The sequence below is a fragment of the Paenarthrobacter sp. YJN-D genome (assembly GCF_015040335.1).
Lineage (GTDB): Bacteria > Actinomycetota > Actinomycetes > Actinomycetales > Micrococcaceae > Arthrobacter > Arthrobacter nicotinovorans.
This window is the reverse complement of the sequence record NZ_CP053549.1, coordinates 2,689,551-2,746,327: the sequence shown is the minus strand read 5'-3', so window position 1 is coordinate 2,746,327 and position 56,777 is coordinate 2,689,551. Positions and strand designations below refer to the sequence as shown.

Genomic DNA, 56,777 nt, shown 5'->3' with positions numbered 1-56,777 from the left:
TTCAACGATACGGGACTTACGCGGCGTAGGCTGTGCACATGACTGACGCTCCTGTCCTGTTGCCGAGTACACCCCTCCAAAAACGGGTCCTTGTGGTGGCAATCGTGGCGTCGTTCATTGCCATCCTGGACGGCTTTGTGGTGAATCTCGCACTGCCCGCCATCGGCCGGGAGCTGGGTGGCGGCCTGGTGATACAGCAATGGGTGGTGGATGCGTACCTGCTCACGCTGGGGGCTTTGATTCTGGTGGCAGGGTCGTTGTCGGACCATTTCGGGCGGGCACGGATCCTTGAATGGGGCCTGGCAGGCTTCGCCGTCACGTCGATGCTCTGCGGCTTGGCGTGGAGCGGTGAAGTCCTGGTGGTCTCACGGGCCCTCCAAGGGATCGCAGGTGCGCTCCTGGTGCCAAGTTCGCTGGCCATGATCATCACGTCGTTCTCCGGGCCGGCGCAATCGAAGGCCATCGGCCAGTGGTCAGGATGGACCAGCGCGGCGGCCATTGTTGGTCCGCTGATCGGTGGCGCCGCCGTCGATCTTCTGTCCTGGCGGGTCATCTTCTTCATCAATGTGGTTCCGGCCTTGGCCATCTGGCCCATGCTCGCCGGTCTTCGCGCCTCCGATGCCGCCAGAGACAAGACGAAGCGGATCGACTATCTTGGGGCGTTCCTGGCCATGGTTGCTTTGGGCGGTCCGGTCTTCGCGTTCATCGAGCAGGGACGCATGGGATGGGGGAGTCCGCAGGTGTGGGTGCCCCTGATTCTCGGTGTGCTGGCCATGGTCCTCTTCTTGTTCCACGAAGGCAGGACGCCCGAGCCCATGCTGCCGCTCGGACTGTTCAGGATCCGCAATTTTGCCTGGGGCAACGTCGGCACCTTGGCCATCTATGCCGGAATATCCCTCGGTTTCTTCGTGTTGGGAATCTATTTGCAGCAGGTCGGAGGGCTGGGTGCCACCGTGGCCGGCATGGCTTTGCTCCCGGGCACCGTCATCCTGATGCTGGGAGCCTCATACTTTGGTGGCCTGGCCGGCAAGTACGGTCCTCGATGGTTCATGACGATCGGTCCGTTACTGTGCGGTGTGGGCTTCCTGATGTCCCTGTCCGTGCAGGAGCCCCTCAATTACTGGACGCAGGTGCTGCCCGGCCAGATTGTCTTCGGCCTGGGGTTGGCGACGCTCGTAGCGCCTCTGACGGCCGCGATCCTCGGCGCTGTTCCGCCGACGGAAGCCGGAATCGGCTCTGCCGTCAACAACGCGGTTGCCCGTATCGCAGGCCTGATTTCGATCGCTTTCGCGGGTGTGATTGTGGGACCGGTTTTCACCAGGCAAGGGCTGTACAACGCCTTGGTGGTGACCGCCCTGCTGTTCCTGGCCGGCGCGGTGGCGTCCGCCGTCGGGATCCGCAACCCGCCACGCGAGGCGGCGGCTGCCGCTGAACGGGAACCGGATGCGGCGTCCGACGACGGCGGTCCGGTCGGGCAGCCCGGCTGACCACCCGCGCCGCAAGGGTCAGCGCGCCGGGAGCACGCAGCCTTGGTGGGTGCCGGCACTCTTCACCCACAGCGCGGAGGCGACTTCATCTGCCAGGTCAAACTCCCGACCGGCAGCGCCGCTGCCTATCCGGACCACCAATGCCCCGCCGAAAGGCTTGCGCCCCATCACTTCAACGGGTGCGTCGAGCGCGATGTCCTCCGCGGCAAGGTACCGGAGGAGTTCGGGGTTTTCGTCGCTGATGCGGGTTATGCGGCCCGAGTGGCCCTGGTCGAGTTCGATCATGCGGTACGCATGCGGCAAGTCAACGGCACCGTCCGCTGACGGGATCGGATCGCCATGGGGGTCCCGCACGGGGTGGCCGAGCTTGGCTGACATGCGTTCGATGAAGGTGTCGGACACCGCATGCTCGAGCATCTCGGCTTCGTCGTGGACCTCGTCCCAGCTGTAGCCGAGTTCCTCCACCAGGTACGTCTCAATGAGGCGGTGCCTGCGAACCATCGAAAGAGCGAGGCGCATGCCTTCGGAGGTCAAACGGATGGCGCTGTAGGGCTGATGGTCAACGAGGCCTTGGTCCTTGAGCTTCCGCACCATTTCCGACACCGAGGAATTGGCGACCCCGAGCCGCAGGGCAAGCTGTGAGGACGTGATCGGCTTGTCCTGCCACTCCGTATAGGAGTAGATGACCTTGACGTAGTCCTCGATCGAGGAGGAGGGCGTACTGGTCTTCACACCCCTAGCCTACCGTGGTGTGGCATCGCGGACTTTGTATGCACGCCAGGTCTGCGTCAGGTAGGGCAGCGGCACGGTTTCTCCCGGCGCGTGGCCAAGGTGTTCGTAGAGGTACCACTGGAGGTTGCCCATGACTTTGGCCCGCGTCGCTTCGTTGGCGCGCAGGTAGTAACTGCGCGACTTGGTCAACTCCATGATGTCCTCGGGCGAGAGCGGGTCCTCCCACCTGGTGAGGTGGCGTTCCAGTCCGTGAAATTCCGGGCCGATAACCGGCCGGAATCCCGGCTTGTGGACGTCGCCTGCATGCATGATGCGCGAGAGCCTGTGGACCCAGGGAATTGAGGTGTCCAGCTGGTTCCAGATCAGCCCCAGAACCCCCGCGGGGCGCAGGATACGGGCGATCTCCGTGCTCGCGGCAAGGGGCTCGCACCAGTGCCAGGCCTGGGCAACGCTGACGACGTCGAATGCTGAGTCCGCCAGTCCGGTTGCCTCGGCCGTCCCCTCCGTCGCGTGAACATCGGGGTAGGCCTTTCGCAGTTGCGCCAACATATCGGTGGAAGGGTCGACGGCGGCCACCTCAAGTCCGCGTCCGGCCAGGAGAGAGGTGAACTTGCCCGTTCCTGCGCCGAGGTCCGCAGCTGTCGATGCCCCTTCAGGTAGGAGCCAATCAACGGAGTCCACAGGATAGCCTGGCCGCACGCGATCGTAGTGGTCTCCGCCATCCTGGAAGCTTTGGCCAAGTTCATGGCGCCGGGAGGCATGGAGTTTGGGTCCGCGGGGACCGGCGGGACCGGGAGTGACTGGAGCGCCGTTCGGTGAGCGCAGGGACACGCAAACTCCTTCACAGGGCCGTTAGAGGTACCCTACGAATTTACCCTCTAGTCGACCGTGCAGGGAGCGGCACCGGCTGTGCCCGGGGTGTTGGGCGCCCACTCGGGGTAGCTGCGGTGGTCGTTGGCCGGTACCCAACGGCCCTCGTCCACCACATAGTCCCAGCCCAGGCCGTTGCGCTTGAGTTCCTCGATGCCTGCCAGCAGCCTGGTGGCGTCCTCCAACCGGGAGCCGACGCCGAAGCTTGCGCGCAGGGAACCCGAAGGCAGTCCCAGCCGCTTGAGCAACGGATGCGCGCAGAAACGTCCGTCGCGGAGGCCCACTCCGTGTTCGGCCGCCAGATATGCGGCGACCAGTCCGGCGTCGAATCCTTCTACGGAGAAGTTGACCACGCCGATGGTGTCCTCGGAATCGCTGAAGATCCGGTGGACTGTAACGCCGTCGATGGCTTCCAGGCCCTCAACCAGGTAGCTGCGGATGCCCGCTTCGTGTGCGTGCCAGGCGTCCTGGTCGAGGCCGGCGAGCACCTGAGTGGCGCGGGCGAGCGTTGCGGCGCCCAGGACGTTGGGGGAACCGCCCTCGTGCCTCGCCGGACCCGTGGCCCAGCTGACCGAGTCCAAGCGCGCTTCGCGGACAGCGCCACCACCTGCCAGGTGCGGGATCCCGGCGTCGAGCCAGTCCGGGCGGCCCACTACCACTCCTGCGCCGAACGGCGCATAGAGCTTGTGTCCTGAGAAGACGATGTAGTCGACGTCAGCCTCTGCGATGTTGACGCGGCGGTGCGGAGCGAGCTGGGCTGCATCCACCACGATCCTCGCGCCGTACTCGTGGGCCAGCGCGGCAAGCCGGGCGATCGGCAGGATCTCTCCGGTGACGTTCGAGGCGCCCGTGACGGCGAGCAGGCTGACGCCGCCCAGGGCCAGTTCGGCTTCGATCTTGTCCAGTGTTCCGGCCAGCGTCGGCGCCGCAACCACGCTGCGGTGCGGCACGCCCTGCCACGGCAGCAGGTTTGCGTGGTGCTCAATGTCCAAGTACAGGACCTCGCCGGCAAACTCGCCGTCGACCTGCGGGAGGCAGCCGGCCAGCAGGTTCAAGGAGTCCGTGGTGTTCCGGGTAAAGATCACCGAATCGTCTGCACGTCCGCCAACGAAGTCACGGACGATGTTCCGGGAATTCTCGTAGACGGAGGTGCTGATCTGCGAGGCGAAGCCTGCCCCGCGGTGAACGCTGGCGTAGTACGGGAGGACCTCGTTGAGGTAGGCGGAAACAATCGTCAGCGCAGGGGCTGACGCGCCGTAGTCGAGGTTGGCATAGCGGACGTGGCCACCTTGGATCAGAGGCGCCTGAAGCTCCGCGCCCGTGACGGCGGCGAGGGGACGCGCAGCTGCCGATTCGAGGGCGGCTTCGTCAACAAAGGAAGGGATGGTGTTTGCGTTGAACGTGACTGTGCTCATGGGACCTCACTCAAGAGGGACCCCCACAGGGGGATCCGCGCTTGCCGCATCCGTTCCGGACCGGCCGGGTCGTCACCCGGGGCACCCCACCGCGAATGGAGGGTTGCCGGCCAGCAAACCGGGGTTTAGCGCTGGCACTCGTGACCTGTAAAAAAGGCTAAGGCACGTCCGGGGGACGATCCAAAGCCGTGGGGTTTTGTTAAGCGCTTTGTTACGCGGAATGCCAAATCCCAGTTTCCGCGAACAAAAAACGGCGGACGCGCACAAAAGCGGGCGTCCGCCGTCGGAAATTCGGCAATCCGGAGTAGGGTCAGCCTCAGGCTTGGGGCTGCAGGAGGTCGTCCAGTCCGGGGTTCAGACGCTTCAGGACTTCCGAATGCAGGATGGAGTTGGTGGCCAGGGCGTTGCCGCCGAACGGTCCGTCTTCGCCTTCCAGGGAAGTGAAGCGCCCGCCTGCCTCCGTCACGATGGGGACGAGCGCAGCCATGTCGTAGAGGTTCAGCTCCGGTTCGCAGGCGATGTCCACTGCGCCCTCGGCCACGAGGCAGTAGGACCAGAAGTCACCGTAGGCACGTGTGCGCCAGACGTCCTCCGTGAGGTCCATGAATTCGTCCAGATTGCCCCGCTCCTTCCAGCCGGACAGGCTGGAGTAGGACATGGAAGCGTCGGCCAGGCGTGAAACGTTGGACACCTTGAGGCGGGTTGCTGAAGCGAGGGACCGACCCATGTAGGCGCCCATGTCCTTGGCAGCCCACCAGCGTTTGCCCAACGCCGGAGCGCTGACCACACCAACGACGGGCTCGCCTTCATCGACGAGCGCGATCAGCGTTGCCCATACTGGAACGCCGCGGACAAAGTTCTTTGTTCCGTCGATGGGATCGATGATCCAGCGCCGCGATCCGTGGCCACTGCTGCCGAACTCTTCACCCAGGACTGCATCACGTGGACGCGAGCGCGACAACTGACCGCGGATAGCCTCCTCCGCAGCCTTGTCGGCATCGGTGACAGGGGTAAGGTCCGGCTTGGTTTCGATCTGCAGGTCCAGGGCCTTGAAGCGATCCATGGTTTGGGCGTCGACGGAATCGGCGAGGACATGGGCCAGGCGCAGGTCGTCGTTGTAGGTGGAAGCGGGTTGGGTCATGGCACCAAACTATCCTGAAATACTGGCGGCGGTGGGGACGTTACCGCTGCACCCTCAGTTTTCCAGTGTCATCAAGTAACCGTGCCGAGCTCTTTCGCTTCTTTGGCCTCCAGGCGCGGGTCCGCGCCCAGCAGGCGACGCAGTGACGCCAGGCGCGCCACCCCTGAAGGGCCCGCATGTCCTTCATTGACCCAGGCGTCCAGCCCGCAGTTCACTGCCGTAGCGTCGTGCTTGCATCCCCGCTCGCATGCTTCGGTGCCGGGTTCGAGGTCCGGGAAGGAATGCAGGATCCGGTCCGGATCCACGTGGGCCAAGCCGAAGGAGCGGATACCGGGGGTGTCAATGATCCAGCTGCCCGAGGGGGCATCCGCGAGCTTCAGCGCCAATGCCGACGACGAAGTGTGCCGGCCACGTCCGGTGACGGCATTCACGCCGCCGGTGGCCCGCTCGGCGCCCGTCAACGCGTTGACCATGGTGGACTTGCCCACACCGGAGTGGCCCAGCATGACGGTCACTTTGCCACGGAGGTGTGCGCGGAGCCGGGAAACAGCATCCCTGTCCAACCGGGCCGACAGCCCATCATCGGATCGGGCATCAATGCCACCGGCTTCAGAATCGGCTGTCCGGCTGATAATCACCGGGAAATCCAGGCTGACGTAGTTGGCCAGCAGTTCAGTGGGATCCTTCACGTCGGCCTTGGTGATCAGCAGCAATGGCTCAATACCGGCGTCGTACGCCGCCACAAGGGCGCGGTCGATGAACCCGGTCCGCGGTTCGGGATTCGCGGCTGCAACAACCACCACCAGCTGGTCGGCGTTGGCTACGACTACCCGCTCGATCGGATCCGTGTCATCGGCGCTGCGGCGAAGGAGGGTCCGGCGTTCTTCCACCCGGACCAGCCGGGCAAGCGTGTCCGGAGACCCGGAAACGTCGCCTACAAGGGCCACGAAGTCACCGGGCACAACAGGGTTGCGCCGGAGTTCGCGGGCGCGTGCGGCGATGATGATGCGTTCGTTGGGGGAGTCTTCGTCAACGATTGCCCGGTACCGCCCGCGGTCCACCGTGATGATCCGCCCGATCACGGCGTCATCGTAGCTGGGACGGTCCTTGGTCCGGGGTCGTGATCCTTTTTTGTTGGGACGGATCCGGACATCGGATTCGTCCCAGGAACGTGCGTCGCGGCCCATGGTCAGTTGCCGGCCTCATTCGTGCCGGCGGAGTCAAGCATTCGTGCCCACATCTCCGGGAACTCGGGCATCGTCTTGGATGTTGTGGCGATGTCTTCAACCTGGACGCCGTCGACGGCGAGTCCCAGGATGGCGCCGGCAGTGGCCATTCGGTGGTCTGCGTAACTGTGTACCACTCCGCCATGGAGGGAAGCTGGGCGAATTACCAGGCCATCGGCAGTTTCTTCCGCATCGCCACCAAGGCGGTTGATCTCGGCAACCAAGGCAGCGAGGCGGTCTGTTTCGTGTCCGCGGAGGTGGGCGATGCCCGTCAATCGCGAAGGGCCGGTAGCCAGAGCGCAAAGTGCGGCTACAGTCGGCGCGAGCTCGCTGGTTTCGTCGAAATCAGCACCCTTGATCTCATTGCCGCCGGTAACCGTCAGTGTTCCCCCGTCGAGGGTGACGCTTGCGCCCATGGCAGCAAGGATGGTCCGCCAGAGATCGCCCACCTGTGTGGTGCCGGTGGGCCAGTTGGGAATGCGGACAGTGCCGTGCGTTGCCAGGGCGGCGGCCAGGAAGGGGCCGGCGTTGGAGAGATCCTGCTCGATCCGCTGGTCGAAAGCACTGATACTGCCGGGCGAAACGCGCCAGTGGTTGGGTACGGAGTCATCGACAGTAACGCCCACGCTCCGAAGCACCTCAACGGTCATGGTGATGTGGTCCAGGCTTGGAACGGGTTTGCCCACGTGCTCCAAGTGCAGGCCTTCGGTGAAGCGGGCGCCTACCAACAGCAACGCCGAGACAAACTGGGAGGAAGCGCTCGCGTCGATGACCAAGTGACCGCCGCGCACCTCGCCGGTGCCTTCCACCGTGAAAGGAAGGGACGACGGCGTCCTGCCGCCTTCGGCTGCGACCGGAACTCCCAGGGCGATCAGTGCCTCGATGATGGTTCCCATGGGACGGTTACGGGCATGGGGATCGCCGTCGAAGACTGTGGCGCCGCTGCGCAGGGCAGCCAGCGGGGGAACGAACCTCATGACGGTACCGGCCAGACCGCAGTCGATGGCTGTCGTTGAGCTCGAAGCAGAGGGGTCCAGGGGAGTGATCTCCAGGTCGGGCCCATAGTCACCGTCACCGGGTACCTCGGTGACGGTGGCACCCAACTGCCGGAGGGCCTGGATCATCAGGGCCGAATCGCGTGAATGCAGCGGAGCCCGGAGCCGCGAAGGACCATCCGCCAAGGCTGCCAGCACCAGGTACCGGTTGGTCAGCGATTTTGAACCTGGGACCGTCACTGTGGCGTCCACGGGCCCTTTGGCATAAGGGGCCGGCCATAGCGGGAGGCTGGCGGCTTTGTCCGGTTCGGTATTGGCGGCGGTGGTACCTGTCATGCTTCCTTATGCTCCAACTGCGTTGTCTACGGCCTTGCGCACTGCTTTGTCTGCCTTCTTGATCTGCTTGCCGGTGACCTTCCTGGCGTCGGCGGCAAGGTGCTCGGCCCGCCAGGCGATGCTCGGACGGCCTTCGGTGTCCACCGACGCCAACAACACGCCGCCGGTAAGTGAGATGTTCTTCAGGAGCTGGGCCTTCCGGGCGGTGCGCCCCTCCTTGGTGCTGATGTCGGCTGAACGCCATTCGACGTAGGAGTTCAGGGCGGACGTCAGCGCGAGCACCGTCGCTGCGAAACGCGAAAGCTTACCCAGTCCGAGCAGGGCTCCGGCGCCGAGCTGGGCTCCACCCAGGACCCGGGCGAGGGTCTTCTCGTCCGCTTTGAAGGGCAGCGATTCAGAGGCTCGTCGAAGGACCGGTGACAGTTGCTTGGCGGTGTCGTCAGCGTTCTTGAGCTTGTCCAGACCTGCAACGACAAAGCTGGATGCGAGCATGGGCCGCGCGAGAAAACGGATAAAAGACATGTTTTGCCTCCTGGGTGGCTTGCCACACTGTTCGATGAGTGTTGTGTTCACGGGGTGCAGTCGGATCTAGTCTTGCACTTTTGCGGAATATTTACCCGGCAGCGGCCGTTGTGAGTTTCAGGTGCGGTGGAGACCGGACTGCGGCACGGCGTTGCCGCTCGCTGAACGGAGTTGGTTTTTTGACTTTGGTGAAGGACCGCATGGTTCTACCGGAGGCCGGGTACGGGGTGCAGCCGGATTCTCCCAAGCTGACAGTAGACTTGGCAACGATGAGCACCATTGAACCGGCCGCAGCGGCCATGTACGAAGCAGCCGACGCGACGGACGACGATAACGCCCCGGCGCCGGCCGCCGTCGATGTTGCAGCGGAGAGCCCGGAGCAGCGGCGCGAGCGTTTTGAGCGCGACGCAATGCAGTACGTCGACCAGCTGTACTCGGCTGCCATGAGGATGGCGCGGAACCCTTCTGACGCGGAGGACCTCGTCCAGGAGGCCTACACCAAGGCCTTTTCAGCGTTCCACCAGTACAAGCCCGGCACCAACCTCAAGGCGTGGCTGTACCGGATCCTGACCAACACCTACATCAACCTCTATCGGAAGCGGCAACGAGAACCGCTGCAGTCCAATTCGGACACGATCGAGGACTGGCAACTGGCCAAAGCAGAGTCGCACACTTCGGCGGGCCTGCGTTCAGCCGAAGCCGAGGCTCTTGACCACCTGCCGGATTCCGACGTCAAAAACGCGTTGCAGGCAATTCCGGAAGAATTCCGGTTGGCTGTCTATTTCGCGGATGTCGAGGGATATGCCTACAAGCAAATCTCGGAGATTATGAATACCCCGATCGGCACTGTCATGTCGCGGTTGCACCGTGGCCGGAAGATGCTGCGGGACATGCTGGCGGACTATGCCGCCGAACGGGGCTTCAAGGCCCACACCGAAGATCAGGCTGCGGCCGGAAGCAACAATCAGGAGAAAGAGAAATGAGCGACTGCCAGGGATTGGGCGATTGCGACGATACGCGAATGCAGCGGATCTATGAGTATCTCGACGGTGCGTTGACACGTGAGGACCTCACGGAAATTAAGCAGCACCTTGATACGTGTGAAGAGTGTGCAGAACAGTATGACCTTGAGTGCCTCATCCGCACCATGGTCAAGCGTTCGTGCACCGAATCCGCTCCCGAGAACCTCAAGAATTCCATCCTGGACAGGATTCACTCGATCAAGCCTGTTGACGCCTGATCCGGCCGCTGGCTGGCATGGCCTGGTCTTGTGAGGGTTTAACGCCAAGGGCCCCGGAAACCGCATGGTTTCCGGGGCCCTCGCTCTTAAGCCTGTGACGCTAAGCCGTTGGCTTAGGTGTTGGGACGCTTGCCGTGGTTCGCGCCGCCGCGCTTACGGTCACGACGCTTACGTGCACGCTTGCTCATAGCTGGCCTCCTTCAATGATTGATACTCAATAGAGCTGCCCTCCAGTTTCGCACATCCGGGTGCTGCGCCGCGAACCGGGAGGCGTCCGCGCGGCGGGGCGCTTTGCCTCAGCTCAGTTGTTGAGTGAATTCCTGATGGATATTCGAGCCTGATCCAGGACCGCGCGGACCGTTTCCAGTGCCACTGGCGTCAGCGGGCGGGCAGCCCCGTGTTGACGCAACTCCACGCGGATATCGTCCCGAAAGGCCTGCACCATCAATTCTGCTTCCTTGAGGATGCGCTGGCCTTCCGGTGTGTAGCCCGCCGTCCGACTGCGGAAAGCGGCGGAGGTGGCGTTTGTGCGGGCTGCTTCCGCCGTAGCGGCAAGATCGGCACGAAGGCCGCGCATGTTGCTGCGGATGTCCTCGCGTAAGTTGTCGGCGAGCCGCCTGACGGAGGCGGAGATGGTGTCTTCGACGTCCGCCAGTTCCTCCCGTCGGCTGTCCAGTTCCGCGCGCCCGGCTGAGGTGATGGAGTATTTCGTGCGCCGGCCCTCGGTCTCTGTAGCGACGAGACCTTCCTCTTCCAGCTTGCCCAGTCGCGGATAGATGGTTCCGGCGCTGGGGGAGTACGTTCCGCCGAAGCGGTCGCCGAGGGCCTTGATCAGTTCGTAGCCGTGCTTGGGACCGGTTTCCAAGAGGGCAAGGAGGTACAGGCGCAGTGCGCCGTGGGCGAAGACGGGAGGCATCAGAGACCAGCTTCCCCTGGCGACTGCCGGCTGTTGTCCGGTGACGGTGCCGAGCCGTGGATGATGTAGGTCTTGCCGGAGACCGTATTGGTGCGGACAAGCATGAGCCGTTCGTCAGGACCAACGATTGTGTGGACATTGCTGCCGGGCTGGGCGTACATCTGGTCATCGATCACTACGGTTCCGCTGGCTGATTTCGCCACGATATCCAGGCCAACGTCGTGGGGGAGCCGGATGGTGAGGTCGCCGGAGACCGAGTTGGCTCCAAAGTCGTTCGTGTAGTCCTGGAGATCGAAGCTGAGGTCGCCACTGACTGTGCTTGCCCGGACGCTTTTGAAGGTGCCCGACGCCGTAACTTCGCCCGAGACGCTCTTGGCGGTCAGGACGCCGTCGTGGTTCCTGGCGATGACTTCCCCGCTGACGGTGTTCACGTGGAGTTCGCCGTTGGTGCCGTCCGCCATGACGGAACCTGACACAGTGTTCAGGCGCGTGCGGCCGCTGACGCCGGACACCATTCCGTCGCCGCTGACGGTTCCGGCCTCGACGTCGACGCCGGGTGGCAGCGCGATCCCGACCACCACCGAGTTGGTGCTGCTGTTGTTGACGGTCCCCATGAGGTTGCGGAACCAGCCCTGCGGCCCCTGCAGCTGGTGGCGCACTTCCAGGCGCCCGTCCACCAGTGTCACCGTAAGGGGGTCGCCGGTGATTTCGCTGATCTCGATGCGGACAAAGGGTTCGTCGTGGGCCACGACGTCGAATCGACCCTTCACTATGCCCAGCTTCAGGGAGCGGACGTTATCCACTTCAATGGTTTGCGGGCCCGTCACGGTCCATAGTTCGTCTGACATGATCCCTCCAAGTTGCGATATATCGCGTTGATGAAAACACGATATATCGCGTTTCCCGGCGAATCAAGAGCTCCAGCGAATCAAGAGGTAACGCGCCCGGCGTCAGCTCCCGGCTTGGTAGACCTTGCCGATGAGTGACCTCGCGATGGTCACGGCAGGGTCCCGGCCATCGGCCGCCGGTGCCAGATTTGTCCACACCACGAGGGTCACTCCGTTGGCGGGATCGCTGCCCATGAAGGTGTTGAAACCCGGAAGTTCGCCGGTATGGCCGTAGAGCTTCCCGAACTTCGCTATGCCCCAGCCGTAGGAAGCACGGTCGGGGTTTTCAGGGTTGGTGGGGATGACGCTGTCGAGTCGTTGTTGCTGGAGCCCGGCATCGAGCAGCTTCCCATTAACGAGGGCTTCGCCGAGGATCTTCAAGTCCGTGGTCGTGGAGATTCCGGACCCTGCTGCCCAGGCCCATGACGGATTGACATCAGTAACGTCGTTCGGGGCCAGGGTGCCCGCAGCGGCTTCCTTCTGCATGTCCTCGGGAAGGGCGGGATTGGTCATCGTCAGGACGTTGTCACCGTAGAAATAGCCCTGGGGATGTGGCTGCGGAATGCTGTTGGACGAAATATCCGGAAAGACCGTTCCCTTTAAGCCGAGGGGCTGGAAAATGCGCTCCTTGAAGAGATCACCGAGTGGCTTTCCTGCGACCTTCTCGGCGATGAGGCCCAGAAGGACCGTGTTCGTGTTGGAATAGTGGAAGCCTTGCCCCGGCGCGAAATATGGCGGATGGGCAAACCCCAGCGCGAGGAGCTCTTCCGGTTTCCACTCCCTGCGCGGTTCTTTATCCATGGCTGAGTTGAGCTCAAGGGTTTCGGTGTAGTTGAACAGGCCGCTCCGCATGGTCAGGAGCTGCTCGAGAGTGATGCCGTCACCATTGGGAACGTCTGGACGGTACTTTGAAACGGGATCACCAAGGGCGAGCTTGCCCTCCTGGACGAGCTGAAGAATGACTGTGGTTGTCCAGGTCTTGGTGACCGAACCCACCCGGATGTGGTCCGCCATTGAGACCGGCCGTTCGGCGCCGCGGGTACCTGTGCCGTAAGACGCAGTGAGGGTTCCCTCGGGAGTTTCCAGCAGCACCATGGCTCCCGGGACAAGGACTTCCTTGGCTGTCCGCTCAAAGTCCGCGCGCAAGCCCTCTGAATCGAAGCGCTGCAGCGCCGTGGGCGCCGATGTTGGAGAAGCAGTAGATGCCGGTGCCGACGCGGCTGTTGAGGACGCGGGGGAGACCGGGGGACCGGAACTGCAGGAAACTGTGGCTGCCACTGCGGCAATTACTGCCGCCGCTGTTGCTGCTCTGACAGAAACCTGCATGTTCCGCGTCATGGCTACTCCGGTTGAGCGATATTAAGCCACTGGAACCAGCCGCGGTGCAGGACAAGCCACGCAATCAAGCCGTAGCCGGCCTGGCCCGGTGTTCCCCCATTGGCTGCGAGGTCCGTCCTCCACTGCTCATGATTGAGCAACGGGGAGAACGTGTCAACGTAGTGGTGGTTGCGCCGCGTGGTGACATCGGCAAAAGCTGTGTTGAGTTCAGCAAGACGCTTGTTGCGTGCCGGATCCAAAGTGGGAGGCGGACCAACCACGAAGACCTCCACGCTGCTGTGCGAAGCTCCGTCGAGGATGTTGGCCAGATTCAGCCGGCTCCGCGCTGTGGAAAGGCCAAATTCGAGATCGCGACCTGAAAGTCCGATCACCAGCCGGTTCTCATGGGTATCGCTGAAGCGCCTGCCGGCTTCTTCCTGCCATCGGGCGGCCAGGCCCTCTGTACCTTCCATGGGACAAGGGAGCGGAAAGCTCTCCACCACGACGGAGTCCTGGGGTGTGCGGGCCAGGACTCTACCGAGCCAGCCCAGGGCGCGGGGATCCCCCAGGCCCGCGAGCAGTTCATCTCCAACAGCTGCGATACGCAGCTTCCTGTCTTCCACGGTTACCTCTTCACACTCGTTACGGTCCTTGCACAGTTTCCGGATCATCGGCCGGTTTTTGGGACCGGGTACCTGTCCCATTAAACAGAACTGCCCGGCCTGAGGCGTGCTAATCGCTCCTCAGGCCGGGCAGTTTCGTTTTTACTTACGTTCGAATGCCTGCTTGATCAGGGCATCCTGTTCTGCGGCGTGGCGCTTCATGGAACCGGCAGCCGTGGATGCCGACGCCGGACGCGAGACCAGGCGGAGCTTGCGGTCAAGTTCCGGTGCCAGGTTCAGGCCCATGAAGGGCCACGGGCCCTGGTTGGCGGGCTCGTCCTGCGCCCAAACGATGTCAGCGTTCGGGTACTTGGCGAGCTCGGCTTCGATCTCAGCCTTCGGCAGCGGGTACAGCTGCTCCACGCGGATGATCGCCGTGGACGTGTCACCGGACTTCTGGCGGTTGGAGAGGAGGTCGTAGTACAAGCGACCGGAGACCAGGATGACCCGGTCCACGTTTGCCGGCTGGACTTCCGGATCGCCGATAACGGGCCTGAAGCCACCCGTGGTGAAATCTTCGACGGCGGAAGCGGCGCCCTTGAGGCGCAGCAACTGCTTGGGTGTGAAGATGATCAGCGGCTTGCGCGGACGGCTGTATGCCTGGCGGCGCAGAAGGTGGAAGTGCGAGGCCGCGGTGGTGGGGTTGGCCACGATCATGTTGTCTTCTGCGCACATCTGAAGGAAGCGCTCAATGCGTGCCGAGGAGTGGTCCGGGCCCTGGCCTTCGTAGCCGTGCGGGAGCATGAGCACCAGTGAGGAGCGCTGGCCCCATTTCTGCTCAGCCGAGGAAATGAACTCGTCGATGATGGTCTGGGCGCCGTTGACGAAGTCACCGAACTGGGCTTCCCACAGAACGAGCGCATCCGGACGCTCCACCGAGTATCCGTATTCGAAGCCCATGGCCGCGTATTCGGACAGCAGGGAGTCGTAGATCCACAGCTTGGCCTGGTCATCGGAGAGGTTGCCCAAGGGCAGCCACTCGTTGCCGTTGGCACGGTCGTGGAAGACGGCGTGGCGCTGAACGAAGGTGCCTCGGCGCGAGTCCTGCCCTGCAAGGCGCACAGGTACGCCTTCCATGATCAAGGAACCAAAGGCAGCGATTTCGCCGAAGCCCCAGTCGATACCGCCTTCACGGGACATCTGCTCGCGCTTCTCCAGCAGCTGCTTGAGCTTGGAGTGGACGGTGAAGCCCTCGGGGATTTCCAGGTGGGCCTTGCCGATGCGGGCAAGAGTCTCAGCGGAAATCGCGGTGGACGTGGGGGCATTGGTCCCGAAGTCCGCCTGCTGGGCAATGGGACGCTCGATGTCCGAAACGGCCGCGGAGTCCGCGGTGATGATCGGGATCGGGGACGTCTGCGCGGCGTGGGTCTCGGCGAAGACCCGCTCCAGGCGCTCCTGGTAGTCGCGGAGCAGCTGCTCTGCTTCTTCTTCGGTGATGTCCCCACGGCCGATGAGCGACTCTGTGTACAGCTTGCGGACGGAGCGCTTGGCTTCGATCAGGTTGTACATGAGCGGCTGGGTCATCGAGGGGTCGTCGCCTTCGTTGTGGCCGCGACGGCGGTAGCAGACCATGTCGATGACGACGTCCTTGTGGAATCGCTGGCGGAACTCGTAGGCGAGCTGCGCAACGCGCACCACGGCTTCGGGGTCATCGCCATTCACGTGGAACACCGGTGCCTGGATCATCTTCGCGACGTCGGTGGAGTACGTGGAGGAACGTGAAGAAGACGGTGCAGTGGTGAAGCCGACCTGGTTGTTGACGATCACGTGGATGGTACCGCCGGTACGGTAGCCACGAAGTTGCGAGAGGTTCAGGGTTTCCGCAACCACGCCCTGGCCGGCAAATGCGGCGTCACCGTGGACCATGATGGGCAGCACCGGGAAGGACTCGCCCTGATCCAGGCGGTCCTGCTTGGCGCGGACGATGCCCTCAAGCACCGAGTCGACGGCTTCAAGGTGCGACGGGTTGGCGGCGAGGTAGACCTTGGTCTGCTTGCCGTTGTCCGAGGTGAAGGTACCTTCGGTTCCCAAGTGGTACTTGACGTCGCCGGAGCCCTGGACGGAGCGGGGATCCTGGGTGCCTTCGAATTCGCGGAAGACCTGTGCGTAGGTCTTGCCAGCGATGTTGGTCAGCACGTTGAGGCGGCCACGGTGGGCCATGCCGATGGCAACTTCATCCAGTCCGTCGTCAGCGGCGTCCGAAATGACGGCGTCCAACAGCGGAATCAGGGACTCGCCACCTTCGAGGGAGAACCGCTTCTGGCCGACGAACTTGGTCTGCAGGAAGGTCTCGAAGGCCTCTGCAGCGTTGAGCTTGGAGACAATGCGCAGCTGCTCTTCGCGGCTCGGCTTGGAGTATGGGTGCTCAAGCTGGTCCTGGAACCACTTGCGTTCGGCCGGTTCCTGGATGTGCATGTACTCAATGCCTGTGGTGCGGCAGTAAGCATCGCGGAGCACGCCGAGGATGTCGCGGAACTTAAGCTGCGGCTTGCCACCGAAGCCACCGGTAGGCCACTCGCGGTCGAGGTCCCACAGGGTGAGTCCATACGTCAGGACGTCAAGGTCAGGGTGCTTGCGCTGCACGTACTCCAGCGGATCGGTGTCAGCCATGAGGTGGCCGCGCACGCGGTAGGAGTGGATCAGCTGCTGGATGCGGGCAACCTTGTTGATCTCGTCCGCGGGATCCACCTGCAGGTCCGGGCTCCAACGAACGGGTTCGTAGGGAATGCGCAGGGCTTCAAAGATCTCGTCGTAGAAGTTCTGCGCGCCGAGGAGGAGCTGGTGGACGAGCTTGAGGAATTCGCCGCTGCCTGCGCCCTGGATGACCCGGTGGTCGTAGGTGGAGGTCAGGGTGAGGATCTTGCTGATGGCGTTCTGGGCGATGATCTTCTCGCTGGCGCCCTGGAACTCGGCCGGGTAGTCAAGTGCGCCGACGCCGATGATGGCCGCCTGGCCCTTGGACAAGCGCGGGACCGAGTGCACGGTGCCGATGCCGCCGGGGTTGGTCAGCGAGACCGTGGTTCCTGCGTGGTCGTCAGCCGTGAGCTTGCCGTTGCGGGCACGCTTGATCAGGTCCTCGTAGGTGTGCCAGAACTCCGCGAAGTCCATGGTCTCGGCCTTCTTGATGTTTGGAACCATCAGCAGGCGGGTGCCGTCGGGCTTGGGCATGTCGATTGCGATGCCGAAGTTGACGTGCGCGGGCTGCACGGCGCTCGGCTTGCCGTCAATTTCGTCGTAGTAGACGTTCATTGACGGGAACTGGGAAAGCGCACGGACAACGGCGTAACCGATGAGGTGGGTGAAGGAGACCTTGCCACCGCGGGCACGGGCAAGGTTGGAGTTGATGACGACGCGGTTGTCGATGAGCAACTTGGCCGGAACAGCCCGGACGCTGGTAGCGGTAGGCACTTCGAGGCTGGTGACCATGTTGGTGGCGATGGCCTTGGCCGGGCCGCGGAGGACGGAAACCACGTCCTCTTCCGGCGCTGTCGGGGCCTTGTTGCTCTTGGGCAGCTGGGCAGGGATCGGCTGTGCAGCGGTGCCGGCGGCGGGCTTCTTTGCTCCGTCCCGGGCAACCGTGGCAGGTGCTTTTTTCGCCGGAGCGGGTGCGGCCGGAGCCGCGGGGGCGGCGGCCGGCGCTGCTGCGGGGGCCGCCGGCGCCGGTGCCGGTGCCGCTGCAGCCGGAGCTACGACGGGAAGTACTTGGGTAGGGGGATTGGCAGCTGATGGGGCTGCAGAGGTTCCGTTGGAAGAAGTGCCGTCAGCGGAAGCAAAGGATTCGAAGAGCGGCCACCATTTGGTGTCCACCGAGTTCTTGTCCTGTTGGTACCGCTCGTACAGTTCGTCAACGAGCCACTCGTTTCCGCCAAATTCCTCTGGTAGACGGTGGCTGGGCTGCTCTGGCACTTGAAATACGCCTCTTCCATGAGTGTTGTTTTCCCGCTGGCCAAAGTTGCTTTTCCGCAACGATGGGACAGGGTCCGGGTCCCGCGAACTCAGACCCCTGACAGTCTAGTTAGGATCGTTGGTTAACTGCCAATAGTGGTGACCTAAATCATGTTGCGGCTGACTTAGTGGCGTGGCTCTGCTTTTTTGTTGCGAAGTTGGCCCTCCTGAGGGAGACCACGGTTGCCGGACTGTAGACTGAAAGTCTTATGGACAGTAAATCTAGGTGCCGGCCTGGGAACTGTCGGGGGAGCCAATCTGGCAACTCCGCACAGCGTGCCCGTCGAGCCGGCAATACCCGTTCACATGCCCATCACGCGCCGGCGTTCACTGCCGGTGGTGCCGCAGACCGTGCGTCCGCTGCACCCGACCAGCCTCCGCCGGGGCGATTCCCCGAGCCGAAGGCCTTAACCCCGTTGCACGCGCCTGCCCTTGGAGGGATGCGCTAAGTGGAATGGATTCTTCTTCTCGCCGGTTTTGCCCTCATCCTCGGGACCGGCTTCTTTGTAGCTGTTGAGTTCTCCTTGGTGGCCCTCGACCAGGCAAGCGTCCAGCGCGCTGTTGACAATGGCGACCACGCTGCGGCTCCGTTGCTGAAGTGCCTCAAGTCGCTCTCCACCCAGCTCTCCAGTTGCCAGCTGGGCATCACACTGACCACGCTGCTGACTGGTTTCGTCATGGAGCCTTCTGTCGGGCAGTTGCTCCTCGGGCCGCTCGGCCTGCTGGGCCTCCCGAGCGAGGTCGTGCACTCCGTTGCCCTGATCGTGGCCATGGCCTTCGCCACGCTGCTGTCGATGCTTCTGGGCGAATTGGTCCCCAAGAACATGGCCATCGCCCTCGCCTTCCCGCTTGGGAAGCGGCTTGCCCGACCCCAACTGATGTTCACTGCCGTCTTCAAGCCGGCCATCGTGGTGCTGAACGGGTTCTCCAACAAGGTCCTGAACCTGTTTGGCCTGGAGGCCAAGGAGGAGATCTCGGGAGCCCGGACACCTGCTGAGCTCGCATCCTTGGTGCGCCGGTCGGCCGAACTCGGGACGTTGGATGCCGGTACGGCCAACTTCGTGGCCCGTACTTTGAACTTCTCCGGAAGGACCGCGGCGGACGTCATGACGCCCCGGATCCGCATGGAGACCATCGACGCCGACCAGCCGGTGACTGACATCCTTGACGCCGCGAGGCGTACCGGATATTCCCGTTTCCCCGTCATTGGCGATTCCACGGACGATATCCGCGGCGTGGTCCATGTCAAAAAGGCTGTGGCCGTACCCGCTGAACGTCGGGCCAAGCTCCAGGCCGGTGCCATCATGACCGATGTCCTTCAGGTCCCTGAGACCATCCACCTTGATGCCCTCCTGTCTGAACTGCGCGAAGGCAACCTGCAACTCGCCGTCGTGCTTGACGAGTACGGCGGCACGGCGGGCATTGCCACCCTTGAAGACCTGGTCGAAGAAATCGTTGGAGAGGTCGCTGACGAGCACGATAAAGTCCGGCCCGGCGTCCTGCAGAGCGCGACAGGCGACTGGTATTTTCCGGGCCTGCTGCGGCCGGATGAAGTGTCGGAACAGATCCCGAATCTCACCGTTCCCGACGAGTCTGCCTATGAAACCGTGGGTGGTTACGTCATGAGCCAGCTTGGCCGGATAGCCAAGGTGGGGGATGTCGTGGAAACGCCGGGAGGCACCCTGACAGTCACCAGGATGGATGGCCGCAGAATCGACAGGATCTGCTTCCACCACGTAGTCCGTGATGACGAGCAGGCCGACGCCGGATCCGACCACCACGAGGCAGGTGCCGTATGAGTGACTGGGTAGGAATTGTCTGGCTTGTCGTCCTTTTGATCGGCAATGCCTTCTTTGTCGGTGCCGAATTCGCCGTCATGTCGGCACGCCGCAGCCAGATCGAACCCCTGGCCGAGGCCGGCTCCAAGCGGGCGCAGACAACATTGCGCGCCATGGAGAATGTGTCGCTGATGCTGGCGTGTGCGCAGTTGGGCATTACCGTCTGCTCGCTCCTGATCCTCCAGGTTGCCGAGCCTGCCATTCACCATCTCCTGGCGGAGCCGCTCGAACTGCTGGGCGTACCGGTCGAACTGGCGGATATCTCCGCTTTCGTGATCGCGTTGCTGTTCGTCACGTTCCTGCATGTCACGTTCGGTGAGATGGTCCCCAAGAACATCTCGGTTTCCGTTGCGGACAAGGCGGCCCTCCTGCTGGCGCCACCTTTGATGTTCATCGCCCGCGTGGTTAACCCGGTCATCTGGTCCCTCAACTGGTTGGCGAACCACATCCTGAGGTTGATGAAAATCGAACCGAAGGACGAAGTGTCTTCGTCGTTCACGCTTGAGGAAGTGCAGTCGATTGTCCAGGAATCCACCCGGCACGGCCTGGTGGACGATGAGACCGGATTGCTCAGCGGTGCTTTGGAGTTCTCGGAGCACACGGCGTCCCACATCATGGTGCCCCTGGACAAGCTGGTGGTGCTCAAGACGGCCTCCACGCCCGTCGACCTGGAAAAAGCGGTCAGCCGTACCGGCTTCTCCCGTTTCCCGATGGTGGACGACGACGGCGAACTGGCCGGATACCTGCACGTGAAGGACATCCTGTCCATCCCGGACGAGGGTCGCAGGCACCCCATTGCCGAGGGGCGCATCCGGTCCTTGGCCAACCTGTCACCGGACGACGAGATCGAGCAGGCCATGTCCGTCATGCAGCGCACCGGCTCGCACTTGGCCCGTGTTGTTGGCGCCGGTGGAGACACCCAGGGCGTCTTGTTCCTTGAAGACGTCATCGAGCAGTTGGTCGGCGAAATCCGCGATGCCACCCAGGCGACAGGCATTCGACGCTTCGGTGGTCAACAAGCCCAGGCATAACCGCCTGAGAGCTTGGAGTGCGGGCGGGCATCGATTTTTCAATCGATGCCCGCCTTTCGCTAAATAGGAATCATTCCCAATTAGAGCTACACTGGGATCTGCCCAGTAATTGTGTTTGATTCTCATTTTGAGTAGATCCGAGGTTTACGTGCGTCGTTACGCCGCCCGCCTGTCCGTAGCCGCTTCCGCAGGACTGGCCGCGCTCCTGCTGTCCTCCTGCGCCGGAACGGCCGGAGCTAACAGTCCTTCGGCTTCCGGGGCCATCGAAGTTGTCACGTCCACCAACGTCTACGGCGACATTGTGAAAGCAGTCGGCGGAGACAAGGTGAACGTCAACGCCATCATCACCAAGACCAGCCAGGATCCTCATTCCTATGAGGCCAGTGCCCAGGACAAGCTGGTGATCTCCAAAGCCAAGCTCGTGGTGGAGAACGGCGGGGGCTATGACGAATTCCTGCACAAAATTGCCGATGAAACCAAAATCGGCCATGAGAACATGATCAGCGCCGTCGAAATTTCAGGGCTCGCCCCCGAAGGGGAAAGCCACAGCGAAGAGGCCCACTCCGAGGACGGCCACACGCATAACCACGGCGAGTTCAACGAGCACGTTTGGTACAACCTGGACGCCATGGGCAAGCTCGCCGATGCCGTGGCAAGCAAGCTCGGCAGCCTGGACGCGGACTCGGCCGCGACCTTTACGGGCAACGCGGACGCCTTCAAAGCCAAGCTCACTGAACTGACCGGAAAGCTCGACGCCGTGAAGGCTGCGGACGGGCACGCTCCCGTGGCGATCACGGAGCCTGTGCCGCTGTACCTCCTGGAAGCTGCGGGCCTTGAGAACAAGACCCCGGAAGCCTACAGCGCTGCCGTAGAAGAGGGCACGGACGTTCCGCCAGCCGTCATGAAGGAAACCACTGATCTTCTCAGTGCTGGTTCGGTCCGTTTCCTGGCCTATAACGAGCAGACTGCCGGTCCTCAGACCGAAACTGTCAAACGGGCAGCCGAGGCTGCCGGCGTGCCGGTTTTGAATTTCACTGAAACGCTGCCCGAGGGCAAGGACTATGTCCAATGGATGACCGACAATGTGGAATCGGTTTCATCCGCACTGAAGAAGTAGGCGTTTCCGGCTCCGGCAATGCGGTTAAGGGCCCCGCTGGCGTCCTAAGATGTTCAGGATGGCTGCGGGGCCTTTTGCCTGCCGCCACCGCCGCCGGTAGCGCCCCCACCCGGACGCCAGGCAGCGGCCCCCAACAAACTACGTTCACAGCAGCGTATGGATCGAGGACAACCTTTGACACCCGTAGTGAGCCTCCGCGGAGCCAGCCTGCAGTTCGGCAAGAGGACACTCTGGAGGGACCTCGACCTCGACATCAACCCGGGAGAGTTCTTCGCCGTCCTCGGCCCGAACGGGAGCGGCAAGACCAGCTTCCTCAAGGTCCTCCTGGGATTGCAGGAACTGCACTCCGGAACCGTGTCCCTGGGTGGGCATCCGGTGGAACGGGGCAGCAAGCGGATCGGCTACATTCCGCAGCAGAAGTCCTTCGCGCCGGATACACCCTTGCGCGCACGGGACCTGGTGGGCCTGGGCATCGACGGACATCGCTGGGGTATCCGGTTGTCGTCCGGCAAGGTCAACCAGCGCATCGACGAGTTGTTGGAACTGGTAGGAGCGTCGGACTACGCCAAGGTGCCGGTCGGGCAGCTCTCCGGAGGCGAACAGCAACGGTTGAGGGTTGCCCAGGCGCTGGCCACTGAACCGCAGGTCCTGCTCTGCGACGAGCCTCTTCTCTCCCTTGATCTTCACCACCAGCAGGGCGTCAGCTCGTTGATCAACCAGCAATGCCACGAGCGGAACAGCGCCGTGGTCTTCGTGACGCACGAAATCAATCCCGTGATCGACTACGTGGACCGCGTGCTCTATCTGGCCGGTGGCCAGTTCCGGGTCGGAACGCCGCAGGAGGTCATGACTACGGAAGTCTTGTCCGAACTGTACGACAGCCATGTGGAGGTCATCCACACCAACGGGAGGATCGTCGTCGTCGGTCTGCCGGACGCCACCACGCACTTCCATGACGACGCCCACGCAAGTGCAGGGGAGGACCTCTAAGTGGATCTGGACACCATTCTGCAGACCATCTTCAACTTCGAGAACTACGGCGAACTGCTGGTCCTTGTCCAGAACTCGCTCTGGGCCGGTGCCGTACTGGGACTCCTGGGCGGTCTGGTTGGGACGTTCGTGATGAAACGGGATTTGGCCTTCGCCGTCCACGGCATCTCCGAGCTCTCCTTTGCCGGGGCGGCCTTCGCGCTTCTGATCGGAGCCGATATCATCTTCGGTTCCCTGATCGGTTCGGTGGCGGCCGCCGTCCTGCTCGGCTTCATGGGTGTCAGGGCACGGGACAAGAACTCAATCATCGGCGTCATCATGCCCTTTGGCTTGGGCCTGGGAATTCTGTTCCTGGCACTGTATGAAGGCCGGGCTGCCAACAAGTTCGGACTGCTGACCGGACAGATTGTCTCGGTGGATACCGTTCAGCTGCAGGCGTTGGCGGGAACCGCGGTGGTCGTGATGATCGCCTTGCTCGCCATCTGGCGTCCCCTGAGCTTTGCCAGCGTAGACCCGGAAATGGCTGAAGCCCGGGGTGTTCCCGTGCGCGGCCTGGCGATCGGCTTCATGGTGCTGCTGGGCATCAGTGTTGCACTGTCCATCCAGATAGTCGGTGCGCTGCTTGTCCTTGCGCTGCTGATTACGCCGGCAGCGGCGGCGTTGCGTGTGACCACCTCACCCAAGCTGGTGGTGGTCCTAAGTGTAGCCTTCGCGTTGATTGCCACTGTGGGCGGCATTCTGCTGGCCCTCGGCAGCCGCATCCCCATCAGCCCGTATGTGACGACGTTGTCTTTCCTGATTTACGTGGTGTGCCGGATTATTGGCCGGGTGCGGAGCAACCGCGGCCTGAACGGCCGGGTCACGCGGGACCAGCCGGCCGGGGCTCTCTAGAGTTTTCCTGCGGCCTTTTTGGCGGTGCACTCGGGGCACAGACCAAAGATCTCCACTGTGTGGGCTACTTCGGTGAAGCCGTGTTCAGTAGCCGTGCGTGCTGCCCAGGTCTCGACGGCGGGTGCCTCCACCTCGACGGCCTTGCCGCAGTTCCGGCACAGAAGGTGGTGGTGGTGGCCCGTGACGGCACAACGACGGTAGACGGCCTCACCCTCACCATTTCGGAGGACGTCGATGAGGCCATCATCGGCCAGGGACTGGAGAATGCGGTAGGCGGTAGCCAAGGACACCGAAATGCCCTTGTTCTGCATCAGGCGGTACAGCTCCTGGGTGCTGACGAAGTCATCCAATTCGTCCAACGCTGCACTCACGGCCAAGCGCTGCTTGGTGACGCGCTGCTCCTTGACGCCGCCGGTCACCGGCCCGGCCGGGCCCGTAGTGGCGGAATTGGTGCCGTGTGGCATGAAAAGGCTCATTTCCGTGGGGATGCTGGCAAACTTCGATTTTAGCAGCAGCGGCTGCTTGGAAACTCTCAGCGGCCGCCCCTAGGCTGGCCTCATGATGCTCACCAAGTACACCCACGCCTGTGTCCGGTTGGAGAAGGAAGGAAAAGTCCTGGTGATTGATCCCGGGACGTTCTCCGAATCCGCCGAAGCGTTGAACGGAGCTGACGCCGTGCTGGTAACGCACGAGCACAACGACCACCTCGACAGCCCGGAGGTCATCAAAGCTTTGCGGAGCAATCCTGACCTGGTGGTCCATGCGCCGGCCAGGGTAGCTGCCGCACTGCAGGAAGAAAGTGACATCGCCGACCGCGTGCACTCCGTCGACCCCGGTTCATCCTTTGACGTCGCCGGTTTCAGCATCCGGACTTTCGGCGGACAGCACGCCCTCATCCATGCCCAGATCCCGGTGGTGGCAAATATCGGCTACCTTGTGGACGACAACGTGTTCCACCCCGGAGATTCCTTCGTGGTCCCGGACGGGATCGAAGTCAAAACACTGCTGGTCCCCATCCACGCCCCGTGGTCCAAGATCGGCGAGGTTGTGGACTTCGTCATTTCCGTCCGCGCCCCCAGGGCCTTCCCGGTCCACGACGGCCTGCTCAACGAACTCGGGCGTGGCGTCGTCGAGGGTCATGTAACGCGGATCGGTGCACGGTACGGCACCAGCTACACGCGGCTCGCGCCCCGGGAGTCGGTAGAGGTCTAGCCGGGCCACACTCCTGTGTCGTGGAACCGGTCCAGCACTTTCTCGTGTGGAGCCGGATCCAGGCCATGGGCCGCGAGCCACCCGGCGTCGTAATAGCTGCCAACATAACGGTCGCCGCCGTCGCACATGAGTGAAACGATGCTGCCTTTGCGTCCTTCGGCCACCATCCGGGCGACCAGCTGCCAGACACCCCACAAGTTGGTGCCTGTGGAAGGGCCAGCGTGAAGCCCGGTCAGTTTGCGGAGGTGGCGCATGGCCGCGACGGATGCGGCGTCGGGCACCTGGATCATGTGGTCGATGACGGCCGGAACAAAACTTGGTTCCGAGCGGGGCCGGCCGATGCCCTCGATGCGGGAAGGCAGACCGGACGCTGCCGCCGCGTTGCCGTCCCGCCACGCAGGGTAGAAGGCCGAGTTTTCCGGGTCCACCACCGCCAGGCGTGTGGGGTAACGGTTGTAGCGAAGGTATCGGCCGATGGTTGCGCTGGTCCCGCCTGTGCCTGCTCCGACGACGATCCATTCGGGCACCGGGTGCTCTTCGAGGGCAAGTTGTTCGAAGATCGATTCTGCGATGTTGTTGTTGCCACGCCAGTCAGTTGCCCGCTCGGCGTAGGTGAACTGGTCCATGTAGTGGCCGCCGGACGTCCGTGCGGTCTCTTCGGCAACGGCGTAGACCTCCGATGCATGGTCCACGAGCAAGCATGAGCCGCCAAAGTCCTCAATGAGGGCGATTTTCTCCGGACTGGTGGTTTTGGTCATCACAGCGATGAAGGGCAGGCCGATCAACCGGGCAAAGTACGCCTCAGAGACGGCCGTGCTGCCGCTGGACGCTTCCACAATGGTGGTGCCCTCGGTAATCCAGCCGTTGACGAGGCCATAGAGGAACAACGACCTCGCCAGGCGGTGCTTCAGGCTGCCCGAGCGGTGCGTGGACTCATCCTTGAGGTACAGCTGCACGCCCCAGTGTTCCGGCAGGGGCACCGCGTACAGATGCGTGTCCGCCGAGCGGTTGTTTTCGGCCTCGATGGTGCGGATGGCCTCGCTGGCCCAGGTCCGGTCCTGAATACACGAATTGCTCACCGGATAAGCCTAGGCTGGAAACGTGGTTCCGGCAGCAACGGGGCCATCACCCCCCGGACGAAGGAGAACCCATGGCCACCCTGATGACTGCCACTGAGCTGCACCGGCGCCTTGAATCGGGAGAGCGGACCATACTCCTGGATGTGAGGTGGGTCCTTGGCCGGACAGACGGGCACGCGAACTACCTTGAGGCCCATCTTCCGGCGGCGGTCTTCGTGGACCTCCCGACGGAACTTGCGGACCATGCCGCTCCAGGACGCGGGCGCCATCCTTTGCCCTCGCCGGACCGCTTCCAGGAGACGGCCCGCCGTTGGGGGATCAACGACGGCGACACGGTGGTTGCGTACGACGACAGCGGCAGCATGGCCGCCGCCCGGGCGTGGTGGATGCTCCGCAACGCGGGGGTGGACTCCGTTTACCTCCTCGACGGCGGCCTGTCCGCCTGGCGCTCACACGGTTACGCCCTGGAAGCCGGCGAGGCGCGTCCCGCCGTCGGGAATGTCTCCCTGGGCGATGGCCTAATGCCGTCCATTACTGAGCAGGAAGCGGCGCAGTGGAGCCGCGATGGAGTGTTGTTGGATGCCCGGGCAGGGGAGCGGTACAGAGGCGAGGTGGAGCCCATCGATCCCCGGGCCGGGCACATTCCCGGTGCCTTCAGCGCGCCTACCACGCAGAACGTTTCGGAGGCGGGCACCTTCCTGCCTGCCGAAGAGCTGCGGCGCCGGTTCGAGGCGTTGGGTTTGGACACATCATCCAGGGTTGCTGTGTACTGTGGTTCCGGCGTCACCGCCTCCCACGAGATCGCTGCCCTGGAAATTGCAGGCTTCAGCGCGGCCTTGTTCCCCGGTTCGTTTTCGCAATGGTCGAACAACGGGGCGAATGAGGTAGTGGTCGGAGAGGGTCCTTATGGTGACGCTGCCGACGGCCCAAGTAGCATGAGCCGGTCCGACGGGAGTAGCGTCGAAGCATGAATCCTGGACGTCCTGTTCCCCCGCCCCTCGCGAAGACCATCTCTTTGGACACTGCCGGTTCCGAGCCCTCCACTGGAGTGTTGGCTGCGGCATATGGCGCCACTTCGCCGGTGAGCGGACTCGTGCCCCTGACAGTGGCCCGCCGCGAGCCTGGTGAAGACGACGTGGAGATCGCCATCGAATTCTGCGGCCTGTGCCACTCTGACGTGCACGCAACACGGGGAGAATGGCGGCAGCCCCCGTATCCGCTGGTTCCCGGTCACGAAATTGTTGGCAGCGTGACCAGGGTGGGATCCGCCGTGGAGGACTTCGCGGTCGGAGACCGTGTTGGCGTGGGCTGCATGGTGGACTCGTGCCGGGAATGCGACAGCTGCCTTGAAGGACTGGAGCAGTACTGCGAGCGTGGCAACGTGGGCACCTACGGCGCAGCCGATCCCCGCCACGAAGACGCCGTCACCCAGGGTGGATACTCGACGGCGGTGGTGGTGGACAAGCGCTTCGTGCTCCGAGTGCCCGGGAACCTGGACCCGGCTGCGGCAGCTCCGCTTTTGTGTGCCGGGATTACCACCTACTCGCCCTTGAGGTACTTCGATGTTGAAGAAGGCGACTCCGTTGGAGTGGTGGGGTTGGGCGGCTTGGGCCATATGGCGGTCAAGCTCGCCAAAGCCATGGGCGCCGAAGTCACGGTGTTCACCACCTCCGAGTCGAAGTTTGACGCAGCCCGGGAACTTGGCGCGGACCACGTGGTGCTGTCCAAGGACGCCGACGCGATGGAGGCTGCCAACCGCAGCATCGACGTCATTATTGATACCGTCGCCGCTCCGCACGACCTCAACCCCTACTTCCGTACGCTTCGGCTGGACGGTGCACTCTTCCAACTCGGGCTTCCTGCCGACGACATGCCCCCGGTCAGCCCCGGCCTGCTTATCCGTCGCCGCCTCGCCTACGCCGGTTCCTTGATTGGCGGCATCGAGGAAACGCAGGAAATGCTGGACTTCTGTGCCGAGCACGGAGTGGCCAGCGACATCGAGATTGTTGGCGCCGGGCAGTTGAACGAGGCCTACGACCGCATGGTGGCCGGCGACGTGAAGTACCGTTTTGTGCTGGATACCGCAACACTTCAGGAACCCTCCGAAAGGGCAGACGCATGAGCACATTGTTTACCAGGATCATCAACGGGGAGATCCCGGGCCGCTTCGTGTGGAAAGACGAGGAAGTGGTGGCTTTCCTGACCATAGCCCCCATTACCCAGGGCCACACCCTGGTGGTTCCGCGTGAGGAAGTGGACTCCTGGACGCATGCCACGCCGGAGCTTCTGGCCAAGGTCATGGATGTCGCCCAGAGCATCGGCAAGGTGCAGGAAGGGCTCTTCGACGCCAAGCGCGTTGGCGTCCTGATGGAGGGTTTTGAGGTGGACCACCTGCATGTCCACGTCTGGCCTGCGTATTCCACAGCAGATTTTGAGATCCACAATGTCGATCACAACCCGGACCCTGCGGTGATGGACGCGACGGCCGTAAAGCTGCGTTCCGCGCTGCGTTCAGCCGGACACGGAGACGCTGTCCCGGAAGACTGACTCCGCGTTGTTCTTAACCCGGCGGTGCTGTACACGCACCGCCGGGTTTTTTGTGCTTCGGGTTACGCCGGGGCCAGTGCCTGGTTGAGGACCGTGCGGATGCGTTTCTCCGAAACGGAATAGGCCGTGCCGAGTTCGACCGCGAAGAGGCTCACCCGCAGCTCCTCGATCATCCAGCGCACCCGGGTTAACTCAGCACCCGCCCGCCGTCCCGGGAGCAGCGCCGACACGGCGTCGTCGTAGTCATCCTCCAGCGCCTGCACGATGCCCATGTTCAGGCTGTCCCGCTGCACGTTGACTGGAAGTTTCTCCAGCCGCTTCTCAATGGCCTGCAGGTACCGCGGCAGCTGGCTGAGCTGGGCGTAGCCCGTCTGTGCCACAAAACCGGGGAAGACCAATTGCTCCAACTGGCTCTTCATGTCATTGAGGGCGCTGATGAGCGGCAGGCTGGCGTTGGACTTCAGCGCTTTCTGGATGCGCCGCGTACTGGCCAGGATGCGTTCGACGACGGCCGTCACCGTGAAAACGGTGTCGATCAGTTCTGCCCTGACTACCTCATAGAGAGCATCGAAGGACTCCCTGTCCCATGGCAGTTCCTGGGGCACGAGTTTGTCGATCGCGGCCAATGCGCAGTCCGCAATCAGGGCGCTCACCGAACCGTGGGGGTTCTGGCTGAAGGTGAGCTTTTCGGTGTTGCTCAGGTGTTCGAGCACATAGCGGTCCGGAGAAGGTATCCGCAGGGCCAGCAACCGGATGACGCCGCTTCGCATGGCGGCTTCCTGCTCTGCCTTGCTTTGGAACACCCGCAGGGCCACTGACTTCCCCTCGTCCATCAGGGCGGGGAACCCCGTGACGGCATGCCCCTTCACAGCACGGCTGACCTGGCGATCCACGGTGCCGAAATCCCACTCGGTGATGCCGGTCCGTTCGGCTACCGTTCCTTCGCCAGGTGCCGGGGCTCCGGCTGGTGGCGCGGCTTGGCTGGCCGTTCCCTTGCCACTGGGGGTCCGCAGCGTGGTTGCCGGCGTGGCACCCAGTGATTCGGCGATGGCGCGGCGGGTGGCCGGTGCCAGTTTTTCCTGCAGTTCAGCGAGGTCCTTGCCCTCGTCCAGGACCTTTCCCTTGCTGTCCACCACTTTGAAGCTGACGCGCAAATGCGGAGGTACCGCCTCCCAGTTCCACGAGCCGGGCGGAATGATGTGCCCCCTGAGTCGGCGCAGGACCAACTCCAGGGAAGGCTCCAGCTCGTCGACGGCGGGATCGAAGTCCGCTTCCAACGCCGCGGTGGCTTGCCTGGCCACATCCGGTGCCGGCACGAAGTTTTTCCGTACCTGCTTTGGAAGGGATTTGATGAGCGCCGTGACGAGCTCAACCCGTTGGCCGGGAATCTGCCAGCGGAACGGGGCATCGTCCAGCTGGTTGAGGAAAAGTACCGGAACTTCAGCGGTAACGCCGTCGGAAGGATTGGGAGCGGATCCGGGTGCCACAGGGTGGAACTCGTAGCTCAGGGGAAGCTCGAAGCCCTTGTGAAGCCACGTTTTGGGATACGCGGAGTCATCCAGTGCCTCGGCGTCTTCGCTCATCAACAGCGATTGATCGAAGTCCAGCAAATGGGGATCCGACTGCCGGGCATCCTTCCACCACTTATCGAAGTGCCTCTCGGAGACCACGTCCTTGCCCACGCGTGCGTCATAGAACTCGAAGAGAGTCTGGTCGTCAACCAGGATGTCGCGCCGTCGCATGCGGGTTTCGAGCTCTTCTATTTCCTGCAGGAGTGCCCGGTTGCGATGGAAGAACTTGTGGTGGGTCTTCCATTCGCCTTCCACAAGCGCGTGCCGGATAAACAACTCGCGGGAGAGCTCCGGATCGATGCGTCCGTAATTTACCCGGCGGTTCGGAATGATGGGCACTCCGTAGAGCGTGACCTTTTCGTGGGCCAGTACCGCACCCTGGCGGGAGGACCAGTGCGGCTCGCTGTAAGTTCGCTTCACCAGATCAGGGGCCACCTGCTCGGCCCATAAAGGATCGAACTTGGCAGCAACGCGAGCCCACAACCTGCTGGTCTCCACCAATTCTGCGGCCATGACGAAAGTGGGTGACTTCTTGAACAGCGCCGAACCGGGGAAGATCGCAAAACGGCTTCCGCGTGCCCCGGCATATTCGCGCTTGCGCTCATCGAGAAGGCCAATGTGGCTGAGCAGCCCGGATAGCAGGCTGATGTGGATGCCCTCGTAGTTCCCCACAGGGTCGGCTTCGCGTTTGTTATCCAGCGCGATGCCCAGGGGCTTGGCCAGCTGCCGGAGTTGTGTGAAAAGGTCCTGCCATTCGCGCACGCGCAGGTAGTTGATGAACTCGTTGCGGCACAGTTTGCGGAACTGAGTGGAGGACAGCTCGCGCTGCTTCTCCTGGATGTAGTTCCAGAGGTTGAGGAATCCGGTGAAGTCCGAGATCTCGTCGCGGAAACGGGCATGCTTTTCCGCGGCGAGCTGCTGTTTGTCCGTTGGCCGTTCACGCGGATCCTGGATGGTCAGCGCGGCGGCGAGGATCATGACTTCGCGGACGCATCCGCGCTTTCCTGCTTCCACGATCATCCGGCCAAGCCGCGGGTCCACCGGCAGTTGGGCAAGTTTCTGCCCGACGGCGGTCAGTCCACCGCCGCTTCGGCCGTTGCCGCGGGCATCGGCGGACTTTGCCGGGCTTAAGGCGCCGAGTTCGCGCAGCAGGGTCACGCCGTCGTTGATGGCCCTGGTCTCCGGGGGTTCCACAAACGGGAAGTTCTCCACGTCCTTGGGTCCGCGGGCAACACCCATGGCCGTCATCTGCAGGATGACAGCGGCGAGGTTGGTCCGGAGGATCTCGGGATCCGTGAACTGCGGACGTGATTCGAAATCCTCTTCCGAATACAAGCGGATCGCGATGCCCTCCGACACGCGGCCGCAACGGCCTGAACGCTGGTTGGCCGATGCCTGGGAGACCCGCTCGATGGGCAGGCGTTGGACCTTGGTGCGGTGCGAATAGCGCGAGATGCGTGCAGTGCCGGTGTCGATCACGTACTTGATACCCGGGACAGTAAGCGAGGTTTCGGCCACGTTGGTGGCCAGAATGATGCGACGTTTACCCCCGGGATTGAAGACCCGGTGCTGTTCCTGGAGGCTCAACCGGGCAAAGAGGGGAAGGACTTCGGTGCCTGCAAGTCGCCGGTTGCTTTGGATGCGGCCGTTGATGGCCTCGGCGGCGTCGCGGATTTCACGCTCGCCGGAGAAGAAGATGAGAATGTCTCCCGGTGCTTCCTTGGCGAGCTCGTCCACGGCATCGCAGACGGCGTCAAGGGGATCGCGGTCTTCTTCGAGTTCGTCGTCCGAGGTCTCGTCATCAGCGTCCGCAGGCTGTGTAAGCGGGCGGTAGCGGATCTCCACCGGGTAGGTGCGGCCGGAGACCTCGATGATGGGTGCAGGCTCTTCATCACTGCCGAAGTGTTTGGCGAAGCGCTGGGGATCAATGGTTGCCGAGGTAATGATGATCTTCAGGTCCGGACGCTGCGGCAGGATGCGCTTGAGGTAACCCAGGATGAAGTCGATGTTGAGGCTTCGCTCGTGGGCCTCGTCAATGATGATGGTGCTGTATTTCCTGAGCAGTTTGTCCCGTTGGATTTCGGCGAGCAGGATGCCGTCAGTCATCAGCTTGATCTTGGTGGAGGCGCTGACCTCGCCGGTGAAACGGACCTGGAAGCCCACTTCCTGGCCGATTTCGACGTCCAGTTCGGAGGCGATGCGTTCGGCCACTGTGCGGGCCGCCAGACGGCGCGGCTGGGTATGGCCGATCAGGCCCTTGTCACCGAGGCCGAGTTCGAGGCACATCTTGGGGATCTGCGTGGTCTTGCCCGAGCCGGTCTCGCCGGCAATGATGGTCACTTGGTTCGCGGCAATGGCCGCCATCAGATCCTCGCGGCGCTCGGAGACGGGCAGCTCTGCGGGGTAGGAAATTTGAAGTGTCATGGCTGCTGCCAGTCTACTGTGGCCGGGGTTCGGCGTCCGCAGCGACAGCTCCGCTGTTTGTTTCAGGCCCGGCGGCGGCACTGAGCCGGTGCGAGAGGTGCCGTGCAAATGACCGGAATTCCTCCGGCTCGAGAATCTCGAAGTCCAGGTCCAGGGCAGCGAGGTAGGCTGCCGGCGCCGCCAGGTTGTCCCATCCGGACCGCAGGATCGTTGCTTCCGCTCCGTCGGCCGTCAGCGTCGCGTACTGGGAACTGACGACGGCGGCGACCTCGGCGAGCGGGGCGCGGAGGCGCACAACGACGTCGAACCTGTAGGGGGAGCGGGTAATGGATTGCTGGACGTAGGCCGCCAGGTCCTCCGCCGGCAATGGACGGGGCGCGTACTTCTTCCGCTCGGTCGGCAGCGAGGCAAACCGGTCGGCCCTGAACGTTCGCCAATCCTCGCGTTCCACGTCCCAGGCAACCAGGTACCAGCGCCGTCCCGTGTCCACCAACCTGTAGGGTTCGACCAGCCGGCGTGAAGCGTCGCCATCGGACTTGACGTAATCAAAGGAGATCTGGCGCCGATCCGATATTGCCGCCGAGACAACGGTCAGTTGTTGGGGATCGACGCTGGCAGCGTTGCTGGGAAGCGTTGTGACGGCGGCCTTGAGCATGGCGAATTTGGGGCGGAGCCGGGAGGGAAGGACCTGCTCCACTTTTGCCAAAGCGCGGACGGACGCTTCGCCGATCCCTGCCACAGGCCCCGCAGCCACGGAGTTGAGGCCCAGTGCCACGGCCAAGGCCTCGTTGTCGTCCAGGAGCAATGGCGGCAATTGGGCGCCGGCCCCCAGTTGGTACCCGCCGGCAATGCCGGGGGAGGCATGTATGGGGTATCCGAGATTACGCAACTTGTCGATGTCCCGACGCACAGTACGTTCAGTGACTCCCATGCGGTGGGCAAGGGCGGGGCCTGTCCATTCCCGGCGGACCTGCAACAGTGACAACAGCTGCAGGAGCCGGGCCGAGGTTTGGATCATGCAAGTGAATCTAGCCCATGCGCCACGGTGCGGCGGCCAGGCATACAGAAGGGCGCCCGCCGGTCAAAGGATCTCTGCAGTAATCCTTGGACTGGCGGGCGCCGATTGTAGATGTCGGGCTGACCTTGCAGTGGGCTGGCATGCCCTAGTAGATGCGTGGATTCCAGTACGGGGCGCTGGGTGCCTCGAAGGCGCTCCAGGGTTCCCTTGACGTGACAGGAGGGTTGTGGCCGCGTCCGTCTTTCAGCAGGGCTGAGATGGTGGCTGCGACGGCGGTGATGAGGACGATGAAGAGGATGATTCCGAAGATTTCCATGTCTCCAGATTGCTCCTGTGCAGGCGCAAGAAACAGTGGCAGAAATGCCCCATTTAGATAATTTTCTGCCACACTGGAAGTATGTTGAAAACAGTCGCAGTGATCGTGGTTCCGGACTTCTCCGTGTTCGAGTTCGGCACGGCCTTCGAGGTTTTCGGGATCGACAGATCGGACCGCGGGGCTGGAGTTCCGGCCTTTGACTTCCGTGTCGTTACCCCGGAGCCGGGGGACGTTCGCATGAAGTCCGGGCTCTCCCTGCACGTCAACCTTGGCCTTGAGGCGGCGGCCGATGCCGACCTCGTGATCATGGCGCCGTTTGGCCGGGATAAAGTCGTCCCTGAATCCGTCCTCGAAGCCTTGCGGGCGGCGCACGCCAGGGGAGCGTGGGTGATGTCCATTTGCTCAGGAGCATATGCGCTTGCCCGGGCAGGACTGCTGGACGGACGGCGTTGTACTACGCACTGGCACTATTCCCAGGACCTGGCCAGCCGGTATCCATCCGTGATCGTGGATGAGAACGTCCTCTATGTACAGGACGGCACCATCATCACCAGTGCAGGCACTGCAGCGGGCATTGACGCTTGCCTGCACCTTGTCCGCGTGGAGCTTGGCGCCAACGTGGCCGCCGCCATCGCCCGCGATATGGTGGTACCGCCGCACCGCGACGGCGGGCAGGCCCAGTTCATCGACCGGCCGATGCCGACGTGCGGATCGGCGCCCATGGAAGCGCTGTTGCGGTGGATGGTGGAACACCTTGACGAGGAACACAGCGTCAACGAACTGGCAGCACGGCTTCACATGTCACCACGCACATTCGCCCGGCGCTTCCGGGCCGAAACCGGGACCACGCCCGCGGCGTGGCTGAATTCCCAGCGGGTGCTCCGGGCACAGGAACTGTTGGAAACCACAGAGCTGAACATTGACGAAGTCGCCCGCGAAGCCGGATTCGGGCATTCGGTCCTGCTGCGGCACCATTTCGCCAAAGTGCTCGACACGAGTCCGCAGAGCTACCGCCGGGCTTTTCGAGGGCAACTGGCCGAAGCCATCTGACGGCGTCAAGTGCTGGCTAACGGCGCCGGCCGGTGGTTCCCCGCGACTCGGAGCCTTCGGCTTTGGCGCACTCGATCAGTTCCTGCCACGGTCCGGTCACGGCACGGTCCGGCAGGGTGGCGCGGTGCTGTCCGGCCCGGATCGAGTACATGAAGCGGTCCGGTTCATTGACCGCCCGGGCCTGGCCCTTGGCTTCATCCCAGGGGCAGGCCTCGACAATCGGAAGCCATCGCTCCTTCTCATCCGGGGATACGGCTTCCACACTCCAGACACGTGTCATCGCGGCGATTCCTCCACTGCGTTGAACCGTAATTTTCATGACTGGCGGCTTCTCGTTCTACCCCTGCGACGTCAGCCCGTGAGCGGTCCGGATGCAGCGCGTCCGGTCCCGCCTCGTGACTAAACCTTGACCTTCACAGTGTCCCACGCCTTCCGGACGGCGTCATGCTCCGGTGATCCGCTGCCGAAGAGTTCCTCGGCCGTTGCCAGCGTCGTCCTGGCGAACTTCCCGAAAGTGCACGTAGCAGGGAGCGCTCCGCTGGTCAGGGTCCCGTACCAAATCTGGCCCGGTGCCTCCCAGGCCTTGCCGCCGAGTTCTGCTGCCACCAGATAGAAGGCCCGGTTTGGAATGCCCGAGTTGATGTGCACGCCTCCGTTGTCCGCACTGGTGCGGACGTAGCTGTCCATCGAGTCCGGCTGCGGGTCCTTGCCCAGGATGTCGTCGTCGTACGCGGTACCGGGAGCCTTCATGGAGCGGAGGGCTGCTCCCTGGACCTGCTCGGTGAACAAACCCTGTCCAATCAACCAACTGGCCTGCTCCACGGACTCCTGTTTGATGTACTGCTCCACCAGGACGCCGAAAACGTCCGACATCGACTCATTGAGCGCGCCGGCCTGGTTGCGGTAGGCCAGGTTGGCTGTGTACTGCGTGACCCCATGGGCCAGTTCGTGTCCGATGACGCTGACGGATTTTGTGAACCTCTGGAAGATTTGTCCGTCCCCGTCTCCGAAAACCATTTGGCTGCCGTTCCAGAAGGCATTGTCGTAGAGCTTTCCGTAATGGACAGTGGCATCCAGCGGCAGTCCGGCATCGTCAATGGAATCCCGCCCAAAAACTTCACCGTACAAACGGTGCGTTCCACCAAGTCCGTCATATGCTTCGTCAGCCGCGGCGTCCCCGACGGGGGCAGCGCCTTCCTTGCGAACCAGCTGACCGGGAAGATCCTCAGTGGTGAGGGCATCGAAGATGGTCCGCTTGGGCGGCCCTGGCTTGGCCTGCCGTGCGCTGGGCGGTGCCGCGGGAACCGGAGCGGTCCGGATGGCCTGCAGGCCCTTGATGTGCAGCAGGGATTCCTTGGCTGCACGGGCGACCGCCCGGAGCCGGGGTTCGTTCTGGGCAGCAATCCTGCGAAGCATGTACGGCGGGACGATGGAACACATCACGGCAAACCCCTTTTGCTATCGGAAAGACCAACTGGGATCAGCCTAGGAGCAAGGCCGGACAATTTTGCGGCATGGTCCCGGCAAGCCCGTAAGTGATAGTCGGTAGCCGGCATGCAGAAAACCCCGCCAGCAGGACTGGCGGGGTTTTCGTTTGTGCCCTCGATAGGATTCGAACCTACGGCCTTCTGCTCCGGAGGCAGACGCTCTATCCCCTGAGCTACGAGGGCATCCAGGGTATCCCTCCGTTGCCGGTGGGACGTCCTAGAGCTTAGCAGCCACGGCGCCGCAAATGAAAACTGCAACACGGGCCCACATCCGGCCCGTTGTGAGTCCCGCCATCAGCGGGAAGCGGCCCGCGTCGCTTCAGTACCCGGCGAACGAGTCAACATGGACCCGTCGGGCGCCTGCACCGCGTGCCGCGGACCGCAGGGAATCAACGCTGGCGGGTGAGCCGGAGACGAATACTTCCCTGTCTGCGATGTCCGGAACCAGTTCCTTCAGGCGCGCTGCATCGATTCTGGAAGTGCCGGCGTCGCGCATGAACTCCGGGGGAGTGGAACCGTCGGCGAGCCGGGCAATCACGGTAGCTCCTGAGGCTTCCAGCTGTTCCACCCATGCCAGCTCGTCCCGGCTCTTCGCCAGATACAGCACCACGGTGTCGCGGGCGGTGCCGTCGGCCGCCAGTTGCGACAAGAAAGGCGTAATACCGATACCTGCGGCCATCAACAGGACCGGTTTGCCGGCGTCGTGCGGGAGAAGAAAGTCCCCACCAACGGCAGTGGCGGAAACGGTTTCCCCTGGCCGAAGGGCAAGCAATGCTTTCTTGGCGCTCGACAAAGGCTCGGCGGTACCCACGCCAAAAGTCACTTCAGGCGCACCGGGAGCGCTGGTGATGCTGAAAATCCGACGACGGCCCCTGCCGTCCGAACGCGAATGCGGCAGGTTCAGCTCCATGAACTGGCCTGCGGCAAAACGGACCGGCCGCGCCGGTTCGAAACGGAATTCCGTGCTCCCGTGCGTCAAGACCCGTGATTCCTTGAACGTCAGTTCCACCCCGCCCCGTTGGCCCAGGAAGAAAGCGATGAGATTGTCCAGCAGCAGCGCCAGTTCCGGGGAATTGGCCACGAAACCGAAGTTGTAAGGAACCGCGAAGACAACACCCACGACGGCGGCAAGCGCCAGCTGCTGCCAGCGGCGGGGAGGAAGGGTGAGCGGCTCGGACAGCATGAAGCCCACGAAGAACAGAAGGGGCCGTTGGGCCAGGGTCTGCCACAAAGCCTGCCCGAAGGTCATGCTCCGGTTCAGGAGCTCAAGGGTGATGATCCCGCTTGCCACCACGAGGAACACAGTGGCCATGAGCAGCTTGCGGGTACGGTACAGGACCAGCAGAACGCCCGGCACCAGCAACCACAGCATCGCCGGGGTTGCCGCCCACCACGTAGCAATGTTCAAGCCGGTCAGGCCGGTGATGAATGCGCCAGCGGCGGCCGGATTGAAGATGTGCCTGCCGCGAAAGGCCAAAGCGTACTTGGACACGCTCGCCAATACGCATGCCAGCGCCACACCGGCCATGTCGGTGAGCCCAAAAGCGGGCCAGAACAGGAAGTAGAGGAGCAAAGCCGTGATGAGTGAAGACTCCGTGTGTGGTCTGACACGGAATACGACGGCGAGCAAACGGTTCGATCCATACGTAACGCCCAAGCACAGGAGCAGGTGGACCAGCATCTCCGGCAGGCCGAAGGTCAGCCACCCCAGCATGTTGAGGATCATGCTGTACACCACCAGCACCCCGAGGACCCACAGGATCAAGCGGTACATGGTGAAGCGGCCCAACCAGGTGTCAACGCGGGACTTGGCAGCAATCATGTGAACAGTCTCCCCTCAAAACCTGACGAAAACGCGGCACTGCCCGTCGAAGAGACCCTGAGCCACGAGAACTCGAATTCCTTCTCAAGCGGTGCAGGATCCACCATGAACAATGCCGTGGCCAACCCGTCCGCGACCAGGGCGCTCGCCGCCATGGTCCATGTGGCCACTGTGGTGTGGACCGGCTTTCCGGTGGTGCCGTCCAGGACATGGTGCAGGCCGTCGTCCCATGCCCGGCGGTTGGCCGCCGAAGCGCACAGCGCCGCGTTGTCCAACTCGACGGTCCCAATGGCCTGTCGTGGGTTGTAAGGATGTTCCAGCGCGACACTGACGGGATGGGCCCCCGAATGAAGCATGTCGCCGCTGCCATCCACCAGGAAATCATCGAGGCCCGCTCCCCGGAGTATCCCTCCCAACAGGTCCACTAGCTGGCCTTTTCCGGCCGCGCCGATGTCCACCACCAAGGGTTCCCTGGCGGTCATCGTCGTGCCTGTCCACTCAAGGACGTCCTCCCAACGGGGTGGTGCCTGGGCTGCTCCCGTCGGGATGAGGGAGTAGCTGGCGTCGTAACCCAGCCTTTCCAGGCTGCTTCCAATAAGAGGGGTCATGGCTCCGTCGCTCAAGCGGTAGGCCGTGGCATACAGTTCCTGAAGCCCGGTGGCGTGGTCCGGCAACGTGATGCTGCCCGGACCGCAGGAGAGGCGGGCCACCAGGGAATCGGCCCTGAAACGCGACCACGTCTTGTCGTACGCTTCGACAGCGGCAAGCAACTCCCCGGTGAGAACGGGAGCCAGCTGACCCGGCGTCGAAATTTCCCACCGTGTGCCGATCCCGTCGAAGCTGAAGTTGCTCCAGCCCGGATGCGGCATGACCGCTACTTGGCCTGCGACTTGATCTGCTCGAGGGCATCATTGAACCCCCCGGACGTGAGGGAAGAACCGGCCACCTTGGACACCTTCAGTTCGTCCACGTCCTTCCCGACAATCTGTGCCGCGATGCCACTGGCAAACTCACCTTGGAATTTCTTGGTGTTGGGGTTGGAGGGGTGGACTGTGATGTTCACCGCTGAGACCTTATCGGCGGCCAGTGTCAGTTCCACGCCTACTGTTTCCTGCCCATTCGGTGACGTGTAGGTTCCATCCGCACTGTAGGTACCGTCCTTGTAGGTGGAAGCTCCGGTGGTAGCGATGGCGGACGAGCCGGTGGGCGAAGGGCTGCCTGTCGAGGCCTGGCCGCCCTCCTGGGTGGCCGGCGCTTGGGTGGCAGGCGCTTGGGTGCTGGGCGCGCATCCAGCGGCTGTTCCCGCGATGGAGAGGCCGGCAATGCCAACATAGATGCTCTTGCGGAGTGGCGTAGTCATGATTCTGCTCGTTTCAACTGGACAAGTTCAACCGGAAGTGTGTCGTCGTGGGGCTCGTGGTCATGGCACTGGCAGGCCCCGGATGAGGGGCGCGGTCGGCGTCCATGTTCTTCACAACGTTGAAATCAGCGTAATGGTTCAGTCTGTGGCGGCTGCCTGCGGTCCCTGTGCGCCGGCTGTGTCCGGATTGTCCACATACGGGCCCACCAATTCCGCGTCTTTGCGGGCCACCGGTAGGCTAGATCCGTGACTCCCGATGAACTCTCTGCTGCCATATCCGCCTGCCTTAAGGTCGCTGTCTCCACTGGCGAAATCGCCCTGACGGAATCTGCTGTGCCCGACGCCGTGCGCGTGGAGCGACCCAAGAACCGGGACCATGGTGATTGGGCCACCAACATCGCCCTGCAGCTGTCCAAGCAGGCCGGGATGAATCCCCGCGAATTTGCAGGCATCCTGAGCAACCATCTCCAGGGCATCCCCGGCGTCGCCGGCGTGGAAATCGCCGGACCGGGCTTCCTGAACATCACCGTGGATGCCGCTACGGCCGGAACCCTTGCCAAGACCATCGTTGAGGCCGGATCCGCCTACGGCACCAACCAGGCGCTCGCGGGCCGCGTCGTCAACATGGAGTTCGTCTCCGCAAACCCCACGGGTCCGCTGCACATTGGCCACACCCGCTGGGCGGCGCTAGGTGACGCCATTGCCCGTGTCCTGCGTGCATCAGGTGCTGACGTCACGGCCGAGTACTACATTAATGACGCCGGTTCGCAGATGAACGTCTTCGCCAACTCCGTGCTTTCCCGCCTTCATGGCAGGGGTGTTCCCGAGGGCGGATACCCGGGCGAGTACATCCGCGAGCTTGGCGACGAGGTCCTGAAGGCACACCCGGACATCCGCGAACTGACGGATGAAGCCGCCCTGCCGGTCATTCGGGCTGCTGCTTACGAGGCCCAGATGGCGGATATCAAAACCACCTTGGCTGACTTCGGCGTGGAGTTTGATGTCTTCTTCTCCGAAAAGGAACTGCACGACGCCGGAGCGATCGAGTCCGCCGTTGCGCGCCTTCGCGAGCAGGGGCATGTCTACGACGACGGAGGCGCCGTCTGGCTGCGCACCACCGACTTTGGTGACGACAAAGACCGCGTCATGATCCGCGCCAATGGCGAACCGACCTACTTCGCCGCCGACGCTGCCTACTACCTGTCCAAAAAGGACCGCGGATTTACCGAAAAGATCTATCTCCTCGGCGCCGACCACCACGGATACATCAACCGGCTGAAGGCGATTGCGGCCTGCGCAGGCGACGACCCCGAGGTCAATATCGAGGTCCTCATTGGACAGCTCGTCTCCGTGAACGGTGCCAAGCTGTCCAAGCGCGCCGGCAACATCATCGAGCTCAAGGATCTCATTTCCTGGCTTGGCAAGGATGCGGTGCGTTACTCCCTGGCACGCTTCCCGGCCGACTCTCCGCTGACCTTGGATCCGGAACTGCTCAAGAAGAACTCCAACGAGAACCCCGTGTTCTATGTGCAGTACGCGCATGCCCGCTCACGTGGCACTGCCCGCAACGCGATCGAGGCCGGCGTGGACCGTTCCGTGTTCGATGCCTCGCTCCTGGACCACGCAACCGAGAACGAACTGCTCTCTTACCTGGGCAGCTACCCGTCGATCGTGGCCAAGGCCGCCGAGCTCCGTGAGCCCCATAGGGTGGCCCGCCACCTCGAGGTCATCGCCGGCGCCTACCACCGCTGGTACGACGCGTGCCGCGTGTCGCCGCAGGGCGACGAGCCTGTCCAGGACGTGAACCGGACACGCTTGTGGTTGAACGACGCCACCAGCCAGGTACTTGCCAACGGACTCGAACTGCTCGGTGTTTCGGCGCCGGAACGGATGTAGTGAAATGACCACAGAATCCAGCAACGCTTCTCCTCTTGCACCGGAATGGTTGGCCCTCCCGGAAGACCTCAACGCCCTTCAGCCGTCCATGTGGGCGGCCGGGGTGGCGAAGAATGACGCCGGTGAAGTCGCCATCGACGGTGTTTCGGTCAAGGAACTCAAGGAACAGTTCGGGACTCCGCTCTTCGTCATGAGCGAGTCGGATTTCCGTTCACGGGCCCGGGCCTTCAAAGACGCTTTCGATGCTGCATTCGCGGACATTTGTGGGGGAGTGGATGTCTACTACGCCGGCAAATCGTTCCTGTGCACGGCAGTAGCCAGCTGGGTGGCAGAGGAAGGCCTTCGACTGGACACCTGCTCCGGCGGTGAGCTCGCCGTTGCTGCCCGCGCCGGGATCGAAGGACGGAATCTCGGCCTGCACGGCAACAACAAGTCGGACGCGGAGATCAGCCGCGCGCTGGACATGCACGTTGGCAGGATCGTGGTGGACAGCCTCGACGAGCTGGAACGCGTAGCCAAGATCGCCTCCAGCCGCGGCGAAACCGCCAAAGTCATGCTGCGCCTTACTCCTGGTGTGCATGCCCACACGCATGAATTCATTGCCACGGCCCACGAGGACCAGAAATTCGGCCTCTCCATGGCCGAAGACACCACTGAGGAAGCCGGCCTGTCCGCTGCCGAGGAAGCGGTGGCAGCTGCGACGTCCTATCCGGGAATTGAGCTCCTGGGCCTGCATTGCCACATCGGCTCGCAAATCTTCGAGCCTGACGGTTTTGCCGTGGCAGGAGAAAAGCTTCTGCGGTTCCTTGCCGCGATGCAGAGCAAGTACTCCATCGTCCTGCCTGAACTTGACCTCGGCGGTGGCTATGGAATCGCTTACACCCCGGTGGACACTCCGCGTCCGCCGGCCGAGATCGCGCAGGCGATGGCGGCCGTCGTGCGTTCCACCTGCGCCGAACTGGGGATAGCCTCGCCCCGCATCTCAATTGAACCGGGACGGGCGATCGTGGGCAGCACCACGTTTACCCTCTACGAAGTAGGCACCCTCAAAACGGTCCGCGTGGATGCTCCCGGCGTTGACGCAGGGCAGGAGAACGTTACGTATCCGCGCCGCTATGTGTCGGTGGACGGTGGAATGAGCGATAACGCCCGTCCGGTGCTGTACGACGCGGATTATTCGGCGATTTTGGCCTCCCGTGATTCCACCGCGGCTCCGCAGCTGTCCCGAGTAGTGGGCAAACATTGCGAGAGCGGCGACATAGTTGTTAGAGATGTATATCTGCCCGCGGACGTGGCAGCCGGTGATTTGCTCGCAGTACCGGGTACCGGCGCCTACTGCTGGGCCCTCTCCAGCAACTACAACTACCTGGCCCGGCCTGGCGTTGTCGCTGTACGCGACGGAGCCGCCAGGTTGATCGTCCGCGGCGAAACCGAAGAAGATCTCTTGAATCGCGACATGGGAGTGGCGAATGTCTGAAGTGCGAACCTTGAAAGTGGCCCTGCTGGGCTGTGGCAACGTTGGGGCCCAGGTCGCGCGGATTCTGATTGACGACGCCGAGGCACTTGCCGCCCGCAGCGGTGCACGCCTGGAACTGTCCGGTATCGCTGTCCGCACCATCGATTCCCCGCGCGACGTCGAACTGCCGCGCGAGTTGTTCACCACTGACGCCGACACTCTGGTCAAGGACGCCGACCTGGTCATCGAACTCATGGGCGGAATCGAGCCTGCCCGTTCGTTGATCCTCACCGCGATCCAGAACGGCGCCTGCGTGGTCACCGGCAACAAGGCCCTGCTTGCACAGGACGGACCCACCCTCTACGAAGAGGCCGATAAAGCCGGAGTGCAGCTGTCCTACGAGGCCGCCGTCGCCGGCGCCATCCCCATCCTTCGTCCCATCCGCGACAGCCTGTCCGGGGACCGGATCACCCGCGTGCTGGGCATCGTCAACGGCACCACCAACTTCATCCTCGACCAGATGGACAGCACCGGTGCGCAGTTCGCTGACGCCCTCGCCGAAGCCCAGCGACTGGGCTACGCCGAAGCGGACCCGACAGCGGACGTTGAAGGGCATGATGCCGCAGCGAAGGCTGCCATCCTTGCGTCGCTTTCGTTCCATACACGCTTCTCCCTGGACGATGTCTACTGCGAAGGCATCACCAAGGTCAGCGCCGAAGACATCGCCTCGGCCAAAGAAGCCGGCTTCGTCATCAAGCTTCTCGCGATCGCCGAGAAGATCGACTCTTCGGACCACGGCAGTGGCATCTCGGTGCGGGTCCACCCCACTCTGCTCCCGCGTGAGCATCCGCTGGCGGCTGTCCGTGGAGCCTTCAACGCAGTGTTCATCGAGGCCGAAAACGCCGGCGAACTGATGTTCTATGGCCAGGGCGCCGGGGGAACACCAACAGCATCCGCTGTGCTCGGCGATCTCGTTTCCGCCGCCCGCCGCCTGGTTCTGGGCGGTCCCGGCCGTACCGAGACCACCACCGGCCACGTTCCGGCGCTCACCATTGACGCCTCCGATACGAGCTACTACATCGGCTTGGATGTCGCTGACCAGGCAGGCGTGCTTGCCCGGATTGCCCATATCTTTGCGGAAAACGGCGTTTCCATCGAAATCATGCGTCAAACGATCCACCGCGACTCTGCCTCGAATGTTGAGTCGGCCGAGCTGAAGATCGTGACGCACCGTGCATCCGAAGCTGCACTCGCAGCAACCGTTGAGGCCGTCAAGGGCCTCGACGTCATCAATTCCGTCACATCCGTACTGCGGGTAGAAGGGGTCTAAGTGGCTCACCAATGGCGCGGAGTAATCCGCGAGTATGCTGATCGTTTGCCCGTAACGGAAGCCACGAAGGTCATCACCCTCGGCGAGGGCGGCACTCCGCTGGTTCACGCGCAAAAACTGTCCGAGCTGACCGGTTCAGAGGTCTACCTCAAAGTCGAAGGCATGAACCCGACGGGCTCCTTCAAGGACCGCGGCATGACCATGGCCATGACGGCTGCTGTCGAGGCCGGCGCCAAAGCCGTAGTTTGCGCCTCCACGGGAAACACCTCCGCATCGGCCGCTGCCTACGCCACGGCCGCGGGTCTGAAGTGTGCGGTGCTTGTTCCTGAAGGCAAGATTTCCATGGGCAAGCTGAGCCAGGCCATCGCCCACGGTGCCACGTTGCTGCAGGTCGATGGCAACTTCGACAACTGCCTCGACATCGCCCGCAAACTCGGTGAGTCCTACCCCGTCTTCCTGGTGAACTCGGTCAATCCCGCCCGCATCCAGGGCCAGAAGACCGGTGCCTTCGAAGTTGTGGATTCTTTGGGCGACGCCCCGGACATCCACGTTCTTCCCGTCGGCAACGCAGGAAACATCAGCGCGTACTGGAAGGGCTACAAGGAGTACGCCGCGCCGTTCGAGACCTCAAACGGGACCCTTCCGGCCGTTTCCACCAAGACTCCCACCATGTGGGGCTTCCAGGCCGCCGGCGCAGCCCCCTTCGTTGCCGGCCACCCCATCACAGAGCCTGACACGATCGCAACTGCCATCCGCATCGGCAACCCCGCTTCGTGGGAGACGGCCGTGGCCGCACGCGACGAATCCGGCGGTCTTATTGAAGCCGTCACCGATGACGAGATCCTGGACGCCCACCGCTGGTTGTCTTCCAAGGAAGGCGTCTTCGTCGAGCCCGGCTCGGCTGCCGGCGTCGCCGGCTTGATCAAGAAGCACGCGGCAGGCCAGGTACCGTCGGGCAAGACCATCGTCATCACTGTCACCGGGCACGGACTCAAAGATCCCCAGTGGGCTCTCCGGACCGAAGACGGCAGTGAAGTCCAGCCGGTCAAGGTGCCGAACGACGTCGTCACCGTTGCAGCAGAACTGGGACTGGAAGAAAACTAAGAGTGGAATCAAAACAGCCCACCGCGACCGATCGGGTAATCGTCGCGGCAGGCCAACGGCTGACCGTCAAGGTCCCTGGTACGAGCGCCAACCTGGGCCCGGGCTACGACAGCCTGGGCCTGGCCCTCTCCATCTACGACACTTTGACGGTGGAGACCCTCACCACCGGAGAGCTTGAGTTCGAGCTCTCCGGTGAGGGCGCCGACACCCTTCCCCGCGATGCCACCCACCTCGTGGTGCGCGCCATCGATCTTGCACTGGAGCGTCTGGGTTTCCAGCACACCGGCTTGCGGATCACCGCGGACAACGTCAACCCCCATGGGCGGGGTTTGGGTTCCTCTGCCTCGGCAGTGGTCGCTGCGGTGACGGCTGCGAACGCGTTGGTACCGCAGGAGGCCCAGCGCGACACTCAGTGGATCCTGCAGCTGACAAGCGAGATGGAAGGCCACCCGGACAACGTCGCACCGGCGATTTTCGGCGGACTGGCGCTGTCGTGGCAGGACAGCGAGCAGTACAGCAGTACCCGTGCGGAGGTGGCACCAGCTGTTACTCCGGTAGTGGCTGTACCGGATTACGAGCTGTCCACCGAGACGGCGCGTGGACTGCTCCCGGCATCGGTCGGCCACCACGCAGCTGCGATGAACTCCGGACGCGCCGCATTGCTGATCCACGCCCTCACGGCAGATCCCCGACTGCTGTTGCCGGGTACGGAAGACTACCTTCACCAGAGCTATCGTGCCCAAGCCATGCGGCCCAGCGCCGAACTCATTGCAGCTCTGCGGGCAGCAGGGCACGCAGCCGTTGTTTCCGGCGCCGGACCAACCGTGATGATCCTTGCCAATGGTTCCGACGAAGCCGCAGCAGCGGTCCAATTCATCAATTCGTTTACTGCAGCCAACACACCCGACGTTGGTTGGCGTGTGATGACGCTGGCTGTTGACGTTCAAGGTGCTAGAGTGGAAGTGCACCGCCGGTAAAGCCGCGGGCAGTTCCCTGATTTTGGACTTCGGTGTTTCGCCGTACCTTTCGTCAACTGTGCCAACGTTGGTGGTGTCGTCTCTTTCCGGCCTGCATCAGGTGCCGCAGAACTCTCTGTTTCCTGAATTTCAGGCTGGCTGTCCGGGTAACCGGATCCAGTGAAGGCGATCAGTATCCGGCCCTGTTGGCCACAATCCATCAGGCACGGCCAAAATCACCGGCTGCAGATCTGAACTGCAGCCCAGAACAAATCATCGCGTCCAGCTCTCGCTCTGGACGCCGTCGAGGGGGAAGGATCCTTCGTGACAGAAACCACTGAGCTGGCTTCAGCTGTGGACACAACATCTTCTGCTGCTGAGTCGTCAACGGCAGCAACCAAGAGCAGCGGCCTTGCAGGCCTCAAGCTCGCCCAGCTTCAGGCTCTTGCGAGCCAGCTGGGTATTTCGGGGGGATCCCGCATGCGCAAGGGGGACTTGGTTACGGCCATCTCTGCCCACCGTGCGGGCACCTCCACTACCAAGGCTCCAGCCAAGGCCACGTCGGCCAAGGCTCCCGCCGTGGCCAAGGAAGCCCCGGTTGCAGAAGCCAAGGCCACGGAAAAGAGTGCGCCCGTTGAGGCAGCTGCCGAGGCTCCGGCCCAGGAAGCTCCCCGTGGGCGTGGACGTGGACGCAGCCGCCGCGCCACCAGTGATGGCGTTGTTGCAGCTGCTGAGGCAGCCGCGACCACCACTGCCACCGCCTCCGAGCCTGAAGCAGCACCCGCCGTCGAAACGCCGGCCGCGGCCGAAGCAACCGAGGCGGGCTCCGAACGTCGTCAGCCCCGTACCCGCAACCGTCGCCGCGGCGAAGCTGCCGCAGCTCCGGCTGAAGCAGCGGAAGCGCCGGCAGCCGAGCAGCGCAACGACCGCACGGAACAGCGCGAGCAGCGTAACGACCGCACGGAACAGCGCGAGCAGCGTAACGACCGCACGGAACAGCGCGAGCAGCGTGAGCAGGCCGACTCCGGCGACCAGCAGCGCGAACGCCGCGACAACAACCGTGGCCGTCGTGAAGACAACAACGACGGCGACGACACCGGCAACCGCCGCAACCGCCGCAACCGCCGTGACCGAAACGACCAGAACGACCGCAGCGACCGCCGGGGCGGCCAGGACGGCCGTGACGGCAACACCCGCAGCGACCGTTTCCGCGATCGCAACGAACGTCGTCGTGGACGCGCCCAGGGACCGGACGTTGACGACGTCGAGGTTACCGAGGACGACGTCCTGCTTCCCGTGGCAGGCATCCTGGACGTTCTGGAGAACTACGCGTTCATCCGTACGTCCGGCTACCTCCCCGGCGCCAACGACGTCTACGTCTCCCTGGCACAGGTCAAGAAGTACAACCTCCGCAAGGGTGACGCCGTCGTAGGTGCCATCCGTGCACCGCGTGACGGTGAGGACCGCAGCCAGCAGTCGGCCCGACAGAAGTTCAACGCGCTCGTTCGCGTCACATCTGTCAACGGCAAAACCCCTGAGGAACTCAAGGACCGCGTCGAGTTCGCAAAGCTCGTTCCGCTGTACCCGTCAGAGCGCCTGCGCCTGGAAACGGACCCCAAGAAGATCGGTCCGCGTGTCATCGATCTCGTGGCTCCGATCGGCAAGGGCCAGCGTGGCCTGATCGTTTCCCCGCCGAAGGCCGGCAAGACGCTCATCCTGCAGTCCATCGCGAACGCAATCACCACCAACAACCCTGAGGTCCACCTCATGATGGTGCTGGTTGATGAACGTCCCGAAGAAGTTACGGACATGCAGCGCACCGTCAAGGGTGAGGTCATTGCCTCTACCTTCGACCGTCCCGCCGACGACCACACCACCGTTGCCGAGCTCTCCATCGAACGCGCCAAGCGACTCGTGGAGATGGGCATGGACGTGGTGGTTCTCCTGGACTCCATGACCCGTCTGGGCCGTGCCTACAACCTCGCAGCACCGGCCTCCGGCCGTATCCTGTCCGGTGGCGTGGACTCCGCAGCACTGTACCCGCCCAAGCGCTTCTTCGGTGCGGCCCGCAACATCGAGAACGGTGGCTCGCTGACCATCCTGGCAACGGCTCTTGTTGAGACCGGCTCCAAGATGGATGAAGTCATCTTCGAAGAGTTCAAGGGCACTGGCAACATGGAGCTCCGCCTGTCCCGCCAGCTGGCGGACAAGCGCATCTTCCCGGCTGTGGACGTCAACGCGTCCGGCACGCGCCGCGAAGAGAACCTGCTCTCGCCTGAGGAGGTCAAGATCATGTGGAAGCTGCGCCGCGTCCTTTCCGGACTGGAGCAGCAGCAGAGCCTTGAGCTGCTGACCAACAAGATCCGGGAGACCCAGAGCAACGTCGAGTTCCTCATGCAGGTTCAGAAGACGACGCTCGGAGCGAAGTCGGACAACGACAAATAGCTGTGCTCTAACCGCTCAAAATATGCCGGCCCCGCCCCTGCGCCGGGTAGCTTTCGATCTGCGATCGGAAGCTGCCCGGCTCCGGCAGGCCCGAAGCCACTCCCTGGCCGGCATATTTTGAGCGGTCTTTGTTTAAACGGAATCCTTGACCCGACCCCACGCGAGGTCATATGGCCCATGTGGGCCCCGCCAGATGGGCTGTACGTGACCCCACGATGCAGTTATTAGACTTGTAGAAGTCGAAAGAGGTTTGAAAATGTTTGAGTCCGTACAGGGATTGCTTGATGAGCATGCTGCTATTCAGGCACAGCTGAGCGATCCTGCCGTTTATGCCGATCAGTCTGCTGCCAGGAAGTTGGGGCGGCGCTCCGCGCAGCTCCAAGGCATTGTGGAGGCGTACAACAAGTGGCGCGGGCTCAATGACGATCTGGAAGCGGCCAAGGAAATGGCTGACGAGGATCCCGAATTTGCTGCCGAGGTTGTGCAGTTGGAGGAGCAGATACCGGCGGCACAGGAGCGATTGCGCCGCCTGTTGATCCCGCGCGATCCGGACGATGCCCGCAACGTCATCCTTGAAGTGAAGGGTGGCGAAGGTGGCGACGAAGCCGCCTTGTTCGCTGGCGACCTTCTGCGTATGTACATGCGTTACGCCGAGTCCCGTGGCTGGAAGACAGAAATGATTTCAGCTACTGAGTCCGACCTCGGTGGTTACAAGGACGTTGCTGTCGCCATCAAGGGCAACTCGAACGATCCCGCACAGGGCGTTTTCGCCCGCTTGAAGTTCGAGGGCGGCGTGCACCGCGTACAGCGTGTTCCCGTGACCGAATCACAGGGGCGTATTCACACCTCGGCCGCCGGTGTGCTGGTTCTCCCCGAAGTGGACGAGCCCGAAGAACTTGAGATCAACCAGAACGACCTTAAGATCGACGTTTACCGTTCCTCCGGCCCGGGTGGGCAGTCCGTGAACACCACCGACTCTGCTGTCCGCATTACCCACTTGCCCACGGGCATCGTCGTCGCCATGCAGAACGAGAAGTCGCAGCTGCAGAACCGCGAAGCCGGCATGCGCGTCCTCCGCGCCCGACTCCTTGCCCACCAGCAGGAACAGATCGACGCCGCCAACTCCGAGCAGCGCAAATCGCAAATCCGGACCATGGACCGTTCGGAGCGCATCCGCACGTACAATTTCCCGGAAAACCGCATTGCAGACCACCGCACGGGCTACAAGGCCTACAACCTCGACGCCGTCATGAATGGCGATCTTGAGCCCGTCATCCAGTCCGCAATTGAAGCAGACGAGCAGGCACGCCTGGACGCCATCGGCGAATAGCCGAGCCCAAGCGCCTACGACTTCAGCATCCAGGGTCCATTAATGACGTTTTACCAAGGCCAGAGCCTCGCGGACGCAGTTCGCGAGGCTACTGCCGTTTTGTCCGACGCCGGTGTTCCCAGCCCACGCGTGGACGCTGAGTTGCTGGCCGACCACCTGTTGGGTGTGGGGCTTGGCCGGCTCCGTGCCATGCTCCTCGGCGATGCGCCCTCTCCTGATGGCTATGGGGACTTGGTGCTGGAGCGTGCGGCCCGGGTTCCCTTGCAGCACATCACGGGCGTCGCGTATTTCCGTCACCTGGAGTTGCGCGTGGGCCCGGGGGTGTTCATACCCCGACCGGAAACGGAATCGGTGGTTCAACTGGTCATCGACCACGTCTCGGGCATGGCAAACCCGAAGGTGGTGGATCTCGGTACGGGTTCGGGTGCCATTGCAGGCTCGATAGCCCATGAAGTTCCCGGCGCTGAGGTCCACGCGGTGGAATACAGCAGCTTTGCGCACGCCTGGGCGGCCCGGAATCTCGAACCTTTGGGGGTTTCGTTGATCCAGGGCGACCTCCGGGATGCCCTTCCTGAGCACAACGGTACCTTCGACGTCGTCGTCTCCAACCCCCCATACATCCCGTCCGAGGCGATACCCTCGGAACCGGAAGTCGCCCTCCACGATCCTCCCGAAGCCCTGTACGGTGGGGGAGCGGACGGTATGGAACTTCCGACGGCGGCAGCGGCCTCTGCGGCGCGGCTCCTGAAACCGGGCGGCTACTTCGTGATGGAGCACGCCGAAGTCCAGGCACAATGGATCGCCGGTATGCTGCAACGCGCCGGACGCTGGCAAGAGATCACCACACACTTTGACTTGAACGGCAAAGAACGTGCAACCAGCGCGGTACTGGCAAGCATCGCGCCTGATGAGTGAAAGAATAGCGCTGTGACCACAACCTACAACTGCACTTCCGAGGACCAGCGTGCTGAAGGACTTCAGCACGCCCAGCGCGCCATCAGCGAAAAGAAGTGCATCGTCATGCCCACGGACACCGTCTATGGCATTGCTGCCAACGCTTTTTCTCCTTTGGCTGTAACCATGTTGCTCGCTTCCAAGGGCCGCAGCCGGCAGATGCCCCCTCCCGTGCTGATTCCCCGCGTTAATGCCCTGGACGGGCTGGCAACTGATGTACCTGCTGACGCGCGGGCATTGGCACAGGCTTTCTGGCCCGGCGGGTTGACGTTGATCCTGCACGCGCAGCCGTCCCTGGACTGGGACCTTGGCGATACCAAGGGCACCGTAGCCCTTCGCATGCCGGATGACCACCTTGCTTTGGATCTATTGAGCATGACGGGGCCGTTGGCGGTTTCATCCGCCAACCGGACCGGCCAGGAAGCAGCACAGACGGCTTCCGAGGCACGCCTGCAGCTGGCTGAATCCGTTGAGGTATACCTTGAAGGCGGCTTCCGGCCCGTCAAGGGTACCAACGCCGTGCCTTCCACGATTGTTGATGCAACATCCACTCCTTTCCGCGTGGTGCGGCAGGGGGCCATAGAACTTGAACGCCTCCGGGAGATCGTGCCCTCGATCCTTGGCATCGGTGAGACTGTCGCTGCCGCTGAACCGGAAGCCCCCCAGGAACCAACCACCGAGGACGTTGCTGAGGAGCCGGCCCCCGCGGACGAAACCGGCGAGAAACCGCCTGTCGAAGCATCGGAGGAGCCTGCTTCGGTGAAAAACGCCGCTCAGGACGCTGCACCCGCAACAGCGAAGTCCCAGGCTGCAAGCGAAAACCAGCCGGAATGATTCCAGCACGCCAACGCGTCCCCGTCCTCGACGTGGACGCCACTCCGATGCGCGTCCAGGAACTTCTCGATGCCATGGGCAGCCTCCTCGCGGCCGGAACCACAAGTACGGTATTGGGACATAATCTCCACAGCGTCACCTTGGTGCATTCGCACCCTGATGTTCGAGCGGTCTATGAGGAGGGTTCCATCGTCCTCTTGGACGGCGCTCCCGTTGCCATGTTGTGGGGACTCGCGCACAAACGGCAACTGCAGCCGATTGGCGAGGGGACCATGGCTTACAGGCTCGGCTCCATGGACTGGATTCCTGAGTTGGGAAAGATTCATGGACTTCAGCGGGTCGCCGTCGTCGGGGCCGGCCGCGAGGCGAACAGCAAGGCGGTTGCCCGGCTGGCATCCATCGTCCCAGGTGCGACTGTGGACGGGATGCCCGGTGAAGCATGGGATGAGTCCTTGGAAAGTGCCGTCGTGGAGTGGTTGAAGGGGTTCCGCCCGCAACTTGTATTGCTGGGACTCGGGATGCCGCTTCAGGAAACAGTCCTGCATCGCAGGCTGGGTCAGCTTCCCCCTGCTGTCTACTGCGCAGTCGGGGGTGCCATTGAGCAGGTGGCGGGTGTCCAGAAGCTCGCGCCTCGCTGGCTGGGTCGCTTGGGGCTGGAATGGGCCTGGCGCCTGGTTCTGCACCCCGGGAGGGTTGCCTACCGGGTATTTGTTGAACCGTGGAAGCTGGCTGCCCTGCTGATTCGGCGCCGTATCCAACCATCCAAGACCAGAGGCAAATAAATGACGTCCCAAGCTGTCGTGGTCGCTGTGGTAGTGACCTTCAACCGCCGTGATCTCCTCCAGACCACTTTGGAGGGCATCAGCGCAGGTACCCGGGTACCGGATGCGATCGTCGTCGTCGACAACGCTTCCACCGACGGAACCGCCGAATTCCTCAAGCAGTACCAAGGACCGGTGACAACCGACGTCGTCACATTGAACACCAACGTTGGCGGTGCAGGAGGATTCGTCGTCGGTATGGAACGTGCCGTTCTGGATCACAACGCGGACCACGTGTGGATCATGGATGACGACACGGAACCGCAGCCGGCCGCTCTGCGCGAAGCCCTCGAGGTGTCCGATGCCTACCGGCAGCAGACGGGGGAAGCCCCCGCGTTCATAGCAAGCCGCGTTGTGTGGAGCGACGGACGGGACCACCCCATGAACAGAATGCGTCCCCGGATGGGCGCAAGCGACGACGCCCGTAGCGCCGCTGCCCGCATCGGGGCTACGCAGATCCGGAGTGCTTCCTTTGTGTCGGTGCTGATCCGTGCCGAAGAGATCAAACAGCACGGACTTCCGATCGCAGATTACTTCATCTGGAACGACGACCTCGAGTACACGGCCAGGATTTCCCGTCGGGGGATCGCTTTGACCACGAACGCGTCCGTGGCCAACCACCATACGAAAGTCTTCGGCGACGCAGGAGCAGATCCTGGGCCTCGCTTCTACTACGAGGTGCGGAACAAGCTCTGGGTTTACACCCGCTCGAACGCTTTGGCCCCGTGGGAAAAAGTCCTGTTCACGGGGGCTTCGCTCCGCAACTGGACGCGGACCATCGCTGCTTCGTCCAACCGCAGGGTACTGTTGGACCGGCTTTTCAAGGGCCTGCGGCACGCCTTGAGGGCTCCGCGTTCGAACGCGGAGGTACTGGACGGAATCTACTCTCTGCGCGACGTCCAGGAGCCCGCCCGGTAACACCCAAACAGCCAGGTCGCAGCCAAAACAAGCTGCGGCCTTGCGGCTGCGTCACAGGGTGGTCACGGCCATTGGCATTAGTATCGTGACTAGAGTCCACAGAAATCCCGCAACATTCGGCACAGCCGGTGCAGGCATGGCGACGGAGTAGTTCCATTTATCCACTGACAGAATTCCACACCCTGAGCTGCCCTGAGTTGCCCCTCTCTGCAGCGCCCGGGCCGCGTGCCCTGGTCAAGGTGTCCGCAACGTCCAGCGGGCTGCTCCATGGAGTCGCCCCATGATCATGTATCTGCTGATGGCACTCACGGCCGCCGTTGTGGCCTACGCGGGAACATGGGGCGCCCGCGTCGTCGGAAACAAGCTTCGTTTGTACCAGCCCATCCGAAGCCGTGACATGCACTCCGCCTTGATCTCGAAGCTTGGCGGCCTGGGTATTTTCGTGGGTTTTTTCGCCGCACTTGTGGTGGCGTCCAACTCCTTCTTCGTCAAGGACATCTTCAGGCACAACGATGCTCCCTGGGGAATCCTGGCAGGTGCCGTGGTGATTGTGGCGGTGGGGGTCGCCGACGACATCCTGGATATCCGCTGGTGGATCAAACTCCTGGGCCAGGGCGCTGCCGCCTTCATCGTGGCCATTTGGGGCGTTCGGATGTCCGTAGTGCCGTTCATTCCCGAACCCATTTTCCTGGACTCCGAAGTAGTCCAGATAGTCCTTACCGCAGGTTTGATCGTGACCACGATGAATGCCGTCAACTTCATTGACGGGCTGGATGGCCTGGCGGCCGGCGTGGCCATCATCGGGGGAGGAGCGTTCTTCCTCACCGCCTACTGGGTCCACCGGAACAACCCCTCCACCGACAACTCGGACCTCGCAACCCTCCTGATGGCCATCCTGGTGGGCAGTTGCATTGGCTTCCTGCCCCACAACTGGTTCCCGGCGAAGATCTTCATGGGAGACTCCGGGGCGATGCTCATCGGACTCCTCATGGCCTCTGCTGGCGTCGTTGCCACGGGACAAATCGGTTCCGGCCTGTATGACCGCGCGAACGGCATCCCCACGATCGTTCCTATCCTGCTGCCGTTTGCCGTCCTATCCCTTCCCCTCCTGGATCTGGGCATGGCAGTTGTCCGGAGAACAGCGCGGGGGCAGTCTCCGTGGTCGGCTGACCGCGGGCACCTTCACCACAAGCTGGTGGACCTGGGCTACTCGCACCGCACCGCCGTCGTGATGTTGTACGTGTGGACCTGCATCCTGGCCTTCGGTGGCGTCGCCTTTGCCGTGTTCCCCTGGCAAATGGTGCTGATCATCGTCATCGCCGCCGCGCTGGTCATGGCTGTCGTGACGGCGTGGCCTTACATTCGCCGGACCAAGAACGACTCCGCTCTCTAAGTTTCAAGTTGCCGAGCTGGACTTTGGACGGGGCTGATCCTGACGGAACCCTCACCGCGCACCCCATTTCACCAACAGGGTCTGCAGCGTTCCCATTGTTTGACAACTTGTGACAAGCCTGTGACTATGGTGCAGTCAAGTCCATTGCAAATGATGTAAAAGTGATGTCAAGCGATGGGCATTCGGTGATCCTGCAACTCGGGATCGATATTTGGGGGAGTCAAAAGTATGGGACGATTTGCAAAGATTGCCGCTGTCGGGGCACTGGCCTTGGGTTCGGTGGCGTTGGCGCCTATGTCTGCTCAGGCCTCAGCCGGAACTGGAAGTGCCGTGGAAGCTCAGGCATCAACTACGGCTACGGCGTGTGGCTTTCTAGGCACCAGCTACTGGATCGCGGGTCAGACGTCGGCTTACAACCACTGCGGTTCGGGCAAGGTGCTTGTCCGGCTCGACTACAATGTTGGCAGCGACACGAGGTGCCTCAACCCGGGTGTGACCGACGGAATTACTAGTCCGTTGTGGAATCCGATCATTAATATTTATGCCATTGGATCCTGCTAGCCAGCAGGAGTCGATCAGGGTTGGAAGTACAAGAGGACCCGGTTTCAGCGCTAGCTGGAACCGGGTTCTTTTGCGTGATTTGAAGAGGTGGGAATCCCACACTCCGCGAGGGTAGGGCGTCCGCGCATTGAGTGCATGGCTGCGAAGACTGGCCTCTGTGAACATCTGGCGTGCGATGCGCGAGTCAGTCTCTTCGGCATCAGTTGGCTTGGCGTGTCAGCGGTGACCATTAGGTGGAAAACTGCTGGCATGGCCTGCACCTGTTCTATCTCGTGTAGAATTCAGGTGCAGTGCATTGCTGCACACTTCCCCTTTTACAGATGACGATAGGGATCTCCATGGCTTCAAACGCCGAGCCCGGGCCTGAGCCGGGCAATGGTCCTCTTGAAGCTTCCGGTGCCACGCCCTCGCTTTGGCTGCATCTTCTAAAGCTCAGCACCATTGTGGGATCGGCAGGTCTGCTCGTTGCTGCTGCCTTGGCCGCCCTCATGGACGGCCCAGCGGGTGCTCTGTCGGAGGTTCTTGGTGGACTGCTGGTGATGGTGTTCTTCGGCATCAGTCTGTTGGTGGGCCACTACGTAGGACGAAATAATCCCTCCGGGGCCATTGGCTTGTTCGTTGCTACATACTTCGTAAAGGTCGTCGGTTTCGCCGTAATACTTTTCGCGATCGGCAGACCTGAGTGGCTGCACTCGCGGTGGTTCGTGATCGGTGCCATTGTGACCGTGGTTATGTGGCAGGCTGCTGAGCTCTATGGCTTCAGCAAGGCGCGCCTTCAAACCTTCAACGACCCCAACTCCAGTGAAAGAACCGGCGATGTCTGAGCCAAAGCGATCCGGCCAAAGGGCCGGTCAAGAAGTGGGTAGCGGTGGTGCGGGCTACAACGATGGTATGGCCGTATTCAGCTATATAACTGGCGGAATCATCGTCTGGAGTTTGATAGGGTGGGGTCTGGATAATCTGTGGGGTACCCGCTGGATTGTGCTCGCAGGCGCTCTGCTTGGAGCTCTCGGAGGATTTTACTTGTCCTACATGCATGGCCTCACCGGCAGCAAAAAACGAACTGGTGGCGACCGTGCTGCCAGCGGCCCGTCCAAAGACGGTCCCAGCAATGCCAAATAATTTCACAAGGGAACCAGCAGGCCATGCTTCTGCAGGAACCCACCAAACGCCCAATGATGGACACTGCAGAGAGGAAACGCGTTGATCGCGCTTGCGCTCCCGGCCAAAGACTCAGGAGAGTTTGCCCCTCCTGGTATTAACGAAATGCATTTGCCGGCAATCCTGCCGTGGGGTGCGGCAGAAGGATTCTCGAAGCAGATGCTGCTGGTGATC

At 62.7% G+C, this 56,777-nt stretch carries 53 protein-coding genes, 1 tRNA gene and 1 riboswitch (2 of these 55 cut by a window edge); of the genes, 29 read left to right on the top strand and 25 right to left on the bottom strand.

Annotated elements, in window-relative coordinates; translation table 11 throughout:
- Position 1 carries a 1-nt sliver of a hypothetical protein gene (locus tag HMI60_RS12755; RefSeq protein WP_026266935.1) on the bottom strand. 374 nt of this gene lie to the left of the window's left edge, so only 1 of the gene's 375 nt is visible here; its start codon straddles the left edge of the window (only 1 of its three bases is visible, at position 1); its stop codon lies off the left edge, out of view.
- A 31-nt stretch (positions 2 to 32) separates the two neighbouring features.
- On the opposite strand from HMI60_RS12755, the gene HMI60_RS12750 reads away from it, so the two are divergent.
- The gene (locus HMI60_RS12750) at positions 33 to 1,487 is read left to right on the top strand and encodes an MFS transporter (protein WP_055972048.1); all 1,455 of its coding nucleotides are present in this window, start codon (positions 33 to 35) and stop codon (positions 1,485 to 1,487) included.
- An 18-nt stretch (positions 1,488 to 1,505) separates the two neighbouring features.
- On the opposite strand, the gene HMI60_RS12745 is transcribed toward HMI60_RS12750, so the two are convergent.
- From HMI60_RS12745 to HMI60_RS12715, 7 genes are all read right to left on the bottom strand, one after another.
- Entirely contained in the window at positions 1,506 to 2,219 is a 714-nt protein-coding gene (locus HMI60_RS12745) for a metal-dependent transcriptional regulator (RefSeq protein WP_055972051.1), read from the bottom strand.
- Between the two features lie 9 nt (positions 2,220 to 2,228).
- Positions 2,229 to 3,050, bottom strand: a complete 822-nt coding sequence (locus HMI60_RS12740) for a class I SAM-dependent methyltransferase (protein ID WP_193589757.1) — start codon at positions 3,048 to 3,050, stop codon at positions 2,229 to 2,231.
- Positions 3,051 to 3,097: 47 nt separating this feature from the next.
- Positions 3,098 to 4,504: an aminotransferase class V-fold PLP-dependent enzyme gene (locus HMI60_RS12735; protein ID WP_064721721.1), complete on the bottom strand. Its 1,407-nt coding sequence runs from the start codon at positions 4,502 to 4,504 to the stop codon at positions 3,098 to 3,100.
- A gap of 32 nt (positions 4,505 to 4,536) precedes the next feature.
- Positions 4,537 to 4,650: riboswitch (SAM riboswitch) on the bottom strand.
- A gap of 170 nt (positions 4,651 to 4,820) precedes the next feature.
- A complete protein-coding gene (gene hisN / locus HMI60_RS12730; protein ID WP_018776392.1) occupies positions 4,821 to 5,645 on the bottom strand; it encodes a histidinol-phosphatase in 825 nt (274 codons plus the stop codon).
- Positions 5,646 to 5,716: 71 nt separating this feature from the next.
- Entirely contained in the window at positions 5,717 to 6,832 is a 1,116-nt protein-coding gene (locus HMI60_RS12725; protein ID WP_193589756.1) for a ribosome small subunit-dependent GTPase A, read from the bottom strand.
- A gap of 2 nt (positions 6,833 to 6,834) precedes the next feature.
- Positions 6,835 to 8,202: a 3-phosphoshikimate 1-carboxyvinyltransferase gene (aroA, locus tag HMI60_RS12720; protein WP_193589755.1), complete on the bottom strand. Its 1,368-nt coding sequence runs from the start codon at positions 8,200 to 8,202 to the stop codon at positions 6,835 to 6,837.
- Between the two features lie 6 nt (positions 8,203 to 8,208).
- A complete protein-coding gene (locus HMI60_RS12715) occupies positions 8,209 to 8,724 on the bottom strand; it encodes a DoxX family membrane protein (RefSeq protein WP_055972066.1) in 516 nt (171 codons plus the stop codon).
- Positions 8,725 to 8,903: 179 nt separating this feature from the next.
- On the opposite strand from HMI60_RS12715, the gene HMI60_RS12710 reads away from it, so the two are divergent.
- A complete protein-coding gene (locus HMI60_RS12710) occupies positions 8,904 to 9,707 on the top strand; it encodes a sigma-70 family RNA polymerase sigma factor (RefSeq protein WP_018776388.1) in 804 nt (267 codons plus the stop codon).
- A complete protein-coding gene (gene rsrA / locus HMI60_RS12705) occupies positions 9,704 to 9,964 on the top strand; it encodes a mycothiol system anti-sigma-R factor (protein WP_018776387.1) in 261 nt (86 codons plus the stop codon). The genes HMI60_RS12710 and rsrA overlap by 4 nt, the downstream gene beginning before the upstream one ends.
- Positions 9,965 to 10,077: 113 nt before the next feature.
- Here the strand turns inward: rsrA and HMI60_RS21275 are convergent, their stop codons facing one another.
- From HMI60_RS21275 to HMI60_RS12680, 6 genes are all read right to left on the bottom strand, one after another.
- The gene (locus HMI60_RS21275; RefSeq protein WP_369299106.1) at positions 10,078 to 10,152 is read right to left on the bottom strand and encodes a 50S ribosomal protein bL37; all 75 of its coding nucleotides are present in this window, start codon (positions 10,150 to 10,152) and stop codon (positions 10,078 to 10,080) included.
- Between the two features lie 113 nt (positions 10,153 to 10,265).
- Positions 10,266 to 10,880 carry a PadR family transcriptional regulator gene (locus HMI60_RS12700; protein ID WP_018776386.1) on the bottom strand — a complete coding sequence of 205 codons (615 nt, stop codon included), beginning with the start codon at positions 10,878 to 10,880 and terminating at the stop codon, positions 10,266 to 10,268.
- Positions 10,880 to 11,728, bottom strand: coding sequence for a DUF4097 family beta strand repeat-containing protein (locus HMI60_RS12695; RefSeq protein ID WP_039242088.1), 849 nt, complete (start codon positions 11,726 to 11,728; stop codon positions 10,880 to 10,882). Before HMI60_RS12695 ends, HMI60_RS12700 begins: the two co-directional genes overlap by 1 nt.
- 102 nt (positions 11,729 to 11,830) lie before the next feature.
- Positions 11,831 to 13,105, bottom strand: a complete 1,275-nt coding sequence (locus HMI60_RS12690; protein WP_193589754.1) for a serine hydrolase — start codon at positions 13,103 to 13,105, stop codon at positions 11,831 to 11,833.
- A gap of 2 nt (positions 13,106 to 13,107) precedes the next feature.
- A complete protein-coding gene (locus HMI60_RS12685) occupies positions 13,108 to 13,755 on the bottom strand; it encodes a GDSL-type esterase/lipase family protein (RefSeq protein ID WP_018776382.1) in 648 nt (215 codons plus the stop codon).
- Positions 13,756 to 13,848: 93 nt separating this feature from the next.
- Positions 13,849 to 17,652: a multifunctional oxoglutarate decarboxylase/oxoglutarate dehydrogenase thiamine pyrophosphate-binding subunit/dihydrolipoyllysine-residue succinyltransferase subunit gene (locus tag HMI60_RS12680; protein WP_018776381.1), complete on the bottom strand. Its 3,804-nt coding sequence runs from the start codon at positions 17,650 to 17,652 to the stop codon at positions 13,849 to 13,851.
- Between the two features lie 488 nt (positions 17,653 to 18,140).
- Here HMI60_RS12680 and HMI60_RS12675 point away from each other — a divergent pair, with 488 nt between their 5' ends.
- The 5 genes from HMI60_RS12675 (at position 18,141) to HMI60_RS12655 (ending at position 23,558) form a co-directional block, all read left to right on the top strand.
- Positions 18,141 to 19,490, top strand: a complete 1,350-nt coding sequence (locus tag HMI60_RS12675; protein WP_018776380.1) for a hemolysin family protein — start codon at positions 18,141 to 18,143, stop codon at positions 19,488 to 19,490.
- Entirely contained in the window at positions 19,487 to 20,560 is a 1,074-nt protein-coding gene (locus HMI60_RS12670; protein WP_018776379.1) for a hemolysin family protein, read from the top strand. Before HMI60_RS12675 ends, HMI60_RS12670 begins: the two co-directional genes overlap by 4 nt.
- A 148-nt stretch (positions 20,561 to 20,708) precedes the next feature.
- Positions 20,709 to 21,677: a metal ABC transporter solute-binding protein, Zn/Mn family gene (locus HMI60_RS12665; RefSeq protein ID WP_227453526.1), complete on the top strand. Its 969-nt coding sequence runs from the start codon at positions 20,709 to 20,711 to the stop codon at positions 21,675 to 21,677.
- Positions 21,678 to 21,833: 156 nt separating this feature from the next.
- The gene (locus HMI60_RS12660; RefSeq protein ID WP_193589753.1) at positions 21,834 to 22,667 is read left to right on the top strand and encodes a metal ABC transporter ATP-binding protein; all 834 of its coding nucleotides are present in this window, start codon (positions 21,834 to 21,836) and stop codon (positions 22,665 to 22,667) included.
- On the top strand, positions 22,668 to 23,558 hold the full coding sequence (locus HMI60_RS12655) for a metal ABC transporter permease (RefSeq protein ID WP_193589752.1): 891 nt from the start codon (positions 22,668 to 22,670) through the stop codon (positions 23,556 to 23,558).
- Here HMI60_RS12655 and HMI60_RS12650 read toward each other — a convergent pair.
- Entirely contained in the window at positions 23,555 to 24,022 is a 468-nt protein-coding gene (locus HMI60_RS12650; RefSeq protein WP_018776375.1) for a Fur family transcriptional regulator, read from the bottom strand. The genes HMI60_RS12655 and HMI60_RS12650 overlap by 4 nt on opposite strands.
- A 94-nt stretch (positions 24,023 to 24,116) precedes the next feature.
- On the opposite strand from HMI60_RS12650, the gene HMI60_RS12645 reads away from it, so the two are divergent.
- Positions 24,117 to 24,770 (top strand): MBL fold metallo-hydrolase, encoded by a 654-nt coding sequence (locus HMI60_RS12645; RefSeq protein WP_193589751.1) that lies wholly within the window; start codon positions 24,117 to 24,119, stop codon positions 24,768 to 24,770.
- On the opposite strand, the gene HMI60_RS12640 is transcribed toward HMI60_RS12645, so the two are convergent.
- Complete coding sequence (locus HMI60_RS12640) at positions 24,767 to 25,849, bottom strand: PLP-dependent cysteine synthase family protein (protein WP_039242076.1); 1,083 nt, start codon at positions 25,847 to 25,849, stop codon at positions 24,767 to 24,769. The two genes, HMI60_RS12645 and HMI60_RS12640, sit on opposite strands and share 4 nt — an antisense overlap.
- 71 nt (positions 25,850 to 25,920) lie before the next feature.
- Here HMI60_RS12640 and HMI60_RS12635 point away from each other — a divergent pair, with 71 nt between their 5' ends.
- From HMI60_RS12635 to HMI60_RS12625, 3 genes are read left to right on the top strand one after another with little or no spacing between them, the layout of a single operon-like run.
- Complete coding sequence (locus tag HMI60_RS12635; protein WP_193589750.1) at positions 25,921 to 26,820, top strand: sulfurtransferase; 900 nt, start codon at positions 25,921 to 25,923, stop codon at positions 26,818 to 26,820.
- Positions 26,817 to 27,971 (top strand): NAD(P)-dependent alcohol dehydrogenase, encoded by a 1,155-nt coding sequence (locus HMI60_RS12630; protein WP_039242072.1) that lies wholly within the window; start codon positions 26,817 to 26,819, stop codon positions 27,969 to 27,971. The genes HMI60_RS12635 and HMI60_RS12630 overlap by 4 nt, the downstream gene beginning before the upstream one ends.
- Positions 27,968 to 28,396 carry an HIT family protein gene (locus HMI60_RS12625; RefSeq protein WP_018776370.1) on the top strand — a complete coding sequence of 143 codons (429 nt, stop codon included), beginning with the start codon at positions 27,968 to 27,970 and terminating at the stop codon, positions 28,394 to 28,396. Before HMI60_RS12630 ends, HMI60_RS12625 begins: the two co-directional genes overlap by 4 nt.
- Before the next feature lie 62 nt (positions 28,397 to 28,458).
- Here HMI60_RS12625 and hrpA read toward each other — a convergent pair whose 3' ends face one another.
- The 3 genes from hrpA to HMI60_RS12610 all read right to left on the bottom strand — a co-directional run bounded on the left by hrpA (position 28,459) and on the right by HMI60_RS12610 (position 33,725).
- The gene (gene hrpA / locus HMI60_RS12620) at positions 28,459 to 32,391 is read right to left on the bottom strand and encodes an ATP-dependent RNA helicase HrpA (protein WP_018776369.1); all 3,933 of its coding nucleotides are present in this window, start codon (positions 32,389 to 32,391) and stop codon (positions 28,459 to 28,461) included.
- A gap of 13 nt (positions 32,392 to 32,404) precedes the next feature.
- A complete protein-coding gene (locus HMI60_RS12615; RefSeq protein WP_018776368.1) occupies positions 32,405 to 33,409 on the bottom strand; it encodes a YafY family protein in 1,005 nt (334 codons plus the stop codon).
- A 145-nt stretch (positions 33,410 to 33,554) separates the two neighbouring features.
- Entirely contained in the window at positions 33,555 to 33,725 is a 171-nt protein-coding gene (locus tag HMI60_RS12610) for a hypothetical protein (RefSeq protein WP_018776367.1), read from the bottom strand.
- Positions 33,726 to 33,806: 81 nt separating this feature from the next.
- On the opposite strand from HMI60_RS12610, the gene HMI60_RS12605 reads away from it, so the two are divergent.
- Positions 33,807 to 34,775: a GlxA family transcriptional regulator gene (locus HMI60_RS12605; RefSeq protein WP_018776366.1), complete on the top strand. Its 969-nt coding sequence runs from the start codon at positions 33,807 to 33,809 to the stop codon at positions 34,773 to 34,775.
- Positions 34,776 to 34,791: 16 nt separating this feature from the next.
- Here the strand turns inward: HMI60_RS12605 and HMI60_RS12600 are convergent, their stop codons facing one another.
- The 6 genes from HMI60_RS12600 to HMI60_RS12575 all read right to left on the bottom strand — a co-directional run bounded on the left by HMI60_RS12600 (position 34,792) and on the right by HMI60_RS12575 (position 39,444).
- On the bottom strand, positions 34,792 to 35,094 hold the full coding sequence (locus HMI60_RS12600) for a protealysin inhibitor emfourin (RefSeq protein ID WP_026266931.1): 303 nt from the start codon (positions 35,092 to 35,094) through the stop codon (positions 34,792 to 34,794).
- A gap of 80 nt (positions 35,095 to 35,174) precedes the next feature.
- A complete protein-coding gene (locus tag HMI60_RS12595) occupies positions 35,175 to 36,215 on the bottom strand; it encodes a M4 family metallopeptidase (protein ID WP_018776364.1) in 1,041 nt (346 codons plus the stop codon).
- A 157-nt stretch (positions 36,216 to 36,372) separates the two neighbouring features.
- Positions 36,373 to 36,445, bottom strand: a tRNA-Arg gene (locus tag HMI60_RS12590).
- Positions 36,446 to 36,581: 136 nt separating this feature from the next.
- Positions 36,582 to 38,084, bottom strand: a complete 1,503-nt coding sequence (locus HMI60_RS12585; RefSeq protein WP_193589749.1) for an FAD-dependent oxidoreductase — start codon at positions 38,082 to 38,084, stop codon at positions 36,582 to 36,584.
- On the bottom strand, positions 38,081 to 38,953 hold the full coding sequence (locus tag HMI60_RS12580; protein WP_110503946.1) for an FAD:protein FMN transferase: 873 nt from the start codon (positions 38,951 to 38,953) through the stop codon (positions 38,081 to 38,083). Before HMI60_RS12580 ends, HMI60_RS12585 begins: the two co-directional genes overlap by 4 nt.
- Before the next feature lie 5 nt (positions 38,954 to 38,958).
- Entirely contained in the window at positions 38,959 to 39,444 is a 486-nt protein-coding gene (locus tag HMI60_RS12575; RefSeq protein ID WP_110503947.1) for a hypothetical protein, read from the bottom strand.
- 246 nt (positions 39,445 to 39,690) lie between these two features.
- Here HMI60_RS12575 and argS point away from each other — a divergent pair, with 246 nt between their 5' ends.
- The 16 genes from argS to atpB form a co-directional block, all read left to right on the top strand.
- Positions 39,691 to 41,340 (top strand): arginine--tRNA ligase, encoded by a 1,650-nt coding sequence (gene argS / locus HMI60_RS12570; RefSeq protein WP_018776359.1) that lies wholly within the window; start codon positions 39,691 to 39,693, stop codon positions 41,338 to 41,340.
- Between the two features lie 4 nt (positions 41,341 to 41,344).
- The gene (lysA, locus tag HMI60_RS12565) at positions 41,345 to 42,817 is read left to right on the top strand and encodes a diaminopimelate decarboxylase (RefSeq protein ID WP_110503948.1); all 1,473 of its coding nucleotides are present in this window, start codon (positions 41,345 to 41,347) and stop codon (positions 42,815 to 42,817) included.
- Positions 42,810 to 44,126 (top strand): homoserine dehydrogenase, encoded by a 1,317-nt coding sequence (locus HMI60_RS12560; RefSeq protein WP_055972109.1) that lies wholly within the window; start codon positions 42,810 to 42,812, stop codon positions 44,124 to 44,126. The genes lysA and HMI60_RS12560 overlap by 8 nt, the downstream gene beginning before the upstream one ends.
- Positions 44,127 to 45,230, top strand: a complete 1,104-nt coding sequence (gene thrC / locus HMI60_RS12555; RefSeq protein WP_018776356.1) for a threonine synthase — start codon at positions 44,127 to 44,129, stop codon at positions 45,228 to 45,230.
- 2 nt (positions 45,231 to 45,232) lie between these two features.
- A complete protein-coding gene (gene thrB / locus HMI60_RS12550; RefSeq protein WP_193589748.1) occupies positions 45,233 to 46,207 on the top strand; it encodes a homoserine kinase in 975 nt (324 codons plus the stop codon).
- A gap of 303 nt (positions 46,208 to 46,510) precedes the next feature.
- Positions 46,511 to 48,631: a transcription termination factor Rho gene (rho, locus tag HMI60_RS12545; RefSeq protein ID WP_193589747.1), complete on the top strand. Its 2,121-nt coding sequence runs from the start codon at positions 46,511 to 46,513 to the stop codon at positions 48,629 to 48,631.
- A 256-nt stretch (positions 48,632 to 48,887) separates the two neighbouring features.
- Complete coding sequence (gene prfA / locus HMI60_RS12540) at positions 48,888 to 49,961, top strand: peptide chain release factor 1 (RefSeq protein WP_014922181.1); 1,074 nt, start codon at positions 48,888 to 48,890, stop codon at positions 49,959 to 49,961.
- A 42-nt stretch (positions 49,962 to 50,003) separates the two neighbouring features.
- Positions 50,004 to 50,876, top strand: a complete 873-nt coding sequence (prmC, locus tag HMI60_RS12535) for a peptide chain release factor N(5)-glutamine methyltransferase (protein WP_018776352.1) — start codon at positions 50,004 to 50,006, stop codon at positions 50,874 to 50,876.
- A 12-nt stretch (positions 50,877 to 50,888) separates the two neighbouring features.
- Complete coding sequence (locus tag HMI60_RS12530) at positions 50,889 to 51,749, top strand: L-threonylcarbamoyladenylate synthase (protein ID WP_193589746.1); 861 nt, start codon at positions 50,889 to 50,891, stop codon at positions 51,747 to 51,749.
- Positions 51,746 to 52,531 (top strand): WecB/TagA/CpsF family glycosyltransferase, encoded by a 786-nt coding sequence (locus tag HMI60_RS12525; RefSeq protein WP_193589745.1) that lies wholly within the window; start codon positions 51,746 to 51,748, stop codon positions 52,529 to 52,531. The genes HMI60_RS12530 and HMI60_RS12525 overlap by 4 nt, the downstream gene beginning before the upstream one ends.
- Positions 52,532 to 53,488 (top strand): glycosyltransferase, encoded by a 957-nt coding sequence (locus HMI60_RS12520; RefSeq protein WP_193589744.1) that lies wholly within the window; start codon positions 52,532 to 52,534, stop codon positions 53,486 to 53,488. It abuts the gene before it with no gap.
- 280 nt (positions 53,489 to 53,768) lie between these two features.
- On the top strand, positions 53,769 to 54,881 hold the full coding sequence (locus HMI60_RS12515) for an MraY family glycosyltransferase (protein ID WP_018776348.1): 1,113 nt from the start codon (positions 53,769 to 53,771) through the stop codon (positions 54,879 to 54,881).
- A 228-nt stretch (positions 54,882 to 55,109) separates the two neighbouring features.
- The gene (locus HMI60_RS21270) at positions 55,110 to 55,442 is read left to right on the top strand and encodes a DUF6355 family natural product biosynthesis protein (protein WP_220034246.1); all 333 of its coding nucleotides are present in this window, start codon (positions 55,110 to 55,112) and stop codon (positions 55,440 to 55,442) included.
- 338 nt (positions 55,443 to 55,780) lie between these two features.
- Complete coding sequence (locus tag HMI60_RS12510; RefSeq protein WP_018776347.1) at positions 55,781 to 56,266, top strand: hypothetical protein; 486 nt, start codon at positions 55,781 to 55,783, stop codon at positions 56,264 to 56,266.
- A complete protein-coding gene (locus HMI60_RS12505; protein WP_079580533.1) occupies positions 56,259 to 56,564 on the top strand; it encodes a hypothetical protein in 306 nt (101 codons plus the stop codon). Before HMI60_RS12510 ends, HMI60_RS12505 begins: the two co-directional genes overlap by 8 nt.
- A gap of 81 nt (positions 56,565 to 56,645) precedes the next feature.
- A protein-coding gene (gene atpB / locus HMI60_RS12500) for a F0F1 ATP synthase subunit A (protein ID WP_026266929.1) crosses the window boundary here: on the top strand, positions 56,646 to 56,777 show its beginning. Its footprint extends 669 nt past the window's final position; only the first 132 of its 801 coding nucleotides appear in the window; its start codon is at positions 56,646 to 56,648; its stop codon lies off the right edge, out of view.

What these genes read in the sequence shown, in the direction of transcription:
- HMI60_RS12600 (WP_026266931.1), bottom strand. Translation starts at nt 35,094, where the DNA reads ATGAAAATTACGGTTCAACGCAGTGGAGGAATCGCCGCGATGACACGT.
- HMI60_RS12580 (WP_110503946.1), bottom strand. Translation starts at nt 38,953, where the DNA reads ATGCCGCATCCGGGCTGGAGCAACTTCAGCTTCGACGGGATCGGCACA.
- HMI60_RS12505 (WP_079580533.1), top strand. Translation starts at nt 56,259, where the DNA reads ATGTCTGAGCCAAAGCGATCCGGCCAAAGGGCCGGTCAAGAAGTGGGT.
- rsrA (WP_018776387.1), top strand. Translation starts at nt 9,704, where the DNA reads ATGAGCGACTGCCAGGGATTGGGCGATTGCGACGATACGCGAATGCAG.
- hrpA (WP_018776369.1), bottom strand. Translation starts at nt 32,391, where the DNA reads ATGACACTTCAAATTTCCTACCCCGCAGAGCTGCCCGTCTCCGAGCGC.
- lysA (WP_110503948.1), top strand. Translation starts at nt 41,345, where the DNA reads ATGACCACAGAATCCAGCAACGCTTCTCCTCTTGCACCGGAATGGTTG.
- HMI60_RS12635 (WP_193589750.1), top strand. Translation starts at nt 25,921, where the DNA reads ATGGCCACCCTGATGACTGCCACTGAGCTGCACCGGCGCCTTGAATCG.
- HMI60_RS12615 (WP_018776368.1), bottom strand. Translation starts at nt 33,409, where the DNA reads ATGATCCAAACCTCGGCCCGGCTCCTGCAGCTGTTGTCACTGTTGCAG.
- HMI60_RS12695 (WP_039242088.1), bottom strand. Translation starts at nt 11,728, where the DNA reads ATGTCAGACGAACTATGGACCGTGACGGGCCCGCAAACCATTGAAGTG.
- HMI60_RS12670 (WP_018776379.1), top strand. Translation starts at nt 19,487, where the DNA reads ATGAGTGACTGGGTAGGAATTGTCTGGCTTGTCGTCCTTTTGATCGGC.
- HMI60_RS12575 (WP_110503947.1), bottom strand. Translation starts at nt 39,444, where the DNA reads ATGACTACGCCACTCCGCAAGAGCATCTATGTTGGCATTGCCGGCCTC.
- HMI60_RS21270 (WP_220034246.1), top strand. Translation starts at nt 55,110, where the DNA reads ATGGGACGATTTGCAAAGATTGCCGCTGTCGGGGCACTGGCCTTGGGT.
- HMI60_RS12630 (WP_039242072.1), top strand. Translation starts at nt 26,817, where the DNA reads ATGAATCCTGGACGTCCTGTTCCCCCGCCCCTCGCGAAGACCATCTCT.
- HMI60_RS12625 (WP_018776370.1), top strand. Translation starts at nt 27,968, where the DNA reads ATGAGCACATTGTTTACCAGGATCATCAACGGGGAGATCCCGGGCCGC.
- HMI60_RS12685 (WP_018776382.1), bottom strand. Translation starts at nt 13,755, where the DNA reads ATGATCCGGAAACTGTGCAAGGACCGTAACGAGTGTGAAGAGGTAACC.
- HMI60_RS12725 (WP_193589756.1), bottom strand. Translation starts at nt 6,832, where the DNA reads ATGGGCCGCGACGCACGTTCCTGGGACGAATCCGATGTCCGGATCCGT.
- HMI60_RS12605 (WP_018776366.1), top strand. Translation starts at nt 33,807, where the DNA reads ATGTTGAAAACAGTCGCAGTGATCGTGGTTCCGGACTTCTCCGTGTTC.
- HMI60_RS12610 (WP_018776367.1), bottom strand. Translation starts at nt 33,725, where the DNA reads ATGGAAATCTTCGGAATCATCCTCTTCATCGTCCTCATCACCGCCGTC.
- HMI60_RS12660 (WP_193589753.1), top strand. Translation starts at nt 21,834, where the DNA reads ATGGATCGAGGACAACCTTTGACACCCGTAGTGAGCCTCCGCGGAGCC.
- aroA (WP_193589755.1), bottom strand. Translation starts at nt 8,202, where the DNA reads ATGACAGGTACCACCGCCGCCAATACCGAACCGGACAAAGCCGCCAGC.
- HMI60_RS12510 (WP_018776347.1), top strand. Translation starts at nt 55,781, where the DNA reads ATGGCTTCAAACGCCGAGCCCGGGCCTGAGCCGGGCAATGGTCCTCTT.
- prmC (WP_018776352.1), top strand. Translation starts at nt 50,004, where the DNA reads ATGACGTTTTACCAAGGCCAGAGCCTCGCGGACGCAGTTCGCGAGGCT.
- HMI60_RS12585 (WP_193589749.1), bottom strand. Translation starts at nt 38,084, where the DNA reads ATGATTGCTGCCAAGTCCCGCGTTGACACCTGGTTGGGCCGCTTCACC.
- HMI60_RS12560 (WP_055972109.1), top strand. Translation starts at nt 42,810, where the DNA reads ATGTCTGAAGTGCGAACCTTGAAAGTGGCCCTGCTGGGCTGTGGCAAC.
- HMI60_RS12515 (WP_018776348.1), top strand. Translation starts at nt 53,769, where the DNA reads ATGATCATGTATCTGCTGATGGCACTCACGGCCGCCGTTGTGGCCTAC.
- HMI60_RS12595 (WP_018776364.1), bottom strand. Translation starts at nt 36,215, where the DNA reads ATGTGTTCCATCGTCCCGCCGTACATGCTTCGCAGGATTGCTGCCCAG.
- HMI60_RS12715 (WP_055972066.1), bottom strand. Translation starts at nt 8,724, where the DNA reads ATGTCTTTTATCCGTTTTCTCGCGCGGCCCATGCTCGCATCCAGCTTT.
- HMI60_RS12520 (WP_193589744.1), top strand. Translation starts at nt 52,532, where the DNA reads ATGACGTCCCAAGCTGTCGTGGTCGCTGTGGTAGTGACCTTCAACCGC.
- HMI60_RS12525 (WP_193589745.1), top strand. Translation starts at nt 51,746, where the DNA reads ATGATTCCAGCACGCCAACGCGTCCCCGTCCTCGACGTGGACGCCACT.
- prfA (WP_014922181.1), top strand. Translation starts at nt 48,888, where the DNA reads ATGTTTGAGTCCGTACAGGGATTGCTTGATGAGCATGCTGCTATTCAG.
- HMI60_RS12700 (WP_018776386.1), bottom strand. Translation starts at nt 10,880, where the DNA reads ATGCCTCCCGTCTTCGCCCACGGCGCACTGCGCCTGTACCTCCTTGCC.
- HMI60_RS12735 (WP_064721721.1), bottom strand. Translation starts at nt 4,504, where the DNA reads ATGAGCACAGTCACGTTCAACGCAAACACCATCCCTTCCTTTGTTGAC.
- hisN (WP_018776392.1), bottom strand. Translation starts at nt 5,645, where the DNA reads ATGACCCAACCCGCTTCCACCTACAACGACGACCTGCGCCTGGCCCAT.
- HMI60_RS12650 (WP_018776375.1), bottom strand. Translation starts at nt 24,022, where the DNA reads ATGCCACACGGCACCAATTCCGCCACTACGGGCCCGGCCGGGCCGGTG.
- HMI60_RS12690 (WP_193589754.1), bottom strand. Translation starts at nt 13,105, where the DNA reads ATGACGCGGAACATGCAGGTTTCTGTCAGAGCAGCAACAGCGGCGGCA.
- HMI60_RS12645 (WP_193589751.1), top strand. Translation starts at nt 24,117, where the DNA reads ATGATGCTCACCAAGTACACCCACGCCTGTGTCCGGTTGGAGAAGGAA.